The organism is Mesorhizobium neociceri (assembly GCF_013520985.1).
In the GTDB taxonomy this organism is placed as follows: Bacteria; Pseudomonadota; Alphaproteobacteria; order Rhizobiales; family Rhizobiaceae; genus Mesorhizobium; species Mesorhizobium neociceri.
The window spans coordinates 108141-163202 of sequence record NZ_JACDTY010000007.1 but is presented as its reverse complement, the minus strand read 5'-3'; the positions used below and the strand labels follow the sequence as shown (position 1 = coordinate 163202).

Here is a 55062-nt window from a genome sequence, read left to right as displayed (position 1 = left end):
CACAAGGCCGACGGCCACCACCATGGCGACGCCGAAATAGGCGCCATGCGCGACGGCGACCGCAATGCGCAGGAGCAGCATCGAGGTGAAATCGGGCGCCAGCGCGCAGGCGGCCTGGCCGATGGTGAAGGCGATGGTCAGGCAAAGCAGCAGGGTTTTGCGGGAAATGCGCTTGGTGGCGAGCGCCAGCAGTGGTCCGCCAACCGCGATGCCGCCGGCATAGCCGGAGACAAGGTAGCCGGAGGTCGGGATCGAAACGCCGAGGCCGTCGGCTACTTGCGGCAATACACCGGCGATGACGAATTCGGTGGTGCCGAAAGCGAAGGCGGCAATGAACAGGGCAATGAGCGGCAGCATGGCGCGGAAGCGATCCTCGAACGAGGTCGCCTCAAATCATGGATGGGCGCAGCCGGCAATGCAGAAATTGTCGACGCCGCTTTAGGTTTTCTTGATCCGGTCCACTCCAGCCGGGCGCAGCCGCTGCGCCTAAGTGGTGTTCTTCCTGCCGTAGGGGATTTTCAGCCACGCCCGCTCATGAAGGTAATACAGCAAGGATTTGGTGACGACCTCGGTAGCGCCGATGGCCGCGGCAAGCTTGATGCTGCCGGTGATGACGAGCGAGATGATCATCGTATCGATGGTGCCGGTGGCGCGCCACGATAGCGCCTTGGCAAAGCTGCGCGAATGGGTATCCATCGATTTTCCTCCCGGTGGCCTGACCGATGCTTAGCCGACGGATGGCTGGGCGCGCAAAGACTAATTTCGCCGCAGCTGGCGCTTGCTCGGGCTCAGCTGGCCTTCAGCCGCGACCCGCCGAGCAGGCCGCGCTCTTCCAGCACCGGGTAGGCCATCGACGCCAGCAGCGAGTTGATCTGTTTCAGGTCGCGGATGGTGTCGAGGTGGATGGAGCTGGTCTCGACGCTTTTGGCGGTGCCGTCGCGCAGGCGCACGAAATGGCTGGCGCTGGTTTCCTTCTCGCGGTCGCGCAGCCGGTCCTTTTCCAGCACCAGCTGGCGCGCGGTCTCCGGATCGCGCGACACCAGCACGTTGAAGGCAAGCCTGGCATTGGCCAGCACCGAGGTGTGGAAGGCGAGCAACTCGCTCCAGCCCTCGGGCGTGAACTCCAGCCCGCGCTCGAACTTCTTCTTCACATGCACCAGCATGTTGCGCACGATGATGTCGCCGACCTGCTCCAGCTTGACGCAGGCGCCGATCAATTCCTGGCAGCGCAGGGCCTCGTCCTCGGTGAGCGAGTTCCTGGTCAGTTTGGCCAGATAGAGCTTGATCGCCGCATGCTTCCTGTCGACGCGGTCGTCAAGAGCGGCCAGCGCCTTGATCTTGTCGCCGTCGGCGCTCTCATAGAGCTCGATGATGCGCTTCAGCATGATCTCGACCGTCTCGCAGACGCGCACCACCTCGCGGGTGGCATTGGCGAGCGCCTGGCTCGGCACGTCCAGCGCGCTGTCGTTGAGCGCGGAAAGCTCGACCACGTCAAGCGCTGCGGCCGGCACTGGTTTGGTGCCCATCGCCACGATCTTCTCCGAGGCGCGATAGACCAGGCTGGCAAGCGGCAGGCCGGCGAGCAGGATCAGCACGTTGAACAGGATGTGGGCGTTGACGATCTGGTCGGGCACGGTAGCGCCGAGGAAGGCGACGGATGGCTTCACCGTCATGAACAGGATCAGCATCACCAGCGAACCCATGCCGCGCATCAGGAGATTGCCGATCGGCACGACGCGCACACCAGGCTCGGCACTGCGGGTGAGCAGCGGCGCGATGATCGAGGAGCCAAGGTTGACGCCGAGCACCAGCACGATGCCGAGTTCGGGCGGGATGAAGCCGCGGCCGGCCAGTGTCACCATCAACAGCACGGCGGCGATCGAGGAGTGGAACAGCCAGGTGACGAGCGCGGCGAGCAGATAGGCGGTGACGAAATCGCTGGAGAAATATTGGATGATCAGCGGCATCAGCGTGCTCTGGCGCAGCGGCTCCGACGCCTGGCCGATCATTTCGAGCGACAGCAGCAAAAGGCCGATGCCGACCAGGATGCGCCCGAACTGGCGCCAGTCGCGCCGCTCGGTGGCCATGAACATGACGGTGCCGGCAACAAGACAGATCGGCACCAGCAGCGTCAGATCGAAGGTCAGCAGCTTGACCACCAGCGCCGAGCCGATCTCGGCGCCGCGCACCGCCAATTGCCCCGACATGCCCGAGACGATGCCGGCGCCGGCGAAGGAGCCGACGAGAAGCGTGACGGCGGTCGAACTTTGCAGCGCGATAGACAGGCCGCAGCCTGCCAGCACCGCCATGATCGGATTGCGCATGGTGGAGCGCAGCCGGTGGCGCAGCACGTCGCCATAGGCGCGCTCGACGCCTGTTTTGACCAAGCGGGTGGCAAACAGCATCAGCGCCACGGCGCCGGCCAGATGCAGCAGGACGACGGAACCGCTCATTTTGACGCCTGGATGCGGACAGGAACCGCGACGTGGAGCGCGTGCCGTGCGGGGAGGAAAACGAAGGTGCGAATCATGGTCATGGCAGTCGCTTACATTAGCCGAGATATTTTAGCCGGATAATAAAATTTTGTCGATTTCAAGAGGCCGTCGCGGCGCGACAAGGCATGTCGGAAAAGGGACGGATGGGCAAGCGTCGCATGGCGGATCTCGGCGCCGCAACGGATCAGCCGGGTTTGCGGTGATTTCGGCAACAACCTTTGCGATGATGTTCAAATCTCCGGTATAAGCAAAGGATTTCATTACATAATTGTAATGCTGACGTTCAGTTTCAGTTCATTCTTCGGGGGCTATTCCCTGGGGCATCGACAACCAAGGAGCCCCGTTATGGAACGCATTGTTCTTTCCGCCCTCGCTTTCTCGATGCTGGCCGCTACTTCGCTTGCCGGCCAGGCCGCACCGGTGAATGCGCCGGTCGCACCGCAGTCGAGTTACACCAACGTCGACTGGCAGAAGCCAACCAACAGGGATGTCAAGAAGCGCATCATCCAGAAGCGCGTCGTGAAGAAGACGGTCGTGGTGAAGCGCAGCCATTGGCGCAATGGCCAGAAATACTCGAGCTGGAAGCGTCACCAGCCGATCCGCGACTATGGCCGCTATGGCCTGCATCGCCCGGGCCGCGGCCAGGAATGGATCCGCGTCGGCAACGACTATGTGCTGGTCAGCATCCTGTCCGGCATTATCTTCGGCGCTATCGCCGCGCAGTAAGCCTGGCCGGCGCATTGCTGGAAAGGAGGCGGCGGCAACGGCCGCCTTTCTTTTTGCCTGTGGAAACCGGGTATGGCCGGTATTCGGGGTCGTCGGATTTCGCCGGCATGATTATATGATGGGGAAACGAGTTCCCCGATGCGCTTTCCACCCACCTTTCTCGACGAGATACGCGACCGTGTGCCGATTTCCTCGGTGATCGGCCAGCGCGTCGCGTGGGACAGGAAGAAGACCAACGCCTCGCGCGGCGACTATTGGGCGTGCTGCCCCTTCCATGGCGAAAAGAGCCCATCCTTCCACTGCGAGGACAAGAAGGGCCGTTACCACTGTTTCGGCTGTTCGGTGTCGGGCGATCATTTCAAGTTCCTGACCGAACTCGACGGAATGAGTTTTCCCGAAGCGGTCGAGAAGATCGCCGAGATGGCCGGCGTGCCGATGCCGGTGCGCGATGAACGCGAGGAACAGCGCGAGAAGGAACGCGCCAGCCTGACCGATGTCATGGAGATGGCGACCACCTTCTTCCAGGAACGGCTGCAGGGGCCGGAAGGGGCAAAGGCGCGCGCCTATCTCAGGGATCGCGGGTTGACGCCGGCGACGCAGCAATCGTTCCGGCTCGGCTTCGCGCCCGATAGCCGCAACGCGCTGAAGGAGCATCTTGCCGCCAAGGGCGTACCCAAGGCCGACATCGAGGCCTGCGGGCTGGTCCGCCATGGCGACGACATCCCGGTCTCCTATGACTGGTTCCGCGACCGCATCATGTTCCCGATTCCGGATTCGCGCGGCAAGATCATCGCCTTCGGCGGCCGCGCACTGGCGCCGGATGCTTTGGCCAAATACATGAACTCGCCCGACACCGAGCTCTTCCACAAGGGCAACGTGCTCTACAATTTCGCCCGCGCCCGCAAAACCTTGGCAAAGGGCGGCACGGTGATTGCCGTCGAAGGCTATATGGACGTGATCGCGCTGGCGCAGGCCGGCTTCGAAAATGCCGTGGCGCCGCTTGGAACCGCGCTCACCGAAAACCAGCTCGAACTTCTGTGGCGCATGGCGCCCGAACCGATGCTGTGCTTCGACGGCGACCAGGCCGGGCTGAAGGCGGCATGGCGCGCCGCCGACATGGCGTTGCCGGCGGTTCAGGCCGGGCGCTCGGTGCGCTTTGCCCTGCTGCCCGAGGGCAAGGACCCCGATGATCTGGTCAAGGCGGAAGGGCCGGACGCCTTTCGCGCCGTGCTCGCCGAAGCGCGGCCGCTGGCCGACCTTTTGTGGATGCGAGAAACGGCAGGTGGCGTCTTCGACACGCCGGAGCGGCGGGCGGGGCTGACAAAGACGCTGCGCGAACTGACCAGCCGCATCCGCGATGAGAGCCAGCGCTACCACTACCAGCAGTGGATGCGCGAGCGGGAGCTGAACTTCTTCAGCGCCCAGCGCGAAGTGCGGCAAAGTCGCCAGGACTGGAAACCGGGGCAGGGCAAGACTTCAGCGCCCGGCGGACAGTTCGCGAAAGGCGGCGGCGTCGGCGCGCGCGCCGCGATCACCGAAAGCCTAGGTCGTTCCGCCATGGTCAAGCGCGGCGGCGAGATGATGTCGGTGCGCGAGGCAACGATCATCGTGGCGCTGGTCAACCATCCGGCGCTGATCGACGAGAATTTCGCCCATGTCGAGTTCCTCGATCTCGCCAACACCGACCTGAAGCGGCTGCACGCCGCCATCCTCGACGCTATGGCGCATGACATGGCCAATGACCGCGGCGCGGTGATCTCCACGATCGAGCGTGCAGGCTGCATTGACATCTGGGGCCGGGCTGTGATGCTGATCAAACGCGCCAGGCAATGGCCGGCGCTGGAAACCGCCGCCCTTGATGATGCCCGCGACGCCTTCAACCAGGCGCTGCACTTGCAGCGCAGCGCGCGCACCTTACATAAGGAGCTGAAGCAGGCGGAAGCAGCGCTCGCCAGCGATCCCACGGACGAAAACTACCGGCATCTCGTCGAGATTCAGGCGCAATTTCGTGATGTGCAGGCAACGGAAGCGCTGATCGAAGGGTTCGGCGTGTCCTCGGGCAAGGCTGGGCGGGTGTAGGTCGAAACCTGCGCAAGAATGAATGATGTACGTGCTGCGCGTCGAATCGACGCCTCTAAGTCGGGTAATTGATTCGCTTTTTTGATGCGAATCATGCGAGAGGCGCTTGACCTTCTGGCAGAATGACGGAATCAGGACGATTCGAAACATTAACCCGTGCCAGCGTCGATGGGAAATGCAGCGATGTGAGGTGCTGATCACTGGACAGGCTGTTAGCCTGCCACAGATATCAGGGTTAATCTGGACTTAATGCATGTCGCCCAAAAGTGAAAACCGGTTTTGGGGCACGATATGAACCAAACAAAAGAGTTGATGCGGTTACCGGCCCGGTGAAGCGCGTTTCGTCACGAGCGCATAATTTGACCGGTGCGGCAGCTTACGCGGCTTCGATGTTCGGCCGCTAGGAGAAGATAAAGACTATGGCGACAAAGGAAAAGGAAGAGGTCGAGACCGAACGCGAAGGCGCCACCGATGGCCCCCTGCTCGACCTTTCCGATGATGCTGTCAAGAAGATGATCAAGGCCGCCAAGAAGCGCGGCTATGTGACCCTCGACGAGCTGAATGCGGTGCTGCCGTCGGAAGAGACCGATCCGGATCGCATCGAAGATATCAATGCGATGCTGTCCGACATGGGCATCAACGTGGTCGAGGACGACGATCAGGGCGAGGAGCCCGAGGCCGCCGACAGCAATGCCGACGCCGAGGAAGATGCCAACGAACTGGCCGAGCAGACCGGCACCGCCGTCGCCGCCACGACCACCAAGAAAGAGCCGACCGACCGCACCGACGATCCGGTGCGCATGTATCTGCGCGAAATGGGCTCGGTCGAGCTTCTGTCGCGCGAGGGCGAAATCGCGATTGCCAAGCGCATCGAGGCCGGCCGCGAGACGATGATCGCGGGCCTGTGCGAAAGCCCGCTGACCTTCCAGGCCATCATCATCTGGCGCGACGAGCTCAACGAATCGAAGATCCTGCTGCGCGAGATCATCGACCTCGAAGCCACCTATGCCGGCCCCGAAGCCAAGCAGGCGCCGGTGGTCGAGCGCATCGAGGAAGCGCCCAAGGCCGAGGATAAGCCGCGGCGTGGACGCGACGAGGAAGACGACATCACCAATGTCGGCGCCGACACGCGCGGCCTGGTCGATGACGACGAGGAAGACGAGGACGAGGCCAGCCTGTCGCTTGCGGCGATGGAAGCCGAACTGCGCCCGCAGGTGATGGAGACGCTCGACGTCATCGCCGACACCTACAAGAAGCTGCGCAAGCTGCAGGACCAGCAGGTCGAGAACCGTCTGGCCGCCGCCGGCACGCTTTCGCCCAGCCAGGATCGCCGGCTGAAGGAGCTGAAGGACCAGCTGATCAAGGCGGTGAAGTCGCTGTCGCTCAACACGGCGCGCATCGAGGCGCTGGTCGAGCAGCTCTACGACATCAACAAGCGCCTGGTGCAGAACGAAGGCAAGCTGTTGCGCCTGGCCGAAAGCTATGGCGTGCGCCGCGAGGAGTTCCTCAAGGAATATCAGGGCTCCGAGCTCGACCCGAACTGGACGCGCTCGATCGGCAACCTGACGTCGCGTGGCTGGAAGGAATTCACCAAGAACGAGAAGGACGCGATCAAGGATCTGCGTTCGGAGATCCAGAACCTCGCCACCGAAACGGCGATCTCGATCCTGGAATTCCGCAAGATCGTCAACCAGGTGCAGAAGGGCGAGCGCGAAGCCGCGATCGCCAAGAAGGAAATGGTCGAGGCCAATCTGCGCCTCGTCATCTCCATCGCCAAGAAATATACCAATCGCGGCCTGCAGTTCCTCGATCTGATCCAGGAAGGCAATATCGGCCTGATGAAGGCGGTCGACAAATTCGAATACCGCCGCGGTTACAAGTTCTCGACCTACGCGACGTGGTGGATCCGGCAGGCGATCACCCGTTCGATCGCCGACCAGGCGCGCACCATCCGCATCCCGGTGCACATGATCGAGACGATCAACAAGATCGTGCGGACGTCGCGCCAGATGCTGCACGAGATCGGCCGCGAGCCGACGCCGGAGGAACTGGCCGAAAAGCTCGCAATGCCGCTCGAAAAAGTGCGCAAGGTCTTGAAGATCGCCAAGGAGCCGATCTCGCTCGAAACGCCAGTCGGCGACGAGGAGGATTCGCATCTGGGCGATTTCATCGAGGACAAGATGGCGATCCTGCCGATCGACGCGGCAATCCAGGCCAATCTGCGCGAGACGACCACGCGCGTGCTGGCCTCGCTGACGCCACGCGAAGAGCGCGTGCTGCGCATGCGCTTCGGCATCGGCATGAACACCGACCACACGCTGGAAGAAGTCGGCCAGCAGTTCTCGGTCACCCGCGAGCGTATCCGCCAGATCGAAGCCAAGGCGCTGCGCAAGCTCAAGCACCCGAGCCGGAGCCGCAAGCTCAGGAGCTTCCTCGACAGCTGAGGATTTTCGGGTGGGGGCGACCTACGGCACCGTCAGCATCAAAGGGCCAACGCGCGAAGCGTTGGCCGACTGGCTGAGATCGAAGAGCATCGACGCTTTCGTCACGGCTGAGCAGAACGGCTGGACCACCTTCTCGGATCGCGAAACAGATCAGCTCGATCCGCGCTGGATTGAACCTTTGCTCCAGCGCCTGACCCTCGATCTGTCATGCATCGGCATAGCGATCACCGTCTATGACGAAGAACAGCTTGGTCTCTGGGTCGCAAAGCACGGTGTTCTTCAATCACGTTATGATTCCTGTCCCGGCATGGAGATGAGTGACCCGGGCGAGGAGGATATGCGCCCTCGGCTCGAAGATGCCCCGGCATTGCTCGCAACGCTTGGTAAGCCCGCCGCGCCTGATGATCTGCTTCCAATCTTGGGAATTGATGGGGCGAAAGACTACATAGATCCGCTGGAACTCCATGAGGAACTTGCAACCTATCTGGGACTTCCGGAAAATTCTGTTGGCCTTAGCCACAGATATGTCCTGAAAGACAAGATCGACCTGTCAGAGCAGGGTTTGATCAGGACGGTTGAGAGCTAGAGATCGGGCGAGGGAACTGCGCAAGTCCAGGAGCGTCCTCGACAGCTGAGCAGGTCATTTCGCCTGTAATTATTTTCCGAAAGAGCTGCCGCTCGAAGGCGATCAATGAATTCCGTTGGCAGCTGAGGCTTTGGCTTCAGCAGCGATCACCGTCGCCAAGTATCCATCGATCATCGTCACAGTCAGTGGTTCTGTTTTTCGCAGATATTTTGCGCTCCTAAGTACAACAAAGAATGGTGTATGATTTTCGACCGCAATCAATGCTCCGATCCGGTTAAGACGACGCAGGCGCGCAAGAAGTTTCGCGGATGTGCTGTCACGGTCTGGCCAGGAAGCTTGAAGATCGAGAGGAAGTCCTTCGAATAAAGATGCAAGATCGCTATCGGTTGTGAATCTGGCAACATTTATGAGATTGTCGTGCAGTGATATTATGTCATCTTGTGTAAATATATTAACGAGTTCTATCTTTAGCGATCCTCCAATTATATTTCTCGATATCTCTTCGATTTTCTTTGCGATTTCCTCGTCTTTCAAATCAAGCGGTGACTGTAACGCCTTAGCTGTGACTGGGAATTTTTCTGCCAACGCTTGAGTCAAGGCGCGACCCCAGCGAGCAAAGACGTTCTCTGCAGAGATCGCCGGCGGAGGCGGTAGGGTAGCAGAAGTCGTAAGGCCCGTCTGTGTCCACATCTTGCTTTCGGCAGACAGTCTCCAAGCCGGCACAGCGTAGTTCGCCACCAGATACCGTCCGGCGAAATTGATGCCTACGACATCCCCACTCGCCAGATCGATGACTGGCGCTCCAGCCGTACCGCCGAGTGTGGTGGCATCGTGCATCAGGCTAAGGGCATTTTTGCCAAATGACATAATTTCTTCGAAGCCAGTTATTTTGCCTGGCATCACTCGTTTGACGTTATAGATGGATTGGAAGAGTTTCTCCTGAATTTCGCGATCATTTCTCAAATCAAAAGCTGGATAACCTATCACACAGATATCCTGACCTTTCTCGGGAACATCCGGGGACAATGTCAGAATCTGTTCTGGCGCGAGATCTCTTTCCAGTTCCAGGACAGCGAAGTCAAAGTCCGGGTGCACGAACCTGACCCCTGTGACTGGAATCTTTTCCATGGCGTCAGATTCATACTCTGCCTTGAAATTCAGCCAGTATTCTTTCTTCCCATCTGTTTTCAGCAATCTCGCCAACTGTTTGCCGGTGACCGCCAGGCGTGGGGCTACGCCGAAAGCCGTTCCCAGAAAGGGCAAAGTACCGTCGGACGTTTCCAGGCGGCATGTAGCGCGAATAGCGCGTTCGATTGTTGCTTTGTGTTCCACAAAAACGGGCTGCCAACGCTCAGAGGCTGCTCCAACGATCCAATCATCCTTGACCAGAAGAGCAGGTCGCGCATCGGCCAAAACGATCGACTCCAGCGCATATTGTTGCCCAAGGATAATGGCCATTCGGTCAGGTTCCCCACGTGAGGCGGCTGATGCTTTTAAAGTTTGCGCTTTAAGGCTTCAACTACGTTATTACGGTGGCTCCAATTTGCTGCCATAGAGCACTCTGGTTCTGCTTTAAGTCCGCTATGATTTTGTCGATGCGCGTGCCGACATTGATCCAGGCTGTCGTTTTGCCCTGATATTCGAATTTGCCACTGCTTTGGTCGCTGGCCTTGTGTAGCGCCATGACATTCCAGTCGTCATTGCAAACCGCAGAGCCAGACGATCCGCCCTCGGTGTCGGTGAAGTACGCAATGTCCCGCTCGGTCAGCTTGGCCGCCAAATTGTTGCGTATGCCCATTTGTTTCGGATTCCCGCCTGGATGCTGGATGATGTTGACGGGGAGATAGGAGTCTTCATCGAGTTTCATTTCACCACCCCAAAGCGGCAGGCACGGACGATTGGGCGACTGTTGCAATTCAAGGATTGAGTAATCCAGCAGCTTGCTCCAGGCGCAGGTTTTGGCCACCGTCACGCTGAGACCTTGGCTGTCCGGCGCATCGTAGTCGAACTGAACTGTTGTACGCTCTCCCTGCAACTTGAAATCGGGCTCAAGCGCATCGGGGTCGCCCGGATCGCGCGCGTTAACAACATGATGATTGGTGATGATATGCTTGGGTCCGAAGAGCCAGCCGGTGCCGAAGTAAGATTTCTGTTGGGTGCTCATCGGCCATGTTCGAGGTTGTCCAGCCTGAAAGCTGGGCACCATCAGCCGGGCAGTCGCGGCGCCGGTTCTGGCGGCCCCTTTCAGGAAGCCAAACGGCACCATGTCATTGATGAAAATGACTTTCTCCGGCAGTAGCTGGCTAGGGACACCGGCGGGTGTCTGCGCGGAGGCCTTGCCGGCGTCGGATGCCTTGAACTGCGCCATGACCTGGTCTGCCAAAGCACGAAACCAAGCCTGCTTATCCGGCATGAAGGACATCGTATAGGCGGCATTGCTCAGCCAGCGGTAGAGCGGAACCTCGTTGCCGATGATGACCGGCACCTGGTTCATTTGGGTCAAATCGCTCAGCAGCTGGCTGGCCGGATCAGGCAACAGCTTGAGCTGGGCTACAAATGCGTTGTTCAGACCGGCCAGCAGTTGCTCACGACGAAGGTGCAGGCCAAGCTCGATAGCCTCGGTGTTGATGTCCAGGATTTTTTCATAAGGCAAATATGCCATTGTTCCCCCCGGAAGAAATGGCTGTCTGATCTGCTTGTGCAGATTTATATTACTGTAGCAACTGCCACGTATTGCGCAAGCAGGGAAAGATTGGTCGATTCTGGTATCTGACAAAATGTATGGGCGGTCTTGGAGACGCTTCCGTACGATGTCGCAATCAAAGCCAAAGAAAACTTTGCGGCTCGCGACGAGTGGTTCGCCGCGACAGCGCCTTTTCAGTCGTGGAACGGCCATTTCTCAGGGCTGACATGTCAGTCCTTGCAGGCGATGCCTCGCGGGTGGATAGTTGCAGGTCGGATGCATGTCTGGGCGACAAACCGGATGCTCGCCCCGGCGAAGGTTGACAACCTGAGCCGTGCTCCGTGGCGCCGGAGGGAGGTGTGCGATGACAACCTACATCCTGCTGATGAACTGGACCGAACAGGGCTCCAGGAATGTGCGCGAGTCGCCGAAACGGCTCGATGCCGCCAAGAAGCAACTGGCTGACATGGGCGGATCGTTCAAGGCGTTTTATCTCACCATGGGCGAATGCGACATGGTGGCCGTGGTCGAGGCGCCCGACGATGCGGTGCTGGCACGTTTTGCGCTGATGCTGGGGGCGGGTGGCAGCGTCAAGACGCGAACGCTCAAGGCTTTCCCCGAATTTGCCTACCGCGAGATCATCACCTCGCTTGGATAGGCGCGCTGCTTGAGATAACGCGGCCGGATGCATTTCCTGGCGGTCGATACCGGCGCCGCTTGACGGCGCCTGAGCTGCCGATATTGAGGAGAAATGCTCCTCTCGCTCGAGAAGAACTTCATTTTCATCCACATCCCGAAAACGGCCGGGACCTCGATCACCCGTGCCCTGCGGCCATGGTGCCTGAAGCCGAAGCCGACGCCATGGCGGCGTCTATTATCGCATCTGCCGGTTCTCGAAGCGCCGGAAAAGGCCAATTTCAACCAGCATGATAAAGCTGCCTGGCTGCGGCGTAAATTGCCGGTCCCACTCTATGATGGCGCCTACAAATTCGCCGTGGTACGCAACCCTTTCGAGCTGGCGGTTTCCAATTACCAGCATTTGCGCCGGAAAACCTCGCGGCGCCGGCATCGCCAGGCGCAGCGCTGGGATTTCAAGGCGTTCCTGCGCTACCTCGAACGCAAGAACCGGCTGGCGCGGGTGGACCAGACAAGCTGGATTTCGGACAGGGATGGGAAGCTCATCATCGACGAGGTCCTGCGCTTCGAAGCACTGGCCGAACAGTTCGATGTCCTGGCCGCGCGGCTCGGCCTTCCCGGCGAGCTTCCGCGGTCGAATGTCAGTGCGCCGGTCGACTATCGCGCCCTCTACGACGAGGAGGCGAAAGCGATCGTGCGGCGGCTCTATATCAGAGATTTCCAGCGCTTCGGCTACGAGTTCTGATCAAGCGCGGCGCTTCACCATGTTGCGGGCCGATAGCATTGTGGGGATAGTCGGTTCCGTCCCTCAGCTCGCGGTCTGAAGCCATGCCCAAGCCTGCGCTTACCGTCTGGTACAACACACGCTGCCCCGTCTGCGATGGCGGCATCACGAGGCAGAAACGGCGGCTGATCGAAGCGATCAAGGCCGGGCGGATCGAATTCCGCGACATCAATCTCGAACCGGCGGCGCTCGCCGGCCACGGCGCCTCGCTGGAGGACATTCGTCGCCGGCTGCATGCCACTGATGCGCAGGGCAGGCTGCTGGTCGGCGCCGATGTCGCGGTTGCCGTCTGGAGGGTGACGCCGGGCGAGGGGTGGCTGGCAACGCTGTTCGGCAATCCGGTCGCGCTGCCGCTGACGCGGTTCGCGTACAATCGCTTCGCCGATCTTCTCTATACCTGGAACCGGCGCAAAGGCCGCTGGTAGCGGGCAAGGCCCGAAGCTGTCTTCGAGCCTTGTCGCCGTGATGTTACCGGGCCGCGGGCTCGCATAGCCAGCCGACAATGCGGCGCACCGCCGGCAGCACCATGAGCAGCGTCGGAAACGCCACCAGCCAGGACAGACCCCAGGCGCTCATCCAGATGGATGGCAGACTAGGGTGAAAGCCAAGGCTTTTCAGCGTCGAGATGAACGAGACGATGAAGGTCATCAGCAGCGACAGCACCAGTGGGCTGACAATGGCAGCATAGCGTGCCGGCAGTCTGCTGCGCTTACGGGTCGTGGTCATTTCTGGATTTTCCTTGAAGCATCCGGTTCATCGCTTTGGCATCCATTTCGCCGGTTTCGCGGCGGAATTACCCGGAAGGACCGGGGTTGGATGCGTTGCTTGACGTCAGACGCTTACGAAGAAGCTTGTGCCCTCGCGAGCCTTCTAGCTCTCGGGGGCGGCGAAATCAACCGTCTGGTGCTGCCTTCAGATACATCGTAAGATATATCTTGACTCATTTACCGCATGCGCCTACTTAAGATATATCGTAAGATAGAACTAAAGGAGCACTCAATGCATAAACATCATCCCTTTGGCGAGCGCGCCGAACGCGCTTTCCTGCATATGGCCGGCAAGTTCGGCGGCAAATTTGGTGGCAGAGGGGGCGGCGGCTTCGGGCCGTTCGGGCATGGCGGACGCGGCGGTGGACGCGGCGGGCCGGGCGACATGTTTCGCGCCGGACGCATGCTGGCCGACGGCGATCTCAAGCTGATCACCCTGTCGCTGCTGGCTGAGGCGCCGCGCCACGGCTATGACATCATCAAGGCGCTGGAAGAGCGCACCAGCGGCATCTACAGCCCGAGCCCGGGCGTGGTCTATCCGACGCTGACCTTCCTCGAAGAGGCCGGCTATGCCGCCTCGGCAGCCGACGGCAACAAGAAGGTGTTTTCGATCACCGAGGCGGGGCAGGCGCATCTCAACGAAAACCGCGAGATGATCGACGGCGTGCTCGAGCATCTCGAGCGTTTCGGCCGCAAGATGGCCAAGGCGCGCGAGTGGTTCGGCTGGAACGATGAGAGCGAGGAGGGCGGACGGCGTGGCCGCGGCCGTTCGGAAGCCCGCGACGAGTTCCGCGCCGTGCGCCACCGGCTGCGCGCAGCGCTCGGCGAAATCGTCGACGCGCCGGCTGAAAAGCAGGCCGAAGCGATCGCCATACTGGAAGGGGCCGCCGAAGCCCTGGAAGCGCTGTCGCGCGGCTGAGCTCTGGCGGGGACCGGTATACGACCCTTGCCCGTTCGACTGAGGAACGGTACTGAAAATCATCCTGCACCTTCTATCGGTGCGGGATGATTGCCGTTGGAGGGTCCCCCATGTCTTTTCTGAAACGTCTTTTCGGCGGTGGTGGCGGCAGTGACGCCGGCGACCCAAAGAGCGCCGCTCCGGCAAAGCAGATCGAGCACAAGGGTTTCCTGGTCAGCGCCACGCCCTACAAGGCTGACGGCCAGTACCAAACCTGCGGCGTGGTTTCGAAAGAAGTCGGCGGCGTCATGAAGGAGCACCGCTTCATCCGCGCCGACCGTTTCGCCGGTCTCGACGACGCCGTCGACATCTCGATCAAGAAGGGCATCCAACTGGTCGACGAACAGGGCGAGAAGATTTTCGGCTAAGGTGTCATCCGTCGCTATTGCAGCCGGGACGTCACACGCTGGCCCCTGGTATCGAACAGATGGATCTGCGTCAGGTCGGGCGCCAGGAAAACCGGCTGGCCGGGAACGATTTGCACGCGTTCACGCAGCAGAGCGCTCAGTGTGTTGCCGCCGGCCTTGGCAATGACCAACGTTTCCGACCCGGTCGGCTCGACGACTTCCACCACCGCCTGAACGCCGCTGTCTGAAATCCTGAGATGTTCCGGCCTGATGCCGTAGGACACAGCGCTCTGGACATCGGCCCGCCCTGTCTGCCGCGGCGGAAACAGCGTTCCGTCCTGCGCGGCGAAGCCGCCTGACGTGGCATGGCCTTGCAGGATGTTCATCGCTGGCGAGCCGATGAACTGGGCAACGAACAGATTGGCCGGTTGGTCATAGAGGTCGAGCGGCGCGCCGAACTGCTCGACGACGCCGCCATTCATGACGACGATCTTGTCGGCCATGGTCATGGCCTCGACCTGGTCGTGGGTGACATAGACAATGGTGGTTCCCAGGCGCTGGTGCAGCGCCTTGATTTCGGAACGCATCTGCACGCGCAGCTTGGCGTCGAGGTTGGACAGTGGCTCGTCGAACAGAAAGACCTTGGGGTCGCGCACGATGGCGCGACCCATGGCGACGCGCTGGCGCTGGCCGCCGGAGAGCTGGCGCGGATAGCGCTCAAGCAAATCCTGCAATCCCAGTATCGTCGCCGCACGCGCAATCTTGGCGTCGATCTCGGCCCTGTCCGTTTTCTTCAAGGTCAGCGCGAAGGCCATGTTGTCGCGCACGCTCATATGCGGGTAGAGCGCATAGTTCTGGAACACCATGGCGATGTCACGCGACTTCAGCGCGACGTCGTTGATGACCTTGCCGTCGAGTGCAATTTCGCCGGCGCTGATGTCTTCGAGGCCGGCGATCATCCTGAGCAAGGTCGACTTGCCGCAACCGGAGGGGCCGACGAGGATGACGAATTCGCCCGAGGCGATGTCGACGGACACGCCATGGATGACCTGCGCCTTGCCATAGGCCTTCTCGACGCCTGATATGGTGACCGCACTCATTCGTGTTTTTCCTTAGAAAGAGACCTTGTCGCCGCCCTTGAGCTGCAGGATCTGCCGCGCCTCATCAGGCGTGGCCACCGATGCGCCGAGCCCTTCGATGATCTGGCGAACCCTGCGCACCTGGTCGGCATTGGATTTCGCCAGTTGGCCCTTGCCGATCCACAGCGAGTCCTCCAGCCCGACGCGCGCATTGCCGCCGAGCGCGATAGCCTGGGTGGCGATCGGCAACTGGCTGCGGCCGGCGCCCAGCACCGACCAATGATAATCGTTGCCGAACAGCCGATCGGCGGTGCGCTTCATATGCGCGACGTCCTCTGGATGGGTGCCGATGCCGCCGAGGATGCCGAACACGCTCTGGACGAAGAACGGCGCCTTGACCAGGCCGCGGTCGACGAAATGGGCAAGCGTGTAGAGATGGCCGATGTCGTAGCACTCGATCTCGAAACGCGTGCCGTTTTCAGCGCAGGTGCGCAGGATGTGCTCGATGTCGCCAAAGGTGTTGCGGAAGATGCGGTCGCGCGAGCCTTCGAGATAGGGCCGTTCCCAGTCATGCTCGAAGGTCTTGAAGCGTTCCAGCATCGGATAGAGGCCGAAATTCATCGAGCCCATGTTGAGCGAGGCGACTTCAGGCGCAAAGGTTGCGGCCGGCTTGACCCTCTCCTCGACGCTCATCGTCGCGGCACCGCCGGTGGTGATATTGATGACACAGTCCGAGCGCTGCTTGATCACCCGCAGGAAGGGCGCGAACGCCTCGGTCGATTGGTCGGGCCGGCCATCGGCTGGATTGCGCGCATGCAGATGGACGATGGCGGCGCCTGCCTCGGCTGCCCCGATCGCGGCATCGGTGATCTCTTGCGCGCTGACCGGCAGGTGTGGCGACATTGACGGCGTATGGATCGAGCCGGTCACCGCGCAGGTGATGATGATCTTGTTCTGGTTCGCCATTTGAAAGGATCCTATTTGATCGCACCTTGGGTGATGCCCGAGATGAACTGCTTCGACAGCACGGTGTAGAGCAGGGTGATCGGCAATGCCGCAAGCGTCAGGCCGGTGAACAGCACGCCCCAGTCGGTGGTGAACTCGCCGACAAAGACGGTGAGGCCCTGCGGCAGCGTCTTGAGATTGTCCGACGTGATCAGCACCAGCGGGAAGAAGAAATCGTTCCAGATCGGAACGGCGTTCTGGATCGCCACGATCACAAAAGCCGGGCGCGCCAGCGGCAGCATGATCGAGCGCATGATGCGAAATTCGCTGGCGCCGTCCATGCGCGCCGACTCTTCCAGTTCGCGCGGCAAGGTTCTGAGGAAGCCGGTCATGATGAACACCGCCGAGGGAATCCCCATGGCGACATAGACCAGAACCAGGCCGGCATAGCTGTCGACCAGCCCCAGCGAATCCAGCTGGATGAACAGCGGAATGATAGCCAGCTTCAGCGGCACGGTCATGCCGCTGAGGAAAAACATCAACACCAGCGCGCTCAGCCTGAACTGGTAGCGGGCAATGGCGTAGGCGGCCATGGTGCTGAACAGAAGGATGAGCGCCACCGCGGCCACTGTGATGCCGACCGAATTGGCGAGGTAGCGCACGAAGTTGGTTTCGCTCCACACCCGCTCGGCATTGGCCAGCGAGAAGTGCGCCGGCAGCGCGAAGGGCGAGCTGAAGATCTCGGCATTGGTTTTGAAGGACGACATCACCATGACGAACAGCGGGTAGATCATGATGATTGCGTTGAGGCCCAGCATCAGCTGGATGGCACCGTTCCTCAACAACTCGCCGGATTGCCCTCTGTGGGCTGTCGCGCTCACAACTCAATCTCGCGGCGGCGCAGGTAGCGAAGCGCGATTGCGGTGACGCCAGCAACAATGATGAACATCATCACCGCCAGCGCGCTGCCCTGGCCGAAATCTTGGATGCCTGTCGTCGTCGAGCCGAAGGCGGTGCGGTAGAAATAGAGGCCGAGCACGTCGGTGGCGCCGCCGGGCGAACCGGTGAGGCCGGCCATGACATAGGGGATTTCGAACCAGTTGAAGCTGCCGATGAAGGTCAGGATGGTGACGATGGTGACGCTCGGCGCAATCAGCGGCCAGATGATTTTCGTCATCAGCACATAGTCGCCGGCGCCGTCGAGGCGGGCGGCCTCGATCACTTCCTTGCTGACGCGCTGCATGCCCGCCAGCAGCACCAGGGTCGGGAAGCCGAGCCAGTGCCAGACGTTGGCGAACAGGACGCTGCCCAGCGCGGTGTGTTCATTGCCGAGCCACGGTATGGCGCCGATGCCGACCAGCGCCAGCGTCTGGTTCACCAGACCGAACAGCGGATGCAGGAACAGTTTCCACAGGAAGCCGACGATGACGGCGGAGAGCACGACAGGGAGAAAGACGATCACCTGGTGGATGCGATGGCCGGGCAGGGCCTTCAGCAACGCGTAGGCGAGCAGGAAAGCGGTGCCGTTCTCGAACACCATCAGCGCCACGAAGGCGATGATGTTGTGCTTCAGCGCATTGTAGGTCCAGCCGCTATAAGGCTGTTCAAACAGCACCTTGCGGAAATTTTCGAAGCCGATGAATCCGGTCGGCTGCAAGCCGTTGAACTCATAGAAGGCAAGACGGAAGGCCGAGAGCAGCGGCCACAGGACCAACAGCACCATCACCACCAGGGCCGGTGCCAGCAGGGAGGCGATCCAGAGTGACCGGCGCCACGGAAAGGCTTTTTTCGTGTGGCGCCGGCCGTTGTTCATGTCACTTGCCCTGGAAAGGCTTGTACCATTTGGCGAGGCCGTCGGTCAGGTCGGCGGCCAACTGGTCCGGGGTGATCGAACCCGACATCATCTTGGTGATGTCACCCTGCAGCAGCTCCGATCCCGTCGGCTTCTCGAAACGGAAGTAGACGACATTGATATGCGGCATGGCGGTTTCGTTCAACTTGGCGACGTGGGCGAGCAGCTCGTCCTTGATGACGACGCCCTTGATGGGCGAGATGTTGCCGAGCAGGGCGGAGAACTTGTCGCCGAACTCCTTGGTGCCCATCCAGTTGACCAGCTTCAGCGCCGCCTCCTTGTTAGCCGACTTGGCGTTGACCGCGTAACCGCCGTCGAAGAACTTGGTCACCTGGGGCGTATCGCCGGCCTTGGCCGTTGGCGGGGCGATGAAGTCCATGTTGATGGCCGGGTTCTGCGTCCGGTAGGTAGCGATGTCGAAGCTGCCGCCGGCCAGCATTGCCGCCTTGCCGGTGATGAACAGCTGGCCGGCGGTTTCATAGTCGATGCCTTCGAAGCCGGGAGGCATGTAGTCGCGCAGTTCGAGCAGCTTGCCGAGCGCCGCGACATAGCGCGGGTCCTTGAAGGTGGTCTTGCCGGATGTCAGGTCGCCAACAAAATCCTGGCCGAGGAAAGGGTTGGTGAAGATGGCGACGAACATCTCGTTGAACCAGCTGGTGCCCATGCCGTTGGCCAAGGGATAGAAGCCTTTCTCCTTCAGCGCCTTGCTGACTGTGATGAACTCGTCCCAGGTGGTAGGCGGCGTCAGCCCGGCTTGCGCGAAGACATCCTTGTTGATGAACAGGCCGAGCGTCTGCGAGGCGAAGGGCAGCGAATAGACCTTCTTGTCGGCCCGGTAGGTGCCCGCCACCAGCGCATCGGCGGGCTGGTTGGCGAGCGACGGCACTGTGGTCAAATCCTGCGGCTCGAAATAGCCAGCCTTCACGAACTGCTCCAGCCAGCCATAGGCGTGGGTGTGGATGACGTCGCCGCCCTTGCCGGCAGCCAGAGCCGTCGAGACGATGGTCGGATAGTTCTCATCAGGGAACGACTCGAACTTCACGTGGATGTCCGGGTTCTCCTTGGTGAAATCGGCGAAGAGTTCGTTGTAGGCGGCCTTGTCTTCCTGGCGCCAGGTCCAGAACGAGATGTCGGTGGCATGCGCCGCGCTGGCCGCTAGCCCCCATGCGAAAGACGCGGCCGCGAGGGCCAGGCCAATCCTTCTCCTGCTCATGTTGCAATCTCCCAATCGCGCTTGATGCGCTTTTTACGACGATTATCAAATCATAGTTCTTGCCGTCTGGAAAGATAGTTTGTAAAGTTTCCTAACTAAAGTGAATTGGACGCGGCAGCCCGCTTCGTCCGGCTTGTGCGGTGGATGTTGGTGACCCAGGAAATCATTGCGGGCGTGGATATTGGCGGCACCAAGACGCGTATCATGGTGTGCGAGGGCGATCGCGTGATCGCCGACGAGGTGCTGGTGACCGAGAGCTGGCGCGTCCGTCAGATGGAGACCGATGCCACGACGCTGGCCGGCATCGTCGCCGGATTGTGCGGGGGCGTCGCGCCCGCTGCCCTGGCGGTCGGCGCGCATGGCTGCGACACGGGCGAACAATGCCTGCGTTTTCAGGCGCTGCTGGCAACCAGGACCGGCGGCGCGGTGCAGGTGGTCAACGATGCTGAACTGATGGTGCCTGCCGCCGGCTATGTCGACGGCATCGGTGTCGTCTCCGGCACCGGCTCCATCGCGGTGGCGCGCACCGCCGACGGCAAGATGCTTGCTGCCGGCGGATGGGGCTGGATCCTCGGCGACGAGGGCAGTGCGCCGTCATTGGTGCGCGAGGCCGCCAAGGCGATCCGTCACAGCTTCGACCGGGGTGAGGAGGGCGACCCGCTGATTGCCGCGCTGATGCGCGAGCTCGATACCGACGACCAGACCAAGCTTGGCATCCTGCTCAACGAAACGCGCGGTGCGGCGGTCTGGGGCCGCTATGCCAATGCCGTGTTCGATGCGGCGAACGCCGGCTCGGCGCTGGCGATCCGCGTCATTAGGGAAGGCGGGGCAGGGCTCGCCGCACTGGTCGAACTCTTGATCGAACGCGGCGCCAACCCGGCCCTCGTCGTGGCCGGTGGCGGTGTCATCTCGGAGCAGCCGATGTTGATGACCGCGTTCGTCGAGGCCATGGCAAAAGTGTCGCCGTCGAGCCACGTGCTGCTGCTGCGTGAGCCGCCGGTGCTTGGCGCGGTTGCTCTGGCGAGGCGGCTGCTCGCCGGCCAAGGACTATCCTCGCAAATTGGAGCGGTCTGAATGATGAAGCGTATCGGCTACCGCCAGGCGGTGGCGCGCCAGACCGAAAGTCTCGAGATTGGCCGGCGCTCGGTGGCCGGATCGCTCGATAGCCTCGATTTCGGGGCTTTTGCCGGCAAGACGATTGGGCTTGCCGGTATTGGCGCCAGTTATCAGGCTGCGCTTGCCGGCGCGCTTTATCTGCGCGCCTCCGGCATCAGGGCTTTCGCCTATACGCCAACCGATCTCTATGGCCGGACCGATGCGGCCGGCGATGCCTTTATCGCGCTGTCGGCCTCCGGGCAGAGCCGCGAAATTTCCGACGTCATGCGCGAGGCCTCGGCGTCGCCTCGCCTGGCGGTCTGCCGTGGCAGTGACAATCCACTGGCTGATCTGACCGGCGCGGTTCTGGCCACGGAGTCAGGCGCCGACAATGGCGCCAGCTCGACCGGCTATACCGGGACATTGCTCGCGCTTGGCATGCTTGCCGACAGGCTTGCCGGCAACAGCTTCGACTGGACACGTTTGCCGGCGGCGGTCGCCACTGTGCTTTCCAAGGCAAAACAGGCTGCCGGGGATGCGGCGCGGCTACTGCAGGGCAGGACGTCCATCGACATCGTCGGCGCCGGTGTCAGTTTCGCCAATGCCGGCGAGGCAGTGATGCTGATCCGTGAAGCCGTTCGAGTGCCGGCATCCGGATGGGACACGCTCAACTACCTGCACGGACCGATGGAATCGCAGGATGCGGCGACCGGACTCATTTGCATCGGTGATGGCCGCGAGGTGAAGATCGCTAGGGATGTCGCCGGTTTCGGCTGTCCCTCGGTGCTGGTGACGCGGCGCGCCGACGTCGCCTCCGACGACAGGCTGGTGGTGATTTCCATCCCGGGGCTCGGCAATGCGATTGCCGATGCCATTCTGGAGATCATCGTCATCCAGCTTGTCGTCGGCGACATGCAGGACGCCGCCGGCCTGACCGACATCGTTTTCCGCTACCGGCAGACCGATACCAAGCTGAAGCCGTGGTCGCCGACCGAGGTGTGAATTGCCAGGCGCGCTCGCCGCGGCCGGCTGCATTCGCGGAATTTGCCGAAACGTCCCACAATGATGGGCGCCGCATTTGATTCGCGGCATGCAAAGCTGGCATGCCAGGGCGGACGTCTACGGGATGTTCAGGGCGGGAATTGAACGCAGCACATGGCTCCATCGGAAATCCCCAACCTGACTGAAAGCGCCCGCGCCGTTCTTCGCGTGCTGGCCTCGCAGGGGCCGGTGACCCGGCCGAAACTCGGCTCGATGCTCGACCTGTCGAAACCGACCATGTCGGCCGCCGTTTCCGAATTGAGTGCACTTGGCCTCGTGGCGTCGCGTGGGTCGGAACGCGGCGCCATCGGGCGCACGGCAACCATTTACGGTGTCGGCCCCGGCGCCGGATATGTGATCGGCATCGATGTCGGCGCGGCGCAAGTGCGCGCCGTTGCCTATTCGATGGACGCCCAGCCCTTGGCGACGGCCGAGGAGAGCATTGCCGAAGTGGCGCCCACCGACGAGATCGGAGCCGTGATCCTGTCCGTGGCGAAATCGATCCCGGCGAAGGTCGGCAAGAATTTCCGGACCCTGCGCAGTATTGCGGTCGCGGTGCCGCGCATCGTGTCCGACAGTCGCCTCGGCAATGGCCAGGCGAACGGCCCCGACGCTGTGCTTCGCGCGCTTCGCCGCCATGTTGACGTGCCGATCATTCTTGAAAACAACGTCAATTGCGCCGCTATCAGCGAGATGCATTTCGGTGCCGCGCAGGGCCACCAGACCTTTGCCTTCCTGCAGGTCGGTGTACGCGTCGGCCTCGGCTTCATCAATGAAAGCAGGCTGTTTCGCGGCGCCGGCGGCGCTGCCGGTGAAGTTGGCCGCATGCCGTTTCCGTGGTCGCCTGCCGAAGTGCCCTCTCGTGAAGGGCTGGAGCATTATCTTGGCTCCAGGGCCCTCGTCGAGCGTTGCAGGCAGGCTTGGCCAGTGGAAGAGGGGACGCCGCCGCAATCGGCCAAGGAGCTGTTCGCGCTGGCGTTGGCCGGATCGTCTGCGGCCGGCGAAGCTGTCTCCCGGCACGCCGCCGATATCGGCCGGCTGGCCGCCGGCTGCATCGGCGTGCTGGATCCCGGTCTGATCGTTCTTGGCGGCGGTGTTGGCCGCAACGCGCTGATGACCGCCGAGATCGAACGTGTCGCCGGCGAGTTGGCCTGGCCAACACGGATCGCGGTAAGCACGCTGGAAGACGGCGGAACCGCGCTAGGGGCCATGAAGCTGGCGCTGGATTACAGCCTTGGCCTTATCCTGCGCGAGGATCGTCATCCTGCGGTGGTGCTGCCGCCATTGTCCGAACTGCCGCAGGACGAGGCAAAGGGCGCTTGATGTGGCGGCGTGATTGAGGAGCACCACTTCATCCGCGCCGACCTTTTCGCCGGGCTCGACAACGCTGTCGACATCTCAATCAAGAGGGACATCCAAGTGACGAGCAGGGCGAGAAAATCTTCGGATGAATTACAGCCTTGGATCGATTGGCTCGCTCTCCAGCGCCAGGACGCCGAAAACACATTCGTGCACACGCCGTAGCGGCTGCCTGTCGACGAACCGCTTCAGCGCCTCATGACCGAGGGCGAACTCTCTGAGCGCCAGATTGCGCTTTCCACCCAGGCCCCGTTCCCTCAAACGGACGAGATTGTCCGGCGCGTCATATTCAGGGCCATAGATGATGCGCAGATATTCCCGGCCGCGCACCTTGAGTGCCGGTTGGATAAGTCCCTTCTTGCCCCGGCTGACGAAGTCGCGCGGTTTTACCACCAAGCCTTCGCCACCTGACCCGGTTAGGGCTTCCCACCAGTCGATGGCCGCTGCACATGCGTTGGTGTCGGCTGTATCAACCGTTCGCCATTGTGTGCGTGTGACCACGCCATCGCTGGCAGCCAGGCGGTCGGCAAGCGACATGTGCCATACGTGGTCCTGGTCGAACCAGACCCGTCCCTCGCTGGCGAGCAGGTGGAACGGCGCGACTTTCAGATCGTCTATACCAGACACCGGCCAGACGTAAGGCGCCCAGGCGCTGGCATACCCAGTTGCGCGCGCGGCCCGATCGTCCAGCCGGGCGCTCAGTGCGGCCGCATCGACGCCGCGTGCCATGGCACGAGCCAGGGCCTCGCGGCTGACCCGTAACCCGGCTGCCGCGGACGTTGCCACCGGGGCATACTGGCTTTCAATCAGGCTGCCAGCCTTGGCAGACCAGGGCATTATCTCGGCGTCCAGCAGCAGCCAGTCGCTGTTCAGCTCCTGCCACAGGCCCGCCGCTTCGACGCTTGGACGCAGTAGGCGGTCCCGGCCGCGACCATGCTCATGGCGATGCGCAAGGCGTCGGGCACGTTGGGGCCGCGATCGACGAGGTCGCCGACAAAGACGATCTTGCGGCCCTCCGACGGTGTCACAGTGACGGTTCGTTCGCCATGATCCTCGGACCAGGCGACGCTGTAACCGAGTTGAGCGAGCAGGGCCTGAAGTTCATCGGCGCAGCCGTGGACGTCGCCTATGATGTCGAACGGACCATGGTCATCGCGCTTGTCGGTCCACAAGGGCTGGCGCGAGACCTTGGCCGCGTCGATACTAGCCTCGCTGGTAAGCTTCCAGACCTGACGGAAACCTTCGCGTTGCAGGCCGCCGAGACCCTTGCGGATTTCGGTCGTCATGCGCTGGGCCACGCCGGCGCCGAAGGGACGGTCGGCTCGCAGCGCGTTGCGCGCGACGCAGACATCGACGCCCGGATCGATGACCACGGCGACCGGCAAAGCGTGCCACTTGCGCGCCAGTTCGACCCAAGCCTTACGGTCCGCGGCTCGCACATTGGTGGCGTCGATGACGGCCAGCTTGCGGTGCTTCAGCCGTTTGCCGGCAATCTCGCGCGCAAGATCGAAGGCGTCGGCCGAGACATCCTGATCGGTCTCGTTGTCGCTGACGAGCGCGCGGCAGCGATCCGAAGAGATGATTTCGGTCGGCAGGAAGTGCCTGGCGGCGAAAGTCGACTTGCCCGAACCGGTCGAGCCGATCAGCACGACGAGAGCGAAGTCGGCGATGGTGAGGTCGGTCTTGTCGGGCTCTCTCATCGGGTGAACACCGCCATCTGCGTCGGTGCGCCGAGCACGGGGTCCACGGCCCCGATGCCGCTGAAGGCAGCGCTATAGCCATAGGTCTCACCGATCCTGGCCGCCCAGGCTTCAAACCGAACCCGGCCCCATTCGAAACGGTGATCCGGATGGCGAAAAGCGCCAGTGGCCAGATTGGGGAACAAGGCGTTGTAGTCAGCGTTCGGCGTAGTCACGATGACGGATTTGGGCGCCGTCTCGCCGAAGACAACACGCTCGATCAAGGGCAGTCTGTCTTCATCGAGATGCTCAATGACCTCGACCAACACGGCGACGTCAGCTTCAGCCCATCGGCTGTCGCGATATGTCAGCGATCCATGCAGCAGCGTGACCCGGCCTTCGGGCGGCCCGCCGAACTCGTTCAGCTTGAGACGCTTGGCAGCCCATTCCAGTTCACGAATAGCGGGGTCGAGTCCGAAGAGCCTGTGGACCCATTTTTCGCGCACAAGCCGATAGAGCAGCTTGCCTTCGCCGCATCCCAGATCTGCAATACTGGTCCCGCCCGTCGCCCGAATGGCTTGCACCACAGCGTCCACGCGCAGGTCGTTCAGCCGGATGGGTGCCTCCAGTGCTTCCTCAGCCGCGACCCTTGCTTCGGTCGGCAGGGCCTCGTTGGCTGTCTCGGGTGCCAGCCGCTCCAGAGCGATGCGAGCCAGGGCGCCGCGATTGCGCAGATAGCGGCGTATGATCAGGTCTTTGGCGGGATGGTTCTCCAGCCAGCCTTCACCCTTGGACAGCAGCTTGTCGATCTCGGCCTCGCCAACCCAATAGTGCTTGGCGTCGTCCATCACCGGGATCAGGACATAGAGGTGGTTGAGCAGGCTGCTTAGCCGGCCGGTGCCAGTCAGCCTCAGATGACCGTATCGGGGGCCTCCCGCGCCGGATCCGATCGTTTCGATCGGCGTCAGGTCGACGGCCCATCCCAGGGGTTCGAACAGGTCTCGAACCAGACCCTCACCGCCCCGCAACGGCAGCGGAATCACCACGGCCTCCAGCGGCAGGTCGCTGTCGGCCAGTTGCTGGCGCTCCTTTGATATGCCGGTCATCGCGGTCCGCAGCGCCTTGTTCAACGCCACGGACAGGAAGGACGATGCCGCATAAGGCCGGTCGTTTACATACTGGTCCAGCAAGCCCTCGGCCTGACCCTTGCCTCGCACGAGGCCTATCGGGTCGACGTCAAGCAGCAGTGCGGCCTCGCACCGTTCCTCTGTCGCCTCCGGATAGAATAGCCAGGCCTTGCCGAAGGACAGTTCAGTCTCATGCAGCCGATCGGGATGCTTGTGCAGCAAGAAGCCGAGATCGGTGGCCGGGCGGTGCGTTGTGGCGACGGACAGAAACATCAGCGACCGATAACGCAGACAGGCCGAATAACCAATGGCGTTGCACGGCAATCCTGTAGCGCCGCTCGACAAGAAAAAGGCAGGCGCCGAGGCGCCTGCCTTTTTCATTTCACGTGGATGAGCGCCGGCGCTTTACGCCGCCACTGCGATCTGCTGGCTGGCGGTCGCTGCAACCACGGCGTCGACCTTGGCCGTCGCCTTGGCCAGCGCGGCTGTCACGGCATCGGCGCCCATGCCGACGCCTTCGATGCGGATGACTTCGACGTCGGTCATACCGAGGAAGCCGAGCACCGAGCGCAGGTAGGGAACAGCGTGGTCCATCTGCACGGCCGCACCTTCGGAATAGATGCCGCCGGAGGCGAGCACGATATAGACCTTCTTGCCGGTGACGAGGCCCTTGGGGCCGCCCTCACCATAAGAGAAGCTCTTGCCGGAACGGGCAATGTGGTCGACCCACGACTTCAGCGTCGAGGAGATGTTAAAGTTGATGAAGCCGGTGGCCAGGATCACGGTGTCGGCGGCGAACAGCTCGTCAAGCGCGACATCGGAGACGCCAACGACTTCAGTCTGGCGCGCGGTGCGGGCTTCAACGGGTGTGTAGATGCCGGTGGAATAGTCGGCGTCGATATGCGGCAGCGGGTTGGCGACGAGGTCGCGCACGACAAGCTCGGCCGACGGATCGGCGGCGACAAGCTTTTGCGCGAATTCGGTGGCGATGCGGGTCGAGTGCGAAGCGGCGCCACGCGGGCTCGAAGTTACAAGAAGGATGGACATAGCGGTTCTCTCCAGTGGGAATTGAATTGTCCCGCTTGATATGGGCCTATCGATCCATTCAAAAAACTGGTATATTTTCTATATGATCCATCCATAAAGTAGATATGCCATGCAACCCAATCCGACGCTCGACCAATTGCAGATCCTGGTGGCGGTGGCCGACACCGGCAGTTTCTCCGCCGCCGGGCGCAAGCTCAACCGGGCGCAGTCCGTCATCAGCTACGGCATCGCCAATCTCGAGGCCCAGCTTGGCCTGAAGCTGTTCGAGCGCGAGGGCACGCGCGAACCGCAGCTGACAGAGATCGGCCGGGCGATGCTGGAGGATGCGCGGCGCATGGTCGGCGTGCTGCAGCGCATCCGCTCGCGCGTCGACAGCCACCATCAGGGACTGGAGGCGGAGCTCGCGCTGGCGCTCGATGCGGCGCTGCCGGCGCCGGTACTGGTGCGGGTGCTGAAAGCGTTCGAGGCGCAGTTTCCGACGGTGATGCTTCGCCTGCATATCGGCACACTCGGCCTGATCCCCGACCTTGTCTTCAACGGACAGGCCGATCTTGGCTTTGGCGGGCTGCTGGGCGAGGTCGACGTGCACCTGGTGAACATAGGCTTCATGTCGATGGTGCCGGCGGCAGCAGCCAACCACCCGCTGGCGCTGCTGCCGAAGCCGGTGGCGCTCGAGGATGTGCGCGAACACATCCAGCTGGTCGTCTCCGACCAGTCCGAGCGCACCAAGGGACGTGACTATAGCGTCTTTGCCTACCGCACCTGGCGGCTGACCGATATGCGCACCAAGCATGTGCTGATGCGCGCGGGGTTGGGCTGGGGCGGGCTGCCGCGCTGGCTGATCGCCGACGATCTGGCGAGCGGCAGGCTGGTCGAGCTCGACCTCGAACCGTTCAAGGAGGTGAAGGGGCCGCTCTATGCCATGCACCGCGTCGACCGCAGTCCAAAACCGGCGGCTGCCTGGCTGATCGACCAGTTCAAAAGCCAGCTCGGCTGTTTCAACGAGTTCGAGCCGGGCCTGGTACCCGAGGAGGAGCCGGAGACAGTCCGTCGATCAGCGCCATGAGCACGGCGCGATAGTCTTCGGCCGAGGCGCCGGCCTCGACGGCGAGCGCCGCGCGGTCGAAGGCGGAAGCAAGTAAGGCGGTGAGTGCGTCCAGCGGCAGTCTCATCATCGATTGCTCGCGCATCGCCGCGACCAGACCCTCGCGCAGCGAACGGTTGCCGTGGCGGTCATCGATGGCGTCCATGGCGGCGCGGCCGAGCACGGCCGGTCCGTCGAGCAGCAACAGCCGTGTGCGGCCGGGCGCGCGCATGGCGGTGAGATAGGCATCCGATCCGGCAATCAGCGCGTCGCGGGCAAACAGCGAAGGCGGCGAGGCGCGATCGATCTCTTGCGCCACCGCGGCCGCCTCCTGCTCGACCACCGCGGCAAACAGCGCCTGCTTGTCGGCGAAGTGGTGATAGAGCGCGCCGCGGGTGACGCCGGCGGTCGCAACAATCTCCGGTGTGCCGGTCTCGGCATAGGATTTTTCGATGAACAGTTTGCGCGCCGCAGCGATCAGGTCGGCGCGCGTCGCTTCGGTGCGATCGCGGTTTGAACGGCGGGCGATTTCTCGTTGCATACATGCAGCCTGTATGTTAGTTCAATTTACATACAGACTGTATGTTAGTTGACGGGCGAAAGAAAGATGAAGACGACGAGTTATTATCCGGTGCTGATGACGGGGGACGTAGCCGGCACGAAAACCTTCTATATCAATCACTTCCGCTTCAAGCCGCTGTTTGCGAGCGACTGGTATGTGCATCTACAGTCGGCCGAGGACAGGCGCGTCAATCTCGGCATCGTCCAGGGCGACCACGAGACCATCCCGGAGGAGGGGCGCGGCCGAACGTCTGGCCTGCTGATCAATTTCGAGGTGAGGGACCCGGACGCGGTCTATGAACGGATCGTTGCGGCCGGCCTGCCGATCCTGCGTTCGCTGCGCGACGAACCCTTCGGCCAGCGCCACTTCATCACCAGGGATCCCAATGGCGTGCTGATCGATGTGATCAAGCCGATCCCGCCCAGCGAGGAGTTTCTGGCGCAGTTTGCGGAGGGCGCGGCGGGCGGGGCTGAATGATGGCAGCAAATGTCGGCAGCGGCTCCGGGCGCTGTGGCCGGTGTCACGACACGCAGTCTATGCTGGTGACGTTGAAGCTGGTCCTGCCGCATGCGTGATATCTGCCTTATTCGTGCGCCTTCCAATCTCGGTCTCCGACCGCTGCACCCGGGGCATGTGCCCGGCACCTGGCGGGCGCCGCAGGCGCTGAGCGAAGCCGGCCTCATCGAGGTGCTCGCGCCGGGGCGGGTGGTTGACCTCGATCGACCCGCTTACAGCACCGAGGCGCAACCGGGCACAAGGCTGCGTAATGGTCCGGCGATCCGTCGCTTCAACCTGGACCTTGCCGAGATCGTCGCCGGTGCGCTTGGGCAAGGCGAGCTCCCACTAATCATCGGCGGCGACTGCTCAATCCTGCTTGGCGCACTGGTGGCGGCGCGGCGCTCGGGCGCGGTCGCGCTGGTCCATGTCGATGGCCACAGCGATTTCCGCCACCCCGGCAATTACGACGTCGACGCTGCACTCGGCTCGGCCGCCGGCATGGATCTGGCGCTTGCCACCGGACGCGGTGAGCCTTTGTTGACGCAATGGCCCGGTATAGCCGGTCCGCTCGTCGCCGATGAGGCGGTGGTGCAGATCGGCGAACGCGAGAGCCGCGATGCGGATTTTGCCTGGCCCGACATCAATGCGACCGCCATCACGCGCATCGATGTCTTTGCCGCGCAGGAACTTGGCGTTGGCGGAGTGTCGCAAAAGACAAGAGCCACACTGACGCGCGCCGATTGTCCCTACTGGCTGCATCTCGATGTCGACGTGCTCGATCAGACGGTGATGCCGGCGGTGGATTCACCCGGCAGCCCTGGCATCGATCCGGACGATCTCGTCGCCATCCTGTCGGCGCTGGCAGCGGGCAAGCGCTGCATCGGCATGGACGTGACGATTTTCGATCCAGACCTCGACCCGACCGGCGACTTGGCGCGATTGCTGGTGTCGCTGCTCGGGCGGGTGCTCAAGCAGCGATAGGCCTCAGCTGGCCCTTGCCACCGGTGTCACCGTCACCTGGCTGACGCCGGTGCGGCGCACCACGGTGCACAAAGTCTCGCGGCCGATGCGATCAGCGTCGAGCACGCGCACGAGGTCGTCGACGCCGGTGATCGGGCGGCCGTCTATTGCCGCGATGATGTCGCCCTCCTTCAGGCCGGCCTTCGCCGCCGGACCATTTTTCTCGACGCTACGCAGCCGCACCGCGGTGTTCGTCGAAACCTGCGACAGAAGCGCCGCACGGCGCGGCAGATTGGTGGTGTCGGCGGAGATGCCGATGAAGGCGCGGCGCACGCGGCCGAAGCGGATGATTTCCGAAATGACGAAATTGGCGGTGTTGGAGGCAACCGCGAAAGCGATGCCTTGCGCACCATGGATCATGGCGGTGTTGACGCCGATGACCTCGCCGGCCGACGACACCAGCGGCCCACCGGAATTGCCGGGATTGAGTGCCGCATCGGTCTGGATGACGTCGTCGATCAGCCGGCCGGTCGAGGCGCGCATCGAGCGGCCGAGCGCGGAGACGACACCGGAGGTGACTGTCCATTCGAAGCCGAGCGGGTTGCCGATGGCGATCGCGATCTGGCCGCGCCGCAGCCGCTTGGAATCGCCGAGCGGCGCGACATCGGCAAAGCTGCCGTCGGCGCGCACCAGCGCGATATCGGTGTCGGGGTCGCGGCCGAGAACGCGGCCTTCGCTGAAGGCGCCGTCGGGCATCGAGACGCGCACCGTTTTGGCGTCGCCGACAACATGGAAGTTGGTGACGACCAAGCCGTCCTGCGCGATGACGAAGCCGGAGCCGTGGCCGCCCTGGCCGCCAATGCGCTCGATGCGGCAGACGGCGGGGCCGATGCGGTCGACAGCGTCGGCTACCGTCGTCGAATAGGCGTCGAGCAGTGTGTCGTCCGGTTGAAAATTGGCGGCGGCGAGGGCCATCGGTGGGCTCCGTGTTTTCAGGCTTGATCGTGACTATATGTGCGGAGCGGCCGGAACCGCCGCGACCTGACCAGATGGCCAGTGAAACCATGAACTAGCCGTCAGGCGAGTATCTGCGAGCCTGCTGTCGAGCGATATCTGGGACATGCAAGAAACCCAGGAGACCAAAATGAGCGACTTCAATCTGAGCGCCTTTTCCGACGCCATCGCCGACATTGCCGCTGCGGCTGCACCGGCGACAGCAAGTTTCGCCACCCATCACCATCGCACGGTCAGCGCCTTCCACTGGCGTGATGGCTATTTCATCACGGCCGAGGAAGCCGTCGAGGCCGGCGAAGAGATCGAATTGACGTTTGCTTCGGGCGAGACGGGAAAGAGCGAACTGCTCGGCCGCGATCCCTCGACGGGCGTAGCACTTCTGAAGCCGGCGGGTGCTGTCAGCGCCGCGACGCTTGCCAAGGCTGACGCCGTGCGACCCGGCAATCTGGCCATTGCCATCGGCAGCAGCCAGGGCTCGGCGCTGGCCGTGTCGGGCTCGGTCGGTGAGGTCGGTCCTGCCTGGCGTTCGATGCGCGGCGGCACCATCGACCGGCGCATCAATCTTGCCGTCAATGCCGGCGGTCGTTTCGAGGGCGGTCCGGTGCTCGACGCCAAGGGTGGGCTGATCGGCATGCTGTTGTTCGGGCCGCGTGGGCGTGCGCTGGTCATGCCCTATGAGACGATCGAACGGGCCGTTGCGACTCTGCGCGAAAAAGGCCATGTCGCGCGCGGCTATCTCGGCGCCGGCCTGCACCCGATCCGCGATGGCGCGGCGCGTGGCGCCATGGTGATGAGCCTCGACGACAATGGCCCGGCCAAGGCCGCCGGCCTTGCTCTGGGCGACATCATCGTGGCGTGGAACGGCGAGGCCGTACACGGACCACGCGAGCTGATCCGCAAGCTTGGGCCGGATAGCGCGGGTGTGTCGGTGACGCTGGGTGTCGTACGCGGCGGTGAGCAGCGTGATGTTGCACTGACCGTTGGCGAGAAGCCGCTAAGCTGAGAGGGCTGATGGCGCAGAGCGTAACGCTGACGATGGCGAGAACAGAGCCGGCAGCCCACCGGCTGACGGTGCTGGTCGCGCTCGGCGATGCCATGCGTGCCGAACAGCTGGCCGATGCACTCGCGGCAAGCGATGATCTGCTGCCGGTCATGGCCGGAAGCGCTCAGCCGGTTGATGTGGCCGTGGTCGACGAGCTAGACAGTTTGGCCGTTGGCCCGGCCACACCCCGTGTGCTGCTCTCCCGACACGCGGGCCAGGCGGCCGGCAATGTGCTTGCCGTCCTGCCGGCCTCGGCGGACGCCTTGCTGATTGCCGCCGCGGCACGGCTGGCGGCGGCCGGCTATCGCATCACCCAGATAGGGCCGTCAGAGGCCGCCGCGCATGGCGATTTCCACGGCGAGCTGCCGGACGACGAAGCGGCCGACGACAACCGGCCTCGCCCGGCGCTGTCGCCGCGCGAGGCCGAAGTGCTGGCGCTGCTGGCCGAAGGTGCGCCCAACAAGGTGATCGCGCGGCGGCTCAACATTTCCGTGCACACGGCAAAGTTCCATGTCGCCGCGATCCTGATCAAGCTCGGCGCCGCAAACCGCACCGACGCGATTGCGATTGCGATGCGGCAGGGCCTGGTGCTGGTTTAGACTCTGCCGATATTCAGGTGAGGCCGGCCTGCAAATGGCGCCTTCCTGCGCTTCCGTACTTAAGTACGCTCCGCTCCGGTTCTCGGAAGCCACCATTTTCGGCTCGGCCTGACCTGAATCTCAGCAGACCTAATCCGGCCCGCCATCGTTCCAACCCTACGCAACGTAATCAGCTTTGCATGCCTTGGGACCTTGCGCACTACATTGCCGCCGCGCAAAGGTTCGCGCCTGTGATGTTGCAAGGGAGGTGCCAAGACATGTCGCTCAAGGGTAAGACGCTGTTCATCTCCGGTGGGTCGCGCGGCATTGGGCTGGCGATCGCGCTGCGAGCGGCGCGCGACGGCGCCAATGTGACGATCGCGGCCAAGACCGCCGAGCCGCACCCGAGGCTGCCGGGCACGATCTATTCGGCTGCCGAAGAGATCGAGCAGGCCGGCGGCAAGGCGCTGCCTGTTTTGTGCGACATTCGCGAGGAGGCGCAGGTTGCCGAGGCCGTCGCTAGAACCGTGGAAAAGTTCGGCGGCATCGACATCTGCATCAACAATGCCAGCGCCATCCAGCTCACCGGCACGCTGGAGACCGACATGAAGCGCTACGATCTGATGCATCAGATCAACACGCGCGGCACTTTCCTGGTGTCGAAAATGTGCATTCCGCACCTGAAGTTGGCAAGTAATCCTCACATCTTGAATCTGGCGCCGCCGCTCGACATGAAGGCCAAATGGTTCAAGAACCACGTCGCCTACACCATGGCCAAGTTCGGCATGTCGATGTGCACGCTGGGGATGAGCGCCGAGTTCGCCAAGGACGGCATCGGCGTCAATTCGCTGTGGCCGATCTCGACCATCGACACGGCGGCGGTGCGCAACCTCTTGGGTGGCGCGACGGTGGCGGCGATGAGCCGTTTGCCCGATATCATGGCCGATGCCGCGCATGCCATCTTCCTGCGGCCGTCGCGCGAGACATCAGGCAATTTCTACATCGACGAAGAGGTGTTGCGCGCCGAGGGCGTCACGGATTTCTCGGTCTACGCGCCGGGTGCGACCGGGCCGCTGGCCGGCGACTTCTTCGTGCCGGACGAAGTGTTTGCCAATTCGACGACGAACGTCAAAAGCATCTACTAGCTGATATCACCTGCTGTCGGCGCTGCCTCTCATCCGCCTGCCGGCGTTCGTCGTTCGAAAAGCCAAGCAATTGGCTTTTCGCCCGCTATGCGGACCGTGACTTACCTCCCCGTGAACGGGGAGAAGGGTCTGATCACTCTTCGCCCTTCTTGCCCTTGGCCAGGCCATCATCCGGTATAGGCACAAGGCCAAAGCGCGTCGCGTTCATTGCGACGCAAAAAAACCCCGCCGGGAGGGCCGGCGGGGCTCAATACGTCCCGCTGGAGTCGGGACGGGGCAGGGAACGCCCAGCCCTGAATCTGGGGTTTGCCGCCCCGTGATTCAATGAGCCGGCGCTAATGTCGCTACAATTGTTGTTGAACGGGATGTGGCGTTCGTAGGGCCGCCCATCCCGGTTCGCCGGGATGGGTCTTTCTTGCTGATCTGATTCTAGAAGCCCCATTAAGCCTCTGGAAAAGCAGATCAATTGTTGCTTGCCACCGGCGCCACCAGCGAGGTGATGCGGCGGATGGCGACGCGGCGGTTCTCACGGTTGGGACCCGACGTGTCGACCTTGAGATACTGCTCGCCATAGCCCTGTGTCGTCAGGTTCTCCGGCGGGATACCGAAGGCATTGGTGAGTGCCTCCGCAACCGCTTCGGCGCGCCGGTCGGACAGAGCGAGGTTCGCTTCCGGCGTGCCGACGGCATCGGTATGGCCCTCGATCAGGAAGGTCTCCGCCGGGTTCTTCTTCAACAGCTTCTCCATGGCGTTGGCGACGCCGTCGAGCTTCTGTACCTCGGTATCGGAGATCGAGGCCGAACCGAACTCGAAGTTCAGCGTATCAAGATCGACGCGGCGGGCGATGTCGCGCACGCGGGCCGAACGCTTGACCTCGTCGATAGAGTAGAGACGCTGGACGCGCTCCACCGGAGGCTGTTCGAGGAAGGTGTAGTAGTCGTCCGGGTCCTCGACATCCTCGGAGTCCAGGATGTAGTCCTCGCGCGGAATGGTGAGCCGCATCGGCGGCAGATCGTCGCCGGGATCGCGCCAGTCACCATCGTCGTCATAGTGCCGCTCGTCGACATAGCTCAGCACATATTCGCGCCCATCCTGCGTGATGCGCGAACGCTGGATAACGTCGCCATAGCGGTTGCGGATGGTGATGATCTGGACGCCATTGTCACGCTCGACGATTTCCCGGGTGCGACCGCCCGACAGATCCTCGTAATAGACATTCCTGGCGCCGCGGTGCATGCGCGGGGCGTCACTGCTTTCGACGATCGTCTGGTTGTTGAACTGCAGGATGACGCGGTCGCCGAACTCCCTCAGCACGTTGGTGCCTTGCGGACGTGGACGACGGCGAACATCGACAATGTCGGGCGCCTGTTCGATGCGCTTGCCCTTTTCCTCGGTCACCGGGGCGATCTTTTCAGGCTGGATTGCCTGCTGGGCCGACTTGTCGTCGGTGGGCGGCGGTCCCTGATCGACCGGAGCCGGCTTAGGGTTCTGCGCCTCGGTGCCGCCCTGCGCGGGCTGCTCGCCCGTCTGGCCGCCCGCATTCTGGTCACTGCCATTCTGGTTGTTGCCGTCCTGGCCGCCTTGGTCCTTGCGATGTTTGCGCCTGGCGTCCTTCTGGCTGTCCAGAATGGGTGCTTCGTCGGGATTGGCCGTGGCTTCGCCCTGCGCCGGCTTTTCGCCCTGCGCCGGCTGCTCGGCATTGGCGGGCTGTTGCTCACCTGTCGCGGGCTGTTGTTCACCGGTCGCCGGCTGCTGTTCGCCCGTCACCGGCTGTTCGCCAACAGGTTTCTTGCCATGCTTCTTGGCCTGGTCCTTAGGCTGTTCACCTTCGGCGGGCGCGGCCTGCTGATCGGCCGGGGGCTGAACCGGCTCGGCCTGCGGCACGGGTTCTCCGGCAGGGGCAACCTTGGTGGCTGGTGGCTGTTCGGCAGGTGCGGCCTCGATCTGCTGATCCTGCTTGCGCTTTTTCTTGCGCGGGTTGTTGTCGTTCGCCGGCGCTACCTGTTCGGTGGGCGCTGCTTGCTCGGCAGGCTGCTGGGCCGGCTGTTCGGCGGGCGCCGCTTCGATCTGCTGCTGGTCGCGCTTCTTCTTGCGCGGCTTCAGCGGCTGCTCGTCGGTTGCCGGTGCGGCCTGTTCGGCCGGTTGATCCGCCGGTGCGGCCTGGATCTGCTGCTGCTGGTCACGCTTCTTCTTGCGCGGCTTCAGCTGCTGCTCGTCGGTCGCGGGTGCTGCCTGTTCGGCGGGCTGATCCGCTGGCGCGGCCTCGATCTGCTGCTGTTGATTGCGCTTCTTCCTGCGCGGCTGCTGCTCTTCAGCCGGCGCGGCCTGTTCAGCAGGAGCCTGCTCGGCCTGCTGCTGTTGATTGCGTTTCTTCCTGCGCGGCTGCTGCTCTTCGGCCGGAGCGGCCTGTTCAGCGGGAGCCTGCTCGGCCTGCTGCTGTTGGTCGCGCTTCTTCTTGCGCGGCTGTTGTTCCTCGACGGCCGGTGCCGGTTGCTCGGCGGCTGGCGCTGCCTGTTCGGCCTGCTGGCGTTTCTTTTTGCGCGGCAGTTCCTGGTCGGTCTGCTGACCATCTGCAGCAGGGTCGTCCTGGACCAGGATCAATGGCGCGGCCGTGTGCTGCAAGGGGCCGAAAACGGCGTTGCCCTGCAGCGGGGATGCGCCCAACGGCGCGGATGCCATCAGCAGGCCAAGTGCCGTACCTGCCAGTACCCGTGGTTGGCGTTTCATCACAAATTCTCCTTGTGGGGTCCCATCCCTGCCCAAACTTTCATCATCCGGATTGGTTCCGGTTTGTGGACATTATCGGCAACGAAGGACGATTGACCGGCCTTTTGAAGGCAACTTCATGTTTTTCGTATGGTGCGGCCGGCATCTGCGGCAGCACTACAGCTTGACCTCACCGCCAGCGAGGGCCACATCTCCGCCCATAATGGACACGCCGTTCTGGAAAACCAAGACATTGGAAGCGATGACGCCCACCGAGTGGGAATCGCTCTGCGACGGCTGCGGCAAATGCTGCCTGTCGAAACTCGAGGACGAAGACACCGGGGAAATCTACTGGACATCAGTCGGCTGCCGGCTGTTCGATGGGCAAACCTGCCGCTGTTCGGACTATGCCAACCGGCTGGCGCGCGTGCCGGACTGCGTCGGGCTGACGCCGCAGAATGTGCGGACCATCAGCTGGTTGCCGAAAACCTGCGCCTACCGGCTGGTTGCCGAGGGACACGATCTCTACTGGTGGCACAGGCTGGTTTCGGGAAGTGCCGAGACTGTGCACGAGGCCGGCATCTCGATCCGTGGCCGGGTTAGCGCCAGCGAGACCGATCTTGCCGAGCCCGACGACTATTTCGACTACATGCTCGACGACGAGCCCTAAATTCAAAGAGATAGAGCATGATGTCTGGACAAACGCTGTTTGTCCGAGAAAACCGCTTCACACTTTTCGGCATCATGCTCAAGCGTCTGGAACGGATGTAGCCGCCGCCCGTTCTGGGTGACCGGACGTTTTTGAGGCTCCAAGTCGTTTGCAGTGGCGGAAGGGGCGGTTGCTTTCGAGCTGTCCGGCAGATTAACCCAAAATGAACGGCCGGTTCGCAAAGAGTTCAGACTGCAAGGAGCATTCTCCCCCCATCGGTTCGACGAAGACGGGCGCAAGCCCTCAACAAGGAGAGAAGACAATGTTCAACCAGATCAAGACGGCAGCCCTTTCGGGTCTCGTAGCTCTCGGCACTCTAGCCGCTGTGCCCGCCCAGGCAGACTCGATCTATCTCGGCTTCGGCAACAACCATGATCGCCGCGTCGGCGTCTATACTGGCGACGACGAGGACGGCTTTCGCCGTGACCGCAATTGGCGCCGCTGCTCGCCGGACCGCGCGCTCGACAAGGCCGAGCGTATGGGCCTGCACCGCGTCCGCATCGTCGACATCAACCGCCGCGTGGTGAAGGTGGCCGGCCGCCAGTATGGCGATCGCGTGGTGGTCGTGTTCGCCAATGAGCGCGGCTGCCCGGTTATCTATCGCTAAGCAGGGCACGACTTCCTCGGAAGTCGGCCCGGGACATGATCTTCTGCGAAGATCAGTCCGGAGACATGACCTTCTTCGAAGGTCAGTCTGGGATACGACCTTTTGCAAAGGTCGATCCGGAGTAGCGGCATGACCCTTCCGCGGGTCAGCCAGGAGCCCCTTTCCCATAGCGCGAAAAGGTGCGGCTCGAAAAAACCCCGGAGGACCAAGTCCTCCGGGGTTTTTCATATTTGATGCCAACTAAGATACCGGCCAGTTCGGGCCGCAGCATGATGCCGCGGGCCTTGCTGATTTGGATAAGCCTATTTGAGCTCGAAGGTGACGGTGACCTGCACGGCGTAGGCATTCTCGCCGGCCTGCACAGGAACCGCGGCGCCCGCCGCATCGAAGGCCTTGGCGTTGATCGGCATCGGCGCCGGCGCGATGTTCTGGTCGGTGATTTCCAGCACCCGGCCGATGCTGACGCCGGCAGCCTCGGCCAGCGTCTTGGCCTTGGCCATGGCGTCGGCGACCGCCTTCTTGCGGGCCTCGGTGACGGCGGTTTTCGGATCCTCGTTGGAGAACGAGATGCCGCCGCCCTGGTTGACGCCGAGCGACACCGCCTTGTCGAGAATCTCGCCGGTCTTGTCGATGTCGCGGATGCGCACGGAGAGCGTGTTGGTCACCTGGTAGGCGACAAGCTCGGCCTCCTGGCTGCCGTCGGGCTTGTTGGTGTAGTTGTAACGCGGGTTGATCTGGATGCCGGCGGTCTGCAGGTCACGGTCCTTGATCCCTGCCGATTTCATTGCCGCGATCACGGCGGCCATGGCATCGTTGTTGGCGTCGAGTGCCGCGCGTGCGGTCTTGGCCTCGCGCATGACGCTGAGCGTCAGCAGCGCCAAGTCGGGCGCCGCGGTCGACTGGCCTTCACCCGACACGATGATGCGGGGCGGGGGCAGCGAATCGGCAGCAGCGGCAATCGCCGGAAAAGCGATCGCCGCGGCAAGTGCGAGCGGCAAAAGATGTCTGGTCATGAAAATCTCCTCGGTCTGCGATCCAGTCGCGCCTGTCGACTAGGATGCGAATATGGGCTGATTTGGGCGATCTCGACCAGCCCGACCGGAAAGCCTTGTGCGGCGTAAGGAAAAACACTAATCCAGCGCGCGTGGGGCCTGTAGCTCAATGGTTAGAGCCGGCGGCTCATAACCGCTTGGTTGGGGGTTCGAGTCCCTCCGGGCCCACCATAACCATTGATTTTATTGAGAAAAAGTGGCCTGGGCCCAAAACGTTTTGGGCCCATTATGGGCCCACCGTGGTCCCGGTTTGTTCCGACTCGATTTGATTATCTGACGATGCGGAGGTTTGCCCGTCGCTTCATGGCATCCCGTTTCGCCTCGCGCTCGTTGATAGCGCGAGCAATATCAACCGCGATCCGCTTCTTGTTGGCCTCACGCACATATTCATCAGTTACAGTCATGGAGGAATGGCCCATCGCTTCCATGATGGCCCGCGCTTGGATGTTGCATTCAGCGAGGTAGGTGCCGAAGGTGCGGCGCAGGCCATGGAGCGTGTAGCCGGCAGGAATTCCCGCCTGCCGCGTCCAGTGCTGCATCATACCTGTCAGGCTCTTTTCCGAAAATGATCTGCCATAGGCGTTCTTCAAGACAGTGCCGCCTTTCGAGCGATCGAGCGGATCCAAGGCCGCAGCTAGCTTGTCGACGACTGGAATGAACATCTCCCGCCCGCCATGGCGGTTGCGGTTCTTCTTCTGACGGAAATCAAAGGCCTCGATTAGCACCAGCGAGCCGTCGAACAGTTCGATCTCTTCGGTTAGAAGATCATCCCACGCAAGAGCAGCGATATCGCCGCGACGATTTCCAAGCCAGAAGCCGAGTGCGTAGCAGGTGCGTGCGGCTGTCCCGATGGGGTGTCTCTCCTCGAACCTTTCGCGCGTCGCGATCGGCCAGGCCGGGTTCCTGGTCGATTTGGGCACTCGCACGCGGATGGACAACGAGGGATCGTCCTGCGGCTTTATCCATTTTTCGATGTCGGTCGCGACCCATACAAGCTTCTTTATGGCCACCAACATGTGTTTGGCGACCGTACGGTTTGTTCTGAAGATGCCTTCAATTATGGCGCGAAGCCGATCGGCGTCGAGGTGTTCGACTGGCGTTTCGCGCCACGTCAGCGGATATGCAGGATCAACCTTCAGGCTGAGAAAGCGCTCGATCAGTCGCGCATTCTTCCGCTGCGTTGCTTCATCAAAATCCAGCCACTCCATCGTGGTCTCAAGTCGACGCGCGGCATGGCCAAATGTTTTTGGCAGTGCCCGACCGGGCAAATCGATAATAACTGCATTCTTATGTTGGCCCTGCGTGGCCTTCTCGTAAACCACCTCGAACTCGGGATCTCCTGGCTTACCGGGAAGGTGGATTTCAGGCATGCCCTTTGCGCGGTACCGATAGATTAGCTTGCCGTTCTTGAAGCGCGAAGATACCCCAGGGTAACTGGCGTCCTTAAATGGGCGAGCCATCAAATGCTCCTTTCAGGACCCTTTCAGATTTGCCCCTAGCGAACGGGTTTCGCTTTCGATGGCAACGCGCAGGAGTACCGGGTAAGGAAAGCCTCTTCCTTGCTCTATGCCTTCAAAGGTGCGCTTCGGTATTCCCAGCACCTTGGCCGCGGCTGCGGCAGTGAACCCTTCCTTGGCCCGCCATGCTTTCACGTCTTGCGCAAGTTTCTCATTCTCGTTCACGTCATGCCTTCCGCACGCGCTATTATCGTACTACGTCTGCAGCGTATACGCAACAAGCGTAATTGCTATCTTTTTTCTACGTCCCGTTTGCTTCGTTCCAACAGCTCTTGAAGGCCGCTATCTTTGTCCGGCAACGAGGTGAAAGCAATATCCAGGGCAACACGATCCCAGACAGCGCGGCTGTTGATGCGCTTGGGCTGGGGCATCCGCCCATCGGCGACCATCTCGTCAAAAAGCGTCGATCCGACACCGATGTAACGAGCCGCTTCCTCACGAGATAGCCCTCGTGGGGCATACGAGATTGCGTCACTCTTCATGGACGCTGCCTCGGTCCTGGTAATCCAGGCGTGTTGGTATCGAAGCGCAAAGCCACATCCTAGTTGCCAATTCGTAGCGAGGAGATCGTGTTGGGCTAAAATAACAAGAGCCTCGGTAAGCGGAAGCGGCCTGACTCGTTTGTTCGGCATAAACTGGCAGCAATGTGTCAAGGTGTGATCACGGCAGGAAAGCGAGAAGTGGGACAAGTCGGCGGACGGCTTTGCGGGGGCTGGCGGTGAGAGCCACTACTGGCTCCGATGCCGTGCAAAGGTGAATCGGCATATCCCCGCCGAAATAATCGACCACGAAGCCATGGTGAACAAGGCGGACGTGCTGCCTACGGGGCAAGAACAGTGGAAGCGTAGCCTTGGACGCATTGGCGACAGGCTTGAACCGGCCGGCTCCGCCTGCGGTCAACAGTTCTACAAACAACGCGTTGCCGGCCGCAGCCTCGCGGAATTGCACGGCGAAGACACTATGAAGCTTGTGCATCTCCAATGAATGATTGCTGGAATAGGTTGGTCGCGCTGAAAAGCGATTAAAATTCAATGCCAGAGGCGGAAGGATTGTCCGCCATTGGCGGAGTTCAACGAAACGCACTCTATGAGGACGCAACGGGGTCTGAAAATCGATACTAGTATTCGATTTTGTGTGCGTCGAGATGTTTTTTTGCCTTCACGATTAGCTCTCTCAACTCTGCAATACGGTGGAGTGCTGTGAACGTAACAGAGATGTTTCCCGGAAATATATTGAACATGGTTCGTCCTCGCCCGTCGTTAAATACGATAATCTTCAGGCCGTCGATTTCGAATTCAACTTCATAAAAGGCAAATCTATCTGATTTAATGCTTACGTTGGATAGTTTATCAATCGCAACGAGAAGCTTATCAATGTTGTCGTGCTGTATCGCCGTCGCCGACGATTGAGGGTAATCGCCCATAGTTTCTGCTGCAATTCGAATGAAATAGGCCGCGTGTCTGCGCTCGGGGACAAAAGCTTCGCGCGCTTCTACTTCAATCTTGCCAAGACCTTGCATCGAGCCAATCGACGTATAACTCCGAATTACTATGTCACTGGCTTCGGAGGGCTGAGATTCAGATTCTGCGGGATGCATACCTGCCAAGTTCATTTGAATTTTCTCCCATTGTTTGATGAAGCTATTTCGCTGGTGGTCAATAGCGGAGTTCAGAGGTGAAAGAGCCGAGCTTCCCTGGGCGCAATCGGGTCGTCACCGCTTCGACCGCCGCCAACCGGCCGCCATGGCTTCCGCTTCCAAGCAGAACCATCTTTCGCCTTTGGCTTGGTTGATCACAGTGACGCTGTAATACTTCTGTCCCGGCACGTGATAGATGCGCTCGCCTTCGGCCGAGATGTTGCCTTTGATGTTGCAGCCCGCATTGCCGCTTCCGAGCGCAAAGAGCGGTGCTGATGGTGTTTGCACGTCATCACTAGGTTGCGCTCGCCAATCCCATGGCACTTGAAAGGATCCTACCCACAGGCCAACCTTTGACGCCTTGGCCTTCGCCTGTTGCGCAGCATAGGCACCATTGCTGTATTTCGGCCAATCAAGCGCTTGTCCGTGCTCGACCATCCATGCCGCCACGCTGGCGCCATCAGCTCGCACGCAATCGCCGACAAAGCGTCCATAGCGATCCCATGTAACGAATGCGCACTGGACCGGCTTGGAGGCCGCTAGGAAGCCGTCCAGCGCTTCGGCGGAACGTCGGCCGCAAGGGTATTCGAAACCCTTTGCGTCGTTGCAATACTGCCGGCTCTCGGGTGCGTCGATCCCGTTGAACCGCACACGCTGCCCGTGAACCTCGATCGTGTCGCCATCGATTACAGACGCCACGCCTACAATCTCTACGGGCTTCGGCTTGATCAGGTTTTGCAGATTGATTTCCGGCAACGATCCGCTGTTGTGCATGACGAACTGCGTCACCAAGGCAGAGGTCGCGGCCACCGTCACGAGCACGAGACGAAGCGGCACGCTTGCCCATCGCCTAGCACGTGTGCGTTTCGCACCAGTGCGCCGCCGCCACTGGTGAGAGCGATTGCGCGATCTATCGATAGCGATCACATTGCGCCGCCTGGACGGCTTTCAGCGGATCGCTTGCCGCAGCGAGAGCCGTCCGCCGCCACGTTGTTGTCGGTAGGGCAGTTGCCCGAGTAGCCTCCGCCACCAGATGCCGGCGATCTGTATTGCTGAACCACAGCGACGCTGCGTTGCCCGTCACCCTCAATATGCGTGTTGTTGCTGTTTGGGTTGAACGGGTCGACGGTTTGCAGAAGTGAATTTGTTCTATTTGCATCACCTGACGCGAGCGTCATCGTGTCGTAATTGTTCAAATAGTCGGCAGCACAGCCGGACGTGAGAACCGCAGTCGCTGCGGCAAAATACAAGCGCAAATGCATTGAGGTATCCCCCGACACCGAAGGCATAATGCGCCATTTGCTTTTTGTTGTCGATTCCTTGTTGGGGTGCTTGCGGTTCGCGCTGCACTAAGCAAAGTTGGTCAAGGGTTAGGGTTTTGGGGGAATCATGAAGCGATTTGCTGTGACCGTCGCTGCGTTCGTTTGCCTTGTAGGCTGCGCCACGCCACCGGACAAAATAGCAGGGGTTCCTAATGCTGGTCCTTGCACACAAGCAGATCGAGAGCGGTTGGCGCTTCTGACCAATCAACAGAACAAGGCGGCGACTGGTGACGCCCTTGGTGTGTTCCTGATCGGTGTTCCCATGTCGTCAATGTCGGGCGGCGATCACGAAACCGAAATTGCAGTTCTCAAAGGACGCTGCGGCCCCCCGAAGACCTAGGGCAGAGGCGTAGCGATATCGCAGCAAACATTCAAACCGGCGCGAAACGACGAGTTCGCGAGGAACGGTTGGTGGATTCGGTTAGTCGCTTTGGAAAGCGCTAGAAGTCAACGATCCCAGGGGGAGGGGTCCTCCGCCAATCCCGTTCTTGGCTATTATTCGTTGGAGGTGAATTTCGCTGAAGGATACTCGGCGACGATGTGCTTCTCGACGACGACAGTTATTTTTAGCCTTTTGGCCAGCGGCTACTTTTGCTGCATCAAATGCCTCTTGGGCGGCCTGTATTGTTAAGAAGTCACCGATAAGTGTTGTATTGGGCAGGCGGTACCACTTTTTGGTCCTGCCTCCCCATATTTCGATCTTCCAACCGCGGCTGATCGCCTGATTGATGAATTCGCCATGGGGATCCTGCCTGGTTTGAGGTCATATGAGGCAATAAATGACGGCATCAGTCGTATCCGATCCGCGCAAAAAATAATTGGTTGCGCTGCCGGCCTTAGCAGTCCGGCAGCGCGTACTTTGACTATTTCCTTACTAACACTCAGTAAGCGCCAACAAGTTATCGTTGTACGTCCCGTCGGCATGAGTGCGGACGTATTTGCCATTCGGTCCATTGACCACAAGGACGTTAGCGCGTTTGCCGCCAACCATCGTGTAGAATGTGTTGGTGCCGTCCTCGATCCACTGGATTACCTGAGATCTGGTCCATTTGCCGGTGGAATTGCCGAGGTGCGTAATACCCTCGTGTTTGTTCTCACGTGGAACTTTGTTGATACAAGTAACCTGCACGTCTGTCATTGGAATTGCTCCTTTCGATATTGCGGAGCGATTGAGAATGGTAGCGCTTGAGAGGATGTCTGACCATTTCGTAGCTCCTGCGGCTTGCCAAGTAAGCCTCAGGACGCTAGCTACCGACCTGCCAAGGAGCGGACTCGCGGTCTTTGTTCGTCCACTCGGCACCACACGACCGTGAGTACGCAACAGACAGAGGCAGACAGCGAATCACATGCCGTCTGCCTCTTTTCTATGCAAACTCTGTCTTCCAGTAAACGGACAGTAACGTCTTGTTTTAAATAATGGTCGCTGCCGATAAATCAGTAAGTCTGACTTATCGCTCCCTTTTTTCCTTGAGGAAAACATCCCGATGACTGCCCAACCTGCCGCCGAGCCGGAACGTCGCCGCATGCCTTCGGGGGCGCATATGGCGACTGACTTAGAGGGCTAATAGTTAGCCTTGAAGCTTCCACGGCCAAGTTCGAACGCGCGCTTACAAAGGCCAATTCCACGGCCAAATAGCAGCTTGCGGACATCCAAAAGCAGTTCAAGGAGACAAACAAGAAGCTCAGCGATGGGCTTAAGTTTGGCGGCTTTTCGGTAGCCGGACCTGACAGCCTCGAGACGGGCGCGGCAGGTTTTGCCGGGGCCTTTGCCGTCGACAAGATCAAGGACTATGCCGACGCGTGGACGACGGCTGGCAAGATTGCCGCGCCCGCTGTGGTTAGCGGCGTTCAGCAAGATCGCTCGACCAGCTAAATCAGATCGCAACAGACACGCGCTCCGGTCTTACGCAGACGGTCGACCTGTACGCCAAGCTTCTGCGAGGTTGCTATTGCAACCGAGGTCGTCAACAAGGCATTCAAGGCTGGTGGCGTCGAAGCGAGCGAGCAGGCGGCGGGCATTCTTCAGCTTAGCCAGGCGCCATCGAGCGGCATGGGCTTGGTGAACCACCCGCTACCCTCCGGGTCTACCACTTAGTCCTCAGTTCCGGCGTCTTCCGACATCAGCATGGGTTTTGGGAGCTGGGAGATTCGCCTCGGCGCTTGGTGAACCGTGGATGTTGGGCTCAAAGTGAATTCTCGCGACGGTGTGTGGACGGCGGATTCGCCTCGTCTCCCGATTGGGATCACGCGCTGGTTTTTGCTCTCGAGCTCGTCCAGATAATCGGCCCACCATTGCATCATCTTGATGCGCTCTTCCCAGTGCTCTGCCCGGGCGTAGGCGCGACGAACGTCGTTGTTCTCAATATGGGCCAGCTGCCGCTCTATGGCGTCGGGATGCCATTTTCCGCATTCGTTTAGCAGAGTTGATGCCGTTGCTCGAAAACCGTGTGCGGTAGCTTCTTCCTTGCCATACCCCATACGGCGAAGGGCAGCGTTAAGCGTGTTGTCGGAAATCGGACGCGAGCCCGATCGAACGCTAGGAAACAACAGCGCTTCACCACCAGAGATTTCTCTAAGTGAGGTCAGGACCCCGACAGCCTGCCTGGAGAGAGGTACGCGGTGGGGCCGCCTCATCTTCATGCGCCCTTCAGGGATGCTCCACACCGAGCTTTCGAAATCGAACTCGTCCCATCCGGCCGCGCGGAGCTCGCCGGGGCGGGGAAACAGCAGGGCCATCAGCTTCAGGGCGGCTCGGGTTGTAGGCTGTCCGTCAAATGCATTGATCGCCCTCAACAAGCCTCCTAGGGCCCTAGGATCGGTCACCGCGGCACGCGGCGTCACCGTCGGACCGATAAGTGCGCCCCTCAGGGCGATCGTAGGATCTACATTGGCGCGTGCGGTTGCGATTGCATATCGAAACACGCTGCCGATGGTGGAGCGCAGTCGCCTGGCCGACTCGTATCGACCGCGAACTTCCACGGTGCGGAGAGCGGCAAGAATTGTGGCCGGATCGATCTCCCGAACGCTTTTGTCCCCAAACGTTGGATAGGCAAAATCGAGCAACCATTTGACCTTGGTGATGGTCCGGTCGGCACGTCCCTCCTTCTTCAGCTTGTCGACATAGTCCTCCGCGATTAACCGAAAGGTGTCCTCTGCCGAAGCCTTTTGCAACTTACGCTCTTGTGCGGAGTCGATGCCACGTAGGAGGAGACGTTTGGCGGTATCGCGCGCCTCGCGTGCCTCAGCGAGGGAGACGAGCGGATAGCTGCCCAACGCCAGAAGCTTCTGCTTGCCGCCAAAACGATAGGCGAGGCGCCATAGGCGAGATCCAGTAGGCTGCACCCAAAGCTGGAGCCCGCCACCGTCAGTCAATTTCACGAGCTTGGAAGCGGGTCGGGCATTTCGGCATTTCACGTCGGAAAGGGCCATTTTCGAGACCTCCATTTGACTGCATCGATACCATCAGGATCTCCAATACCAGCGAAAATACCAGCCCTCCGCCTCGTTGGACCAACTACGCCCAAATTCCACGAAACCCGACTAACCGCGCCTTGTGTGCCAAAATCTCCAAGGATTTCAGGCAGTTGCCGAGACAAAAGCGTATATGCTTCGGCAAAAGAGACTGTCGGGAGAAGAGGGGATGGTGCCCAGAGGCGGGGCACCTGAAATGCACAAAATCAATACGTTACGGATTTTCTGGACAGTCGGGCGTTCCGCATAATCATTGAGCTTTTCGCGAAAGTGTCCAGACCACTATTCAGGGCGAGCCCTTATCGACTTCTCGCGCAGCAGCTGCCGCTCTCGTGGCCATTCGGAATGTTGAGCGGTCAAAGGATGGCAGGTCAGTCCGATGCGCTTGTCTGGCCTTCCTGCTTCCCTGCATCGCGGGCAATAGAAGAATCGGCCGATGTCCTGCACCAGGCACGAATGCTCGAAGCCTATGCGATGCCCGAGCGCTACCATGTTGAGCCTGGCGGTGTGGTGGCAGCCATTGTTCAGGCAGTGGATCTCGTGCTCCTCGCCCATGGCGAGCGACTTGCCGATCGTGTCGATCGCGAGCGGGTAGGAGATCTCGGGCAGCTTGAACATCGAACCGAGATAGGATCGGTGTCCTACGGCGTCAATCCTGCACTTGGAAGTCCTGCACCGAGGCATGACGCAGTTTCGGCTCGCCGCGCAGGTGGCGGACCCGGGCCTTGATACCTGGCTTCACCCATTCGACGCCGCCATCGGCCGCCGCGGTGGGGATACCGGCCGGCTGAGCGGTGCGATCGCGCTCTATCCGCTGCCATAGCCGCTCCTTGATGGCGCGAGTGGTCGCGATCACGGCCTTGCCGACATACTTGCCGTCCCGGGCGAACAGACCCTCGGTCTGCTTGCCGGACTGGCGTTTCACACCGATGAGGTCGAGGTCGTCGACATCCCAGCACTTGGTTTTTACCCAGGCATCGGATTCGCCGCTGCGGTAGGGGCTCCCCCGGCGCTTCGACACCATGCCTTCGAGGTTCATCTCGTCGACCGCGGCGAGGAATTCGGCGCCGCCGCCTTCGACATGCTGGCTGTACTGGATGATGCCGTCGGCCGGCTTGACGAGATCCCAGAGGACCGCCTTGCGCTCGATCGCCGGCAACCCGCGCAGGTCCTGGCCGTCCTTGTGCAGGATGTCGAAGGCGACGAAGGCGAGCAATTCGGCATTCCAGGTCATGCGGGAATGCATCTGATGGAAGTTCGGCCGGCCATCTGGCTCGGGCGCTATCATCTCGCCATCGATTATGAAGGAATTCGCCGGCAGCTTTTCCGCGGCGTTGACGACAGGCCAGAATCGCTTCGACCAATCATGCCCGTTCTTTGTGAAGGTCCGGGCGCCGGCCCAGTCGAGGATGAGCTGGACGCGAAACCCGTCATATTTGATTTCATGCAGCCAATCATCGCTGACCGGCGGTTCCAGCACCAGGCGTGGCTCCTGCGGCTTGATGAACTTCAGCCGGTCAGCACTCATGCACGCGTACTCCGAGACAGCGATTCAATCAGTTTTCGCTAAAATAGTTCCAAAAACGCAAAAAAGGCCCGCCGGCGCGAAGCCAGCGGGCCTATAGGTAGGGAATCGTCTCGCTGCGGGGAAACGCAGCAGGCAACGCCCGTAGAGTGGGCTCCGCGGTGTGACCTGCCGATTAACCGGAACGGTCCAGTTTTAATGATCCCTCCGAGGGCTGTGGATAACCTTCGGCGCGGTCAGCCAGCCGATCGAGACCGCCGTGGTTTTGCGACAGGCTGCGCCTCCAGCATCGAACCGACGATATTGTCCATCCGCTGGTTCATCAGATCCTGGCGTTCGCTGAGACCCTTGATGCCGGTCATGATCTCATCGCGTGTTTCGCGCATCCCCTGTTTGGTGATGTAGGTCTCGGCGACGTGCAGTTTGTGCTCGGCGAGCTGGACCTGCGTTAGGCTAGCGATCGCTGCTGCAGCGTTGACCTGACCGCTGGCCTCCTGCTTCGCGGCCGTCACTGCCGTCGCCATTTCGGCCTTCGCGGCGGCGATGGCGCGTTCGATCCGCCACCAGGCACCGAATAGGGCGCCACAGATAAACAGGATGAACACGACGTTGCCGGTCGTGATCGGATCCGCTGATGTCATGCACTTGCCCCTTTTGAGATGCCGTTGTCATGGCGTTGCCTGCCCCGCGAGCCCTGCGGCGACGTTGTCGTAGTTTGCGGCGCAGCGATCCGTCCTGGCATTGGCCCGGTTGGTGACCTTGCGTTCCGCCTTGAGCACCACGATCGCCTCAGCGCCGACGGGATCGGGCGCGTGGGCTTCGTGAGTTCGACAGTCATCAGGCAGCGGCGGCAGGTGGACGCCGGCTTCGATCTTGCCTTTGTCGACCGAGGCGGCGTGCAGCCACTTCTCAAGGCTGGCGCACGAAGTCACGGTCAGACTGATTGAGGCGATAAGAGCGGCCCTGAGCAGCGATCTGGGCTTCATATTCGGCGTTCCTTCTGGCGGTCTCTTCGTCTTCGGCGCGGTTTTTTGCCTGTGCTTCAGCGAGCATCTCGGCGTACAGAGCGGCCGCCTTGCGGCCCGCGGCGAGCTGGCGTTCGATCTCGGCGTTCTTGGCCTCGGCGGCATCGAGCCTGGCCTGACTGACGAAGCCGACAAGCGCGGCCTCCCGCTCGCGATCGACGCGGCCGTCGACCAGCCCTGCCACCATGGGGCCAACCCATGGGATGTCGCGAACCGGGCCGATCGGGACACCTTCATAGAAAAGGACGATGCCGCCGGCGACGACGAGCGGCAGGCCGAAACGTGAGGTCGCGAAGTCGGCGATGGGGCCGACATAGGGGATTGCGGAAAGCATGCTCATTTCAGCACCCAGATCAGCAGCGCGGCCGCCGCGATGATGGCGTACGGCGCAGCGCGGCGGATGGCTTGGCTGATCCGATCGGCAATGTAACCAGAAAGCCCGTCCATCAGTTCAGCCCCGAAACGCAAAGCTCGGCCTCCCCGAGGCGCTGCGCGTCGCCCATCTCGCGGCGCTTCACCAGCCCGGGCAGAACAGCGCCGCCGGCCTTGTTCCATGCGGTCTGAGCCTCGCAGGCCTGTCGATATTGATGTGCGGTGACAAATCTGGCGGTGCGCGACTTCTTCTGGCCGGGCGCACCGAAATTGTAGGCACCGGAAATCATCGACGCCTGCACCGAGTCAGGCGCGATGACATAGTCCTTCACGCCATCGACTAGCGGCAGGTAGAAATCGTTGATAACGCGGCGGACGAGCTTTTCCTTGCACTCCGGCAGCGTGGCGCGCATGCCCTGGTAGACGCCAAGCGTCTCGCCATAGCAGATCGTCCAGACGCCGACCGAATCGCGATAGGCGACCAGCCGCAGGCCCTCCCAGGGGATGATCAGCCTGTCGATCGCCAGTTGCACCGCCGGCGGCGTGATGCCTTCGTCGATCGCCTGGTGGATGGCGGCCGGCGTGATGGTCGGATGGGTCGAGATCCACGCACCCCAGGCGCCGGAAATGGCGGCGACCATGACGGCAACGATGGCTGCCCGGCCGCGCGCCGTTGCCCTAATCTTATTGATCGGCATCGGGGTCTCCTGAGATATTCTTCTGGCGAGTGACGCGCAGCAGCGGCACGATGGCCGCCGCTATTCCCGCTGCGGCCGTCAGCACTCCGTTGAGGATGATGAGTTGCCGCGACGGGTTCGGCTGCGAGATGGTGTAGAAATAGACGCTTGTCGCCGCCCCGCTGAGGATGGCGGCCAGCACGCCGGCCCAGACGGCCCAGCTCCGCAACAGGACAGACTTCCAGTTGTCGACGAGACGCATGGTCGTTCCTTTCCATGATCGGGAGTTGGGATTAGCGCCCGCTAAATAACGGGATATATCTGGGACTTAGGCACGGGCATTGGACGCATCACGACTACGCCCTATGGTTAAGCCGCCGATTTGTTGTGATTTCGCAGAGGCTTAGCTGTAGAGACCAAGCAATACGAAGCAACCAAGAGTTAATTGTTTGTTAAGCGACAGTTGACTTGTCCCGGTTTTCCGGAAGAGATTGCTTTCGGGACGGGGGGATGAGCACCTATAGGGGCACCTCTGTCCGGGAAAATGGGTAAACAGGGGTTCCAAATGACAAAGATTCTCAAGCAGTTTCGCGACGACGAATCCGGCGCCGCGATGGTTGAATACTCGATCCTCGTCGGCATCATTGCCGGCGCGGCGATCCTGGCGATCCTCGCCATCGGCGGCTGGGTGACCGGACGCTTCACCGGCCTCTGCGGCAAGCTCGATGGCAAGGCTGGCGGCACCTGCGTTGCTGCGACGGGCGCCGGCACTTGACATAAAAGTTCGCACGCCCCCGTCATTGAACCCGATGGGACGTGTAGCAGGAGGGTCGGCGTTCGTCGCGCCGGCCCTCTTTCTTGTTTGATTAGGATCTCGGGAAGGCGGCCGTTGGAACGGTGATTGAGCCGTCCGTATCGTAGCGGCAGGCACCTTTGGTGATGCGGATCTCGTCCATCCATCCGTCAAGATTCGCAGTCGCGAAATTGCGCCCGATGTCGAATGTACCTGTCGAATTGAATATCGCGCTGTTGGCCGGCGTCGCACTGTCGTCGAGCGTGCCGTTGCGCCAAATGCGGATCTTGCCGGACGCGTTCTTAGACACGGCGATGAAATGCCATGTGTCAATGGCAAGGTTTGCGGTGCCTGTTCCAATGGTTGTCGGGGACGATCCATCGCTTGTGTATCGAAACTGGACCGACCCGTTCCCGCCTGACCATGTGGAATTTATATCCCACGACCAATTTCCAGATGATGGTGCCTGCCCCATGACGCGCTGGTTGCCGACGTTCCCGTGAGGCCTAATCCAGAATTCGATGGTGAACAGATCAGAGTTGGCGTCCGACAAATCCCAGTCGGCGCTATCGGGGATTGTAAGATAATCGCCAGTACCGTCAAAGAGGCAGGATGAACTGCCAAACTTGAACTGCGCCGTGTCGATCTGCGCATTGCCGTTGAAGGTCACAGCATGAGGTGACGGTGCCTCGTCGGTGGTGGTCGTGGAGCCGTCGGTGCCCTCGAAGCCGAGCAGCAGTTTGACATTGGCGAAAAAGGGATCAGAGCCGCCACCTGCCGCGCGCCTGTTCCCGAAGCCTATAAGATTGTTGACCTTAAGCATCGTTGGCGGCGCTCAGCGTAAAGAGCAATTTGCACCCATGCAGGCGAGCATCGATTGCCATGGTGTCGGAGCCGTTGGCGGGGTCGCGGTGGATTCTGAATTGAACCAAGTCGCTAGTCGCAGGCGTGCCCGCAATCGTGATCGCGCTGCTTTCGGAACTCACATAAAGGTCGTTTGTAGTTCCACCCGTATCGGTGACCACGCCAGCTGTCCCAAATGCCACGTCGAGCGTGTCGTCATCGGAAACAGCCACAGCGTCCAGACCCCACGCCACGCCAAAGTTAGTCGTTGTGGCGGCATGCGACCAATAAGCAACGAAGGTTACTGTGCCGTTGTCCCACCCCTTGGGCATGGCGATGTCGAACTGCGCAAATTCCTGCGTTGAAGTATCGAAATCGAGGGTCGACACCATGTTCTTGTTAGTCGACATTTCGGCCGTGCCGGACGCTGCGCCATTGGTCGTGCGCGCTGTCATCGCGGTTGCCGGAACCCAAACAGTGTGCTTGCCAATGGCCTGGTAGGCGGTGGCAATCTGCACGTCATCGGTATTGACGGTAATGCCGGTTCCCGCGCCTACTGCAAACGTCCGGTTGGCGGCCAATGTGCCGCCGCCAGTCAAACCGGCACCAGCAATCATGTCCGTGCTAGTCGACGCGCCGGAACCTGACGGAACCGCCCATGTGCCGTCAGCTTTCAGGTACTTTTGCGCAGCAGCATCGCCAGAGGCGGGTGCGGGGGCAAGCCCCTTAGTTCCGCCAGAACCACTATCGCCAACCATAGCGTTTAGAATTGCCGTGGCTTGCGTGGCTGTAAGGTCTTCCGGGTCACCCGTGCCGGCGGTGGTGCGCCCCTTAATGGTAGCGGTCGCCATATTGGCGGCCTTGGCGTTGGTGACAACATCGTTGTCGATCGTCCAGACCGTGCCGGTGCTCGATACGGTGATATCGCCCTTGTCGCCATCGCTGACGCTGCCGACGACGAGTTGGCTAAACGCTATTGCCGCGGTGTTGAGCGTGCCGCCTGCGTTCGACGTGCATAGCCAGAGCGTGTCTGCACCAGCGGTGCCTTCCTCGACCGCGATCAGCGTGCCGGGATGTTCGTCATAGGTGTCGAACTCGGAGGAACGCGCCGGAGAGACGCCAACGACATAGATACCGTTTTCTGCCGGTGCCGACTGATCCTTGACCAGAACTAGGTCGCCGGTGGCAAGCGTGACGCCATCAAGGCTGTCGCCGTTGTTCAGCGCCGTCGAGATGGTGATGTTGGCGGTGCTGGCGACGCGGACACGGCCGCGCTTGCCGAGGTTGATGGCGAGACCATCGATGTAGGTTCTTGTCGCCTTCTCGGTGGCGAGATTGGCGTCGGAATTGGCGGCGAAGGTACCATCGGTCGAGATCGCGACACCGCTGTCCTGGACAACCTTGCCGCTGGTGCCGCTGAACGTCGCGATGTTGCCGCTGACCGAGCTGCCTGGTCCGGTGACGTCACCGACGCCCCCGCTCGATGAGACCAGCACCCAGGTGCCGCCGACGTCATAGTAGTAGAAAGCATCCTCGTCGGCGGCATAGGCCTGCATGCCGGCCAGCGGCGGAAGAAACAGCCAGGCAGCGTTGTAATAGACCGCGATCGCCTCGTTGTGTCCGGTGAAGGCGCCGCTGCCTGCGGTGCCGACCACATAGATGTCACCCTCGGCCGGAGATCCTGGCGGTGCGTTGTCAAGGACTGAGACGGCGCCGAACAGGCAAGCTCCGGCCTCCAGCTTGGCGATCGCCTCGTTGATGGTGACGGAACGATCGACCTGGCTCGCGCCGATCTCGGTGATGCCGAGCCGATTGGAAACCGTCATGCCGCTTCTCGCAGTTCGATGCCGTCGCCATAGATCGCGGAGACCTGGGCGACGCCAAATTCAAGGGATGTCTGTGGTGAGCCGAAATCGGAGGTCTGATCGGCGGCGGTGTATGTGTAGGCGCCGGTGGTGGCATCGTAGCTGTTCACCAGGACGCCCATGCCGTCATAGATGTTCACGACATAAGCTTCCGTGGTTTCGCTCATCGGCGGATCTTCGGGCCCGCTTTCCGGCCATGCTTGGCCGATGCGGTCACGACGGCGCCAGGTCAGGATCCAGTCGCCGGTTCCGGCGTCGAGCACGGCGCTGGCCAGTTGCGGCGACCAGGGCCGCAGACCTTTGCCGTAGTTGGTGAAGGTGACGGCGCCGGTGGAATCGAACACGGTCGAGGTTGGCACCGCGACGTAGACGCGTGACAGCGTGCGATCGCCTTCGAGGCTTCTCGTCATCGCCTGATCGTCGAGGTGATAGACCGTGGCACCAGCGGTATGCCCAACCATCGCGAACTCGGTGCCCTTCAGGCCTCTAAGCAGGGTCGACAGCGTCCAGGTGCCATTCATGTTGTCGACCACGGAGGCTGCCCGGATGTACTCCCAGTCGCCGAGGCTGGCGTTGAACACGGCGAAGCCATTGGTGGTCTCGCTGCCGAGGAGAACTTCCTCGCTGACGCTGTCCGGCGCGGTGCCAATCGGCACCGCGATATTGAACACCGTCGCGCGATCCCATGCACCGGGATGCGGCCGGTCCGGTAGTGCATCGAGCGCGATGCCGCGAATCATGCCGTTTTCGAAGCCGGCCCATGGCGCATAGGTGGTGCCGCCATCCTCTGAGCGATAGATCGAGGCGGACCGGAACGATCCATCCGAGATGACGGCAACACCGGCGTAGAAGCCATCATTGTCGTCGGCGCTGCGCAGCAGGTGGCCATCGATTAGCACCGGCGTCGCATCGGCGGGGCCAAGCAGACTGTCAATGATATAGGGTGTCGGCTGCCCGACGGCTTCCGAGCTGAAACTGTCACCGCGCTTGCGGAACTCCACCTCGATGACGGTGTCACCCGACATCTTGGTCAGCACCGCCTTGGCGGTCCGTTCCTCATCGAGCGGCAAGGTGACGACGAGACCAGGATGAAGATCCATGTGCTTGGGCGGAAGCG

General features: G+C 61.4%; 61 protein-coding genes, 1 tRNA gene and 1 pseudogene (2 of these 63 running past the window's edge). 25 read left to right on the top strand and 38 right to left on the bottom strand.

Annotation, left to right across the window (positions count from 1 at the left end; all coding sequences use genetic code 11):
- The 3 genes from H0241_RS16350 to H0241_RS16340 form a co-directional block, all read right to left on the bottom strand.
- Positions 1 to 357, bottom strand: the beginning of a protein-coding gene (locus H0241_RS16350; protein WP_181058691.1) for an MFS transporter. 825 nt of this gene lie to the left of the window's left edge; only the first 357 of its 1182 coding nucleotides appear in the window; the start codon lies at positions 355 to 357; the stop codon falls past the left edge of the window.
- A 129-nt stretch (positions 358 to 486) separates the two neighbouring features.
- Entirely contained in the window at positions 487 to 696 is a 210-nt protein-coding gene (locus tag H0241_RS16345; RefSeq protein ID WP_181058690.1) for a DUF2061 domain-containing protein, read from the bottom strand.
- A gap of 92 nt (positions 697 to 788) precedes the next feature.
- Complete coding sequence (locus H0241_RS16340; protein ID WP_181058689.1) at positions 789 to 2453, bottom strand: Na/Pi cotransporter family protein; 1665 nt, start codon at positions 2451 to 2453, stop codon at positions 789 to 791.
- A 387-nt stretch (positions 2454 to 2840) separates the two neighbouring features.
- Between H0241_RS16340 and H0241_RS16335 the strand changes: the two genes are divergently transcribed.
- The 4 genes from H0241_RS16335 (at position 2841) to H0241_RS16320 (ending at position 8330) form a co-directional block, all read left to right on the top strand.
- Positions 2841 to 3221, top strand: coding sequence for an RcnB family protein (locus tag H0241_RS16335; RefSeq protein ID WP_181058688.1), 381 nt, complete (start codon positions 2841 to 2843; stop codon positions 3219 to 3221).
- Positions 3222 to 3359: 138 nt separating this feature from the next.
- Positions 3360 to 5300, top strand: a complete 1941-nt coding sequence (dnaG, locus tag H0241_RS16330; RefSeq protein ID WP_181058687.1) for a DNA primase — start codon at positions 3360 to 3362, stop codon at positions 5298 to 5300.
- A 419-nt stretch (positions 5301 to 5719) separates the two neighbouring features.
- Positions 5720 to 7744, top strand: coding sequence for an RNA polymerase sigma factor RpoD (gene rpoD, locus H0241_RS16325; RefSeq protein WP_181058686.1), 2025 nt, complete (start codon positions 5720 to 5722; stop codon positions 7742 to 7744).
- A 10-nt stretch (positions 7745 to 7754) separates the two neighbouring features.
- Positions 7755 to 8330, top strand: a complete 576-nt coding sequence (locus H0241_RS16320) for a hypothetical protein (RefSeq protein ID WP_181058685.1) — start codon at positions 7755 to 7757, stop codon at positions 8328 to 8330.
- A 102-nt stretch (positions 8331 to 8432) separates the two neighbouring features.
- Here H0241_RS16320 and H0241_RS16315 read toward each other — a convergent pair whose 3' ends face one another.
- Together H0241_RS16315 and H0241_RS16310 are read right to left on the bottom strand one after the other, a co-directional pair.
- Positions 8433 to 9788, bottom strand: coding sequence for a trypsin-like serine peptidase (locus tag H0241_RS16315; protein ID WP_181058684.1), 1356 nt, complete (start codon positions 9786 to 9788; stop codon positions 8433 to 8435).
- 61 nt (positions 9789 to 9849) lie between these two features.
- Positions 9850 to 10992: a trypsin-like peptidase domain-containing protein gene (locus tag H0241_RS16310; RefSeq protein WP_181058683.1), complete on the bottom strand. Its 1143-nt coding sequence runs from the start codon at positions 10990 to 10992 to the stop codon at positions 9850 to 9852.
- 385 nt (positions 10993 to 11377) lie between these two features.
- Between H0241_RS16310 and H0241_RS16305 the strand changes: the two genes are divergently transcribed.
- The 3 genes from H0241_RS16305 to H0241_RS16295 all read left to right on the top strand — a co-directional run bounded on the left by H0241_RS16305 (position 11378) and on the right by H0241_RS16295 (position 12858).
- Positions 11378 to 11671: a GYD domain-containing protein gene (locus H0241_RS16305; RefSeq protein WP_142866931.1), complete on the top strand. Its 294-nt coding sequence runs from the start codon at positions 11378 to 11380 to the stop codon at positions 11669 to 11671.
- Positions 11672 to 11764: 93 nt separating this feature from the next.
- Positions 11765 to 12394: a sulfotransferase family 2 domain-containing protein gene (locus H0241_RS16300; RefSeq protein WP_181058682.1), complete on the top strand. Its 630-nt coding sequence runs from the start codon at positions 11765 to 11767 to the stop codon at positions 12392 to 12394.
- A gap of 83 nt (positions 12395 to 12477) precedes the next feature.
- On the top strand, positions 12478 to 12858 hold the full coding sequence (locus H0241_RS16295) for a thiol-disulfide oxidoreductase DCC family protein (protein ID WP_181058681.1): 381 nt from the start codon (positions 12478 to 12480) through the stop codon (positions 12856 to 12858).
- 43 nt (positions 12859 to 12901) lie between these two features.
- Here the strand turns inward: H0241_RS16295 and H0241_RS16290 are convergent, their stop codons facing one another.
- The gene (locus H0241_RS16290; protein WP_181058680.1) at positions 12902 to 13159 is read right to left on the bottom strand and encodes a DUF2798 domain-containing protein; all 258 of its coding nucleotides are present in this window, start codon (positions 13157 to 13159) and stop codon (positions 12902 to 12904) included.
- 273 nt (positions 13160 to 13432) lie between these two features.
- On the opposite strand from H0241_RS16290, the gene H0241_RS16285 reads away from it, so the two are divergent.
- Together H0241_RS16285 and H0241_RS16280 are read left to right on the top strand one after the other, a co-directional pair.
- Positions 13433 to 14119, top strand: a complete 687-nt coding sequence (locus H0241_RS16285) for a PadR family transcriptional regulator (protein ID WP_181058679.1) — start codon at positions 13433 to 13435, stop codon at positions 14117 to 14119.
- A gap of 110 nt (positions 14120 to 14229) precedes the next feature.
- Positions 14230 to 14526 (top strand): HlyU family transcriptional regulator, encoded by a 297-nt coding sequence (locus tag H0241_RS16280; RefSeq protein ID WP_181058678.1) that lies wholly within the window; start codon positions 14230 to 14232, stop codon positions 14524 to 14526.
- A gap of 14 nt (positions 14527 to 14540) precedes the next feature.
- Here H0241_RS16280 and H0241_RS16275 read toward each other — a convergent pair whose 3' ends face one another.
- Genes H0241_RS16275 through H0241_RS16255 form a run of 5 tightly spaced genes read right to left on the bottom strand, consistent with a single transcriptional unit; the run spans position 14541 to position 19594 of the window.
- Positions 14541 to 15605: an ABC transporter ATP-binding protein gene (locus H0241_RS16275; protein WP_181058677.1), complete on the bottom strand. Its 1065-nt coding sequence runs from the start codon at positions 15603 to 15605 to the stop codon at positions 14541 to 14543.
- 12 nt (positions 15606 to 15617) lie between these two features.
- Positions 15618 to 16550, bottom strand: a complete 933-nt coding sequence (locus H0241_RS16270) for a BKACE family enzyme (RefSeq protein ID WP_181058676.1) — start codon at positions 16548 to 16550, stop codon at positions 15618 to 15620.
- 11 nt (positions 16551 to 16561) lie between these two features.
- Positions 16562 to 17410, bottom strand: a complete 849-nt coding sequence (locus H0241_RS16265) for a carbohydrate ABC transporter permease (RefSeq protein WP_181058675.1) — start codon at positions 17408 to 17410, stop codon at positions 16562 to 16564.
- Positions 17407 to 18342, bottom strand: coding sequence for a carbohydrate ABC transporter permease (locus H0241_RS16260; protein WP_181058674.1), 936 nt, complete (start codon positions 18340 to 18342; stop codon positions 17407 to 17409). The genes H0241_RS16265 and H0241_RS16260 overlap by 4 nt, the downstream gene beginning before the upstream one ends.
- A gap of 1 nt (position 18343) precedes the next feature.
- On the bottom strand, positions 18344 to 19594 hold the full coding sequence (locus H0241_RS16255) for an extracellular solute-binding protein (protein ID WP_181058673.1): 1251 nt from the start codon (positions 19592 to 19594) through the stop codon (positions 18344 to 18346).
- A gap of 150 nt (positions 19595 to 19744) precedes the next feature.
- On the opposite strand from H0241_RS16255, the gene H0241_RS16250 reads away from it, so the two are divergent.
- The 4 genes and pseudogenes from H0241_RS16250 to H0241_RS16235 form a co-directional block, all read left to right on the top strand.
- Positions 19745 to 20668 (top strand): BadF/BadG/BcrA/BcrD ATPase family protein, encoded by a 924-nt coding sequence (locus H0241_RS16250; RefSeq protein WP_328824705.1) that lies wholly within the window; start codon positions 19745 to 19747, stop codon positions 20666 to 20668.
- A complete protein-coding gene (locus H0241_RS16245) occupies positions 20669 to 21691 on the top strand; it encodes an SIS domain-containing protein (RefSeq protein WP_181058672.1) in 1023 nt (340 codons plus the stop codon).
- Between the two features lie 153 nt (positions 21692 to 21844).
- Positions 21845 to 23053 carry an ROK family transcriptional regulator gene (locus tag H0241_RS16240; RefSeq protein ID WP_181058671.1) on the top strand — a complete coding sequence of 403 codons (1209 nt, stop codon included), beginning with the start codon at positions 21845 to 21847 and terminating at the stop codon, positions 23051 to 23053.
- A gap of 6 nt (positions 23054 to 23059) precedes the next feature.
- A pseudogene (locus tag H0241_RS16235) lies at positions 23060 to 23181 on the top strand (HlyU family transcriptional regulator); the annotation flags it as partial.
- A 1-nt stretch (position 23182) separates the two neighbouring features.
- Here the strand turns inward: H0241_RS16235 and H0241_RS35665 are convergent.
- The 4 genes from H0241_RS35665 to H0241_RS16220 all read right to left on the bottom strand — a co-directional run bounded on the left by H0241_RS35665 (position 23183) and on the right by H0241_RS16220 (position 26942).
- A complete protein-coding gene (locus H0241_RS35665) occupies positions 23183 to 23941 on the bottom strand; it encodes a hypothetical protein (protein ID WP_235984322.1) in 759 nt (252 codons plus the stop codon).
- Between the two features lie 17 nt (positions 23942 to 23958).
- Positions 23959 to 24789: an AAA family ATPase gene (locus H0241_RS35660; protein WP_235984308.1), complete on the bottom strand. Its 831-nt coding sequence runs from the start codon at positions 24787 to 24789 to the stop codon at positions 23959 to 23961.
- Entirely contained in the window at positions 24786 to 26219 is a 1434-nt protein-coding gene (locus H0241_RS16225; RefSeq protein WP_235984307.1) for a 3' terminal RNA ribose 2'-O-methyltransferase Hen1, read from the bottom strand. Before H0241_RS16225 ends, H0241_RS35660 begins: the two co-directional genes overlap by 4 nt.
- An 81-nt stretch (positions 26220 to 26300) precedes the next feature.
- Complete coding sequence (locus H0241_RS16220; RefSeq protein ID WP_181058670.1) at positions 26301 to 26942, bottom strand: FMN-dependent NADH-azoreductase; 642 nt, start codon at positions 26940 to 26942, stop codon at positions 26301 to 26303.
- A 109-nt stretch (positions 26943 to 27051) separates the two neighbouring features.
- Between H0241_RS16220 and H0241_RS16215 the strand changes: the two genes are divergently transcribed.
- Positions 27052 to 28008: a LysR family transcriptional regulator gene (locus H0241_RS16215; protein ID WP_181058669.1), complete on the top strand. Its 957-nt coding sequence runs from the start codon at positions 27052 to 27054 to the stop codon at positions 28006 to 28008.
- On the opposite strand, the gene H0241_RS16210 is transcribed toward H0241_RS16215, so the two are convergent.
- The gene (locus H0241_RS16210) at positions 27941 to 28567 is read right to left on the bottom strand and encodes a TetR/AcrR family transcriptional regulator (protein ID WP_181058668.1); all 627 of its coding nucleotides are present in this window, start codon (positions 28565 to 28567) and stop codon (positions 27941 to 27943) included. The genes H0241_RS16215 and H0241_RS16210 overlap by 68 nt on opposite strands.
- A gap of 66 nt (positions 28568 to 28633) precedes the next feature.
- Here H0241_RS16210 and H0241_RS16205 point away from each other — a divergent pair, with 66 nt between their 5' ends.
- Both H0241_RS16205 and H0241_RS16200 read left to right on the top strand, forming a co-directional pair.
- Positions 28634 to 29065 carry a VOC family protein gene (locus tag H0241_RS16205; protein ID WP_181058667.1) on the top strand — a complete coding sequence of 144 codons (432 nt, stop codon included), beginning with the start codon at positions 28634 to 28636 and terminating at the stop codon, positions 29063 to 29065.
- Between the two features lie 90 nt (positions 29066 to 29155).
- Positions 29156 to 30067, top strand: coding sequence for an arginase family protein (locus H0241_RS16200; RefSeq protein ID WP_210284948.1), 912 nt, complete (start codon positions 29156 to 29158; stop codon positions 30065 to 30067).
- Positions 30068 to 30070: 3 nt separating this feature from the next.
- On the opposite strand, the gene H0241_RS16195 is transcribed toward H0241_RS16200, so the two are convergent.
- A complete protein-coding gene (locus tag H0241_RS16195; protein WP_181058666.1) occupies positions 30071 to 31021 on the bottom strand; it encodes a S1C family serine protease in 951 nt (316 codons plus the stop codon).
- A gap of 169 nt (positions 31022 to 31190) precedes the next feature.
- On the opposite strand from H0241_RS16195, the gene H0241_RS16190 reads away from it, so the two are divergent.
- The 3 genes from H0241_RS16190 to H0241_RS16180 all read left to right on the top strand — a co-directional run bounded on the left by H0241_RS16190 (position 31191) and on the right by H0241_RS16180 (position 33825).
- The gene (locus H0241_RS16190) at positions 31191 to 32063 is read left to right on the top strand and encodes a S1C family serine protease (protein WP_181058665.1); all 873 of its coding nucleotides are present in this window, start codon (positions 31191 to 31193) and stop codon (positions 32061 to 32063) included.
- An 8-nt stretch (positions 32064 to 32071) separates the two neighbouring features.
- Positions 32072 to 32701 (top strand): helix-turn-helix transcriptional regulator, encoded by a 630-nt coding sequence (locus H0241_RS16185; protein WP_181058664.1) that lies wholly within the window; start codon positions 32072 to 32074, stop codon positions 32699 to 32701.
- Positions 32702 to 32958: 257 nt separating this feature from the next.
- Positions 32959 to 33825, top strand: a complete 867-nt coding sequence (locus H0241_RS16180) for an SDR family oxidoreductase (protein WP_181058663.1) — start codon at positions 32959 to 32961, stop codon at positions 33823 to 33825.
- Positions 33826 to 34287: 462 nt separating this feature from the next.
- On the opposite strand, the gene H0241_RS36235 is transcribed toward H0241_RS16180, so the two are convergent.
- The gene (locus H0241_RS36235) at positions 34288 to 35592 is read right to left on the bottom strand and encodes an OmpA family protein (RefSeq protein ID WP_328824704.1); all 1305 of its coding nucleotides are present in this window, start codon (positions 35590 to 35592) and stop codon (positions 34288 to 34290) included.
- Between H0241_RS36235 and H0241_RS35650 the strand changes: the two genes are divergently transcribed.
- The 3 genes from H0241_RS35650 to H0241_RS16165 all read left to right on the top strand — a co-directional run bounded on the left by H0241_RS35650 (position 35557) and on the right by H0241_RS16165 (position 37847).
- Entirely contained in the window at positions 35557 to 36648 is a 1092-nt protein-coding gene (locus tag H0241_RS35650; RefSeq protein ID WP_235984306.1) for a hypothetical protein, read from the top strand. The genes H0241_RS36235 and H0241_RS35650 overlap by 36 nt on opposite strands.
- A gap of 106 nt (positions 36649 to 36754) precedes the next feature.
- Entirely contained in the window at positions 36755 to 37201 is a 447-nt protein-coding gene (locus H0241_RS16170) for a YcgN family cysteine cluster protein (RefSeq protein WP_181058661.1), read from the top strand.
- Positions 37202 to 37502: 301 nt separating this feature from the next.
- Complete coding sequence (locus H0241_RS16165; RefSeq protein ID WP_181058660.1) at positions 37503 to 37847, top strand: hypothetical protein; 345 nt, start codon at positions 37503 to 37505, stop codon at positions 37845 to 37847.
- Positions 37848 to 38149: 302 nt separating this feature from the next.
- Here the strand turns inward: H0241_RS16165 and H0241_RS16160 are convergent, their stop codons facing one another.
- Entirely contained in the window at positions 38150 to 38860 is a 711-nt protein-coding gene (locus tag H0241_RS16160; protein ID WP_181058659.1) for an SIMPL domain-containing protein, read from the bottom strand.
- Between the two features lie 134 nt (positions 38861 to 38994).
- Between H0241_RS16160 and H0241_RS16155 the strand changes: the two genes are divergently transcribed.
- Positions 38995 to 39070, top strand: a tRNA-Ile gene (locus H0241_RS16155).
- A 98-nt stretch (positions 39071 to 39168) separates the two neighbouring features.
- Here H0241_RS16155 and H0241_RS16150 read toward each other — a convergent pair.
- The 6 genes from H0241_RS16150 to H0241_RS16125 all read right to left on the bottom strand — a co-directional run bounded on the left by H0241_RS16150 (position 39169) and on the right by H0241_RS16125 (position 43314).
- Complete coding sequence (locus H0241_RS16150) at positions 39169 to 40359, bottom strand: tyrosine-type recombinase/integrase (RefSeq protein ID WP_181058658.1); 1191 nt, start codon at positions 40357 to 40359, stop codon at positions 39169 to 39171.
- A gap of 12 nt (positions 40360 to 40371) precedes the next feature.
- Positions 40372 to 40581: a helix-turn-helix domain-containing protein gene (locus H0241_RS16145; RefSeq protein WP_181058657.1), complete on the bottom strand. Its 210-nt coding sequence runs from the start codon at positions 40579 to 40581 to the stop codon at positions 40372 to 40374.
- Positions 40582 to 40646: 65 nt separating this feature from the next.
- On the bottom strand, positions 40647 to 40898 hold the full coding sequence (locus H0241_RS16140) for a helix-turn-helix transcriptional regulator (RefSeq protein ID WP_027039244.1): 252 nt from the start codon (positions 40896 to 40898) through the stop codon (positions 40647 to 40649).
- Positions 40899 to 41533: 635 nt separating this feature from the next.
- Positions 41534 to 42028 carry a hypothetical protein gene (locus H0241_RS16135; RefSeq protein ID WP_181058656.1) on the bottom strand — a complete coding sequence of 165 codons (495 nt, stop codon included), beginning with the start codon at positions 42026 to 42028 and terminating at the stop codon, positions 41534 to 41536.
- A gap of 99 nt (positions 42029 to 42127) precedes the next feature.
- A complete protein-coding gene (locus H0241_RS16130; RefSeq protein WP_328824703.1) occupies positions 42128 to 42889 on the bottom strand; it encodes a thermonuclease family protein in 762 nt (253 codons plus the stop codon).
- 86 nt (positions 42890 to 42975) lie between these two features.
- Positions 42976 to 43314, bottom strand: a complete 339-nt coding sequence (locus H0241_RS16125; protein WP_181058655.1) for a hypothetical protein — start codon at positions 43312 to 43314, stop codon at positions 42976 to 42978.
- 247 nt (positions 43315 to 43561) lie between these two features.
- On the opposite strand from H0241_RS16125, the gene H0241_RS35645 reads away from it, so the two are divergent.
- The gene (locus tag H0241_RS35645; protein ID WP_235984305.1) at positions 43562 to 43714 is read left to right on the top strand and encodes a hypothetical protein; all 153 of its coding nucleotides are present in this window, start codon (positions 43562 to 43564) and stop codon (positions 43712 to 43714) included.
- A 534-nt stretch (positions 43715 to 44248) separates the two neighbouring features.
- On the opposite strand, the gene H0241_RS16115 is transcribed toward H0241_RS35645, so the two are convergent.
- The 10 genes from H0241_RS16115 to H0241_RS16070 all read right to left on the bottom strand — a co-directional run bounded on the left by H0241_RS16115 (position 44249) and on the right by H0241_RS16070 (position 50706).
- The gene (locus H0241_RS16115; RefSeq protein WP_181058653.1) at positions 44249 to 44512 is read right to left on the bottom strand and encodes a DUF3892 domain-containing protein; all 264 of its coding nucleotides are present in this window, start codon (positions 44510 to 44512) and stop codon (positions 44249 to 44251) included.
- A gap of 423 nt (positions 44513 to 44935) precedes the next feature.
- Entirely contained in the window at positions 44936 to 45229 is a 294-nt protein-coding gene (locus tag H0241_RS16110; protein ID WP_181058652.1) for a hypothetical protein, read from the bottom strand.
- Between the two features lie 236 nt (positions 45230 to 45465).
- A complete protein-coding gene (locus H0241_RS16105) occupies positions 45466 to 46803 on the bottom strand; it encodes a tyrosine-type recombinase/integrase (protein WP_181058651.1) in 1338 nt (445 codons plus the stop codon).
- Between the two features lie 324 nt (positions 46804 to 47127).
- On the bottom strand, positions 47128 to 47463 hold the full coding sequence (locus tag H0241_RS16100; RefSeq protein ID WP_181058650.1) for a hypothetical protein: 336 nt from the start codon (positions 47461 to 47463) through the stop codon (positions 47128 to 47130).
- A gap of 31 nt (positions 47464 to 47494) precedes the next feature.
- A complete protein-coding gene (locus H0241_RS16095; RefSeq protein ID WP_235984304.1) occupies positions 47495 to 48373 on the bottom strand; it encodes an ATP-dependent DNA ligase in 879 nt (292 codons plus the stop codon).
- A gap of 233 nt (positions 48374 to 48606) precedes the next feature.
- Positions 48607 to 48975, bottom strand: a complete 369-nt coding sequence (locus tag H0241_RS16090; protein ID WP_181058649.1) for a hypothetical protein — start codon at positions 48973 to 48975, stop codon at positions 48607 to 48609.
- 63 nt (positions 48976 to 49038) lie between these two features.
- Positions 49039 to 49302, bottom strand: a complete 264-nt coding sequence (locus H0241_RS16085) for a hypothetical protein (RefSeq protein ID WP_328824702.1) — start codon at positions 49300 to 49302, stop codon at positions 49039 to 49041.
- Complete coding sequence (locus tag H0241_RS16080; RefSeq protein ID WP_181058648.1) at positions 49280 to 49735, bottom strand: hypothetical protein; 456 nt, start codon at positions 49733 to 49735, stop codon at positions 49280 to 49282. Before H0241_RS16080 ends, H0241_RS16085 begins: the two co-directional genes overlap by 23 nt.
- Positions 49736 to 49841: 106 nt before the next feature.
- Complete coding sequence (locus H0241_RS16075; protein ID WP_181058647.1) at positions 49842 to 50465, bottom strand: lysozyme; 624 nt, start codon at positions 50463 to 50465, stop codon at positions 49842 to 49844.
- Positions 50452 to 50706 (bottom strand): hypothetical protein, encoded by a 255-nt coding sequence (locus H0241_RS16070; RefSeq protein WP_181058646.1) that lies wholly within the window; start codon positions 50704 to 50706, stop codon positions 50452 to 50454. The genes H0241_RS16075 and H0241_RS16070 overlap by 14 nt, the downstream gene beginning before the upstream one ends.
- Positions 50707 to 51009: 303 nt before the next feature.
- On the opposite strand from H0241_RS16070, the gene H0241_RS16065 reads away from it, so the two are divergent.
- On the top strand, positions 51010 to 51219 hold the full coding sequence (locus H0241_RS16065; RefSeq protein WP_181058645.1) for a Flp family type IVb pilin: 210 nt from the start codon (positions 51010 to 51012) through the stop codon (positions 51217 to 51219).
- Positions 51220 to 51310: 91 nt separating this feature from the next.
- Here H0241_RS16065 and H0241_RS16060 read toward each other — a convergent pair whose 3' ends face one another.
- The 3 genes in view from H0241_RS16060 to H0241_RS16050 are tightly spaced (each overlapping or abutting the next) and all read right to left on the bottom strand, a layout consistent with a single transcriptional unit that may run on beyond the window.
- On the bottom strand, positions 51311 to 52060 hold the full coding sequence (locus H0241_RS16060; RefSeq protein WP_181058644.1) for a LamG domain-containing protein: 750 nt from the start codon (positions 52058 to 52060) through the stop codon (positions 51311 to 51313).
- Entirely contained in the window at positions 52053 to 53906 is a 1854-nt protein-coding gene (locus H0241_RS16055) for a DUF2793 domain-containing protein (RefSeq protein ID WP_181058643.1), read from the bottom strand. Before H0241_RS16055 ends, H0241_RS16060 begins: the two co-directional genes overlap by 8 nt.
- Positions 53903 to 55062 carry the end of a GTA baseplate fiber-binding domain-containing protein gene (locus H0241_RS16050; RefSeq protein ID WP_181058642.1) on the bottom strand. 2203 nt of this gene lie beyond the right edge of the window, so only the last 1160 of its 3363 coding nucleotides appear in the window; its start codon lies beyond the right edge, outside the window; its stop codon occupies positions 53903 to 53905. The genes H0241_RS16055 and H0241_RS16050 overlap by 4 nt, the downstream gene beginning before the upstream one ends.

Bases quoted from the DNA above. Each gene is read 5' to 3' on its own strand.
- H0241_RS16125 (WP_181058655.1), bottom strand. From the start codon at position 43,314: ATGCATTTGCGCTTGTATTTTGCCGCAGCGACTGCGGTTCTCACGTCC.
- H0241_RS16095 (WP_235984304.1), bottom strand. From the start codon at position 48,373: ATGAGTGCTGACCGGCTGAAGTTCATCAAGCCGCAGGAGCCACGCCTG.
- H0241_RS16200 (WP_210284948.1), top strand. From the start codon at position 29,156: ATGCGTGATATCTGCCTTATTCGTGCGCCTTCCAATCTCGGTCTCCGA.
- H0241_RS16280 (WP_181058678.1), top strand. From the start codon at position 14,230: ATGTCTTTTCTGAAACGTCTTTTCGGCGGTGGTGGCGGCAGTGACGCC.
- H0241_RS16305 (WP_142866931.1), top strand. From the start codon at position 11,378: ATGACAACCTACATCCTGCTGATGAACTGGACCGAACAGGGCTCCAGG.
- rpoD (WP_181058686.1), top strand. From the start codon at position 5,720: ATGGCGACAAAGGAAAAGGAAGAGGTCGAGACCGAACGCGAAGGCGCC.
- H0241_RS16165 (WP_181058660.1), top strand. From the start codon at position 37,503: ATGTTCAACCAGATCAAGACGGCAGCCCTTTCGGGTCTCGTAGCTCTC.
- H0241_RS16055 (WP_181058643.1), bottom strand. From the start codon at position 53,906: ATGACGGTTTCCAATCGGCTCGGCATCACCGAGATCGGCGCGAGCCAG.
- H0241_RS16140 (WP_027039244.1), bottom strand. From the start codon at position 40,898: ATGAAGAGTGACGCAATCTCGTATGCCCCACGAGGGCTATCTCGTGAG.
- H0241_RS16245 (WP_181058672.1), top strand. From the start codon at position 20,669: ATGATGAAGCGTATCGGCTACCGCCAGGCGGTGGCGCGCCAGACCGAA.
- H0241_RS16215 (WP_181058669.1), top strand. From the start codon at position 27,052: ATGCAACCCAATCCGACGCTCGACCAATTGCAGATCCTGGTGGCGGTG.
- H0241_RS16285 (WP_181058679.1), top strand. From the start codon at position 13,433: ATGCATAAACATCATCCCTTTGGCGAGCGCGCCGAACGCGCTTTCCTG.
- H0241_RS16210 (WP_181058668.1), bottom strand. From the start codon at position 28,567: ATGCAACGAGAAATCGCCCGCCGTTCAAACCGCGATCGCACCGAAGCG.
- H0241_RS16180 (WP_181058663.1), top strand. From the start codon at position 32,959: ATGTCGCTCAAGGGTAAGACGCTGTTCATCTCCGGTGGGTCGCGCGGC.
- H0241_RS16335 (WP_181058688.1), top strand. From the start codon at position 2,841: ATGGAACGCATTGTTCTTTCCGCCCTCGCTTTCTCGATGCTGGCCGCT.
- H0241_RS16240 (WP_181058671.1), top strand. From the start codon at position 21,845: ATGGCTCCATCGGAAATCCCCAACCTGACTGAAAGCGCCCGCGCCGTT.
- H0241_RS16220 (WP_181058670.1), bottom strand. From the start codon at position 26,942: ATGTCCATCCTTCTTGTAACTTCGAGCCCGCGTGGCGCCGCTTCGCAC.
- H0241_RS16290 (WP_181058680.1), bottom strand. From the start codon at position 13,159: ATGACCACGACCCGTAAGCGCAGCAGACTGCCGGCACGCTATGCTGCC.
- dnaG (WP_181058687.1), top strand. From the start codon at position 3,360: ATGCGCTTTCCACCCACCTTTCTCGACGAGATACGCGACCGTGTGCCG.
- H0241_RS16065 (WP_181058645.1), top strand. From the start codon at position 51,010: ATGACAAAGATTCTCAAGCAGTTTCGCGACGACGAATCCGGCGCCGCG.
- H0241_RS16160 (WP_181058659.1), bottom strand. From the start codon at position 38,860: ATGACCAGACATCTTTTGCCGCTCGCACTTGCCGCGGCGATCGCTTTT.
- H0241_RS16135 (WP_181058656.1), bottom strand. From the start codon at position 42,028: ATGAACTTGGCAGGTATGCATCCCGCAGAATCTGAATCTCAGCCCTCC.
- H0241_RS16310 (WP_181058683.1), bottom strand. From the start codon at position 10,992: ATGGCATATTTGCCTTATGAAAAAATCCTGGACATCAACACCGAGGCT.
- H0241_RS16060 (WP_181058644.1), bottom strand. From the start codon at position 52,060: ATGCTTAAGGTCAACAATCTTATAGGCTTCGGGAACAGGCGCGCGGCA.
- H0241_RS16080 (WP_181058648.1), bottom strand. From the start codon at position 49,735: ATGAGCATGCTTTCCGCAATCCCCTATGTCGGCCCCATCGCCGACTTC.
- H0241_RS16205 (WP_181058667.1), top strand. From the start codon at position 28,634: ATGAAGACGACGAGTTATTATCCGGTGCTGATGACGGGGGACGTAGCC.
- H0241_RS16195 (WP_181058666.1), bottom strand. From the start codon at position 31,021: ATGGCCCTCGCCGCCGCCAATTTTCAACCGGACGACACACTGCTCGAC.
- H0241_RS16190 (WP_181058665.1), top strand. From the start codon at position 31,191: ATGAGCGACTTCAATCTGAGCGCCTTTTCCGACGCCATCGCCGACATT.
- H0241_RS16185 (WP_181058664.1), top strand. From the start codon at position 32,072: ATGGCGCAGAGCGTAACGCTGACGATGGCGAGAACAGAGCCGGCAGCC.
- H0241_RS35660 (WP_235984308.1), bottom strand. From the start codon at position 24,789: ATGAGAGAGCCCGACAAGACCGACCTCACCATCGCCGACTTCGCTCTC.
- H0241_RS16255 (WP_181058673.1), bottom strand. From the start codon at position 19,594: ATGAGCAGGAGAAGGATTGGCCTGGCCCTCGCGGCCGCGTCTTTCGCA.
- H0241_RS16345 (WP_181058690.1), bottom strand. From the start codon at position 696: ATGGATACCCATTCGCGCAGCTTTGCCAAGGCGCTATCGTGGCGCGCC.
- H0241_RS16170 (WP_181058661.1), top strand. From the start codon at position 36,755: ATGGACACGCCGTTCTGGAAAACCAAGACATTGGAAGCGATGACGCCC.
- H0241_RS16075 (WP_181058647.1), bottom strand. From the start codon at position 50,465: ATGCCGATCAATAAGATTAGGGCAACGGCGCGCGGCCGGGCAGCCATC.
- H0241_RS16115 (WP_181058653.1), bottom strand. From the start codon at position 44,512: ATGACAGACGTGCAGGTTACTTGTATCAACAAAGTTCCACGTGAGAAC.
- H0241_RS16105 (WP_181058651.1), bottom strand. From the start codon at position 46,803: ATGGCCCTTTCCGACGTGAAATGCCGAAATGCCCGACCCGCTTCCAAG.
- H0241_RS16300 (WP_181058682.1), top strand. From the start codon at position 11,765: ATGCTCCTCTCGCTCGAGAAGAACTTCATTTTCATCCACATCCCGAAA.
- H0241_RS16275 (WP_181058677.1), bottom strand. From the start codon at position 15,605: ATGAGTGCGGTCACCATATCAGGCGTCGAGAAGGCCTATGGCAAGGCG.
- H0241_RS16260 (WP_181058674.1), bottom strand. From the start codon at position 18,342: ATGAACAACGGCCGGCGCCACACGAAAAAAGCCTTTCCGTGGCGCCGG.
- H0241_RS16270 (WP_181058676.1), bottom strand. From the start codon at position 16,550: ATGGCGAACCAGAACAAGATCATCATCACCTGCGCGGTGACCGGCTCG.
- H0241_RS16315 (WP_181058684.1), bottom strand. From the start codon at position 9,788: ATGGCCATTATCCTTGGGCAACAATATGCGCTGGAGTCGATCGTTTTG.
- H0241_RS16150 (WP_181058658.1), bottom strand. From the start codon at position 40,359: ATGGCTCGCCCATTTAAGGACGCCAGTTACCCTGGGGTATCTTCGCGC.
- H0241_RS16100 (WP_181058650.1), bottom strand. From the start codon at position 47,463: ATGTTCAAGCTGCCCGAGATCTCCTACCCGCTCGCGATCGACACGATC.
- H0241_RS16340 (WP_181058689.1), bottom strand. From the start codon at position 2,453: ATGAGCGGTTCCGTCGTCCTGCTGCATCTGGCCGGCGCCGTGGCGCTG.
- H0241_RS16295 (WP_181058681.1), top strand. From the start codon at position 12,478: ATGCCCAAGCCTGCGCTTACCGTCTGGTACAACACACGCTGCCCCGTC.
- H0241_RS16070 (WP_181058646.1), bottom strand. From the start codon at position 50,706: ATGCGTCTCGTCGACAACTGGAAGTCTGTCCTGTTGCGGAGCTGGGCC.